The organism is Oceanobacillus sp. FSL W7-1304 (assembly GCF_037969805.1).
GTDB classification, from domain to species: domain Bacteria; phylum Bacillota; class Bacilli; order Bacillales; family Amphibacillaceae; genus Oceanobacillus; species Oceanobacillus profundus.
The window spans coordinates 3,803,870-3,861,540 of sequence record NZ_CP150211.1; the positions used below are offsets into that span (position 1 = coordinate 3,803,870).

Below are 57,671 nucleotides of genomic sequence, written 5' to 3' on the forward strand. Positions count from 1 at the left end.
GAAGAAATTGGTGAAAAGGGCGGCAATGCACGTGCGCGTCAACGGAACAATAACAATAACAATAACAACAATAACAACAGCAACAATAACAACAGCAACAATTCATAACTAAAAACTTTAATATGTATGGTAAAGAAGGAGAGGGGATCTACCCTTTCCTTTTTGTCTATTTATGATGTAAGCTCGCATAGCAAAACAGAGACTCACAAAGTGGAGGTCGAATGACTGTACCGGGCTTTATGAGTCTCTGATCTATAAGGGAACCGCAATAGTTGGCTGCCTTTTCTTACTCTTTACGTTTTAGTGACCTTTATTATTTCGAAGCTGAAGCTGTTTTGGCACGTGTTTTTGGAGTAGTGCCTGAACTTCTTTTTGCAGCTGTTCTTCTAGCGCTGGAAGAACCGGCTTTTGAATTAGCTTCTGTTTTCTTATTTGAACTTGCAGATGGGTTTTGTTTGTCCTTCTGCTCATCCTTTGGATTTTGTTTCTCTTTTGTTCTATTAGATTGTGACTCAGAATTGTTTTTTGAATCTTCTTCATCCAATTTAGCTTCATTGGACGACGTGTTCTTTGCAGGATTAAGCTTATCCTTTAGCTCTATTGTTTTATTGGTGGCATTTTCTTTGATAGCAGCATATTTATCCATTGCTGAATCACTGATTTCACGTGATTTATCTACTGCCTTATCTTTAGCGGAGCCTACTTGATAGGTAATATCTCCGCGCAGCTCTTTTCCGGACTTCGGAGCGAGTAATAGGGTGGTAGCAACACCGATTCCCCAACCGATAATACCACCTCTTATAACATCTTTTTTTGTATAAACTTTATCAGATTCCTTGCTATTCTTTTGCGTATCCTGTTTGTTTTGTTCAGTCATGATTTATTCCTCCTAGTAAAATTTTTGATTTGCTAGCTTTCGCTAGACAGTTTACCTTCCAATTTTTCCAATCGCTCTAGTAACTTTTGATTTTCCTCTTTTAATTTATCCTGTTCCTGCAACGCTGCTTGCGAGTTTAGGTATGGGTCTGTTTCCCACCAATCCATTCCAATCTCTTTTGCTTTATCAACGGATGCGACAATTAATCTGATTTTGATGGAAAGCAGCTCCACATCTGCAATTCCTACCCGTATATCTCCCGCAATGACAACCCCTTTATCCAATACCGTTTCGAGAACGTCAACCAAATTACTGGACCCACCAGTTGTTTGTGGGGAGTTTCCATTAGCCATGTCTTACCCTCCCTGTGAAATCCCGTATCAATCTTCATTCAACCTATAGTAAATTTCCTAATGGACCTAAATCAATGTTCAAATCTTCATCTGTAAAATTAAAAATTTCTTTTAATTCTTCCATTTTCATATCTAAATTCATTAACGCTACACCGAGTTTTTCAATTTCCTCTTCCGTCAGATTCCCTCCGTCCACGCGGCGAATTGCTTGTCTTTCCACAAGTTGACGTAATAGCTCGATGACGGTAAGGACGAGCTGGGCAAGACCTTCTTCAGCACCTTCTGGGTCAAGTTCAATACGTCCGCTTTTTTCTGGTCGATGGTCAAGACCTGCTAGAGATGCTGGTTGATTATTAAGATTGATGGATGACACGATCCAACTCCTCCTTTTCATAATCAAATTGTTTCGATGATAATTTTTCAGCAGTTTCCTTATTCGACTCAATTAGTGTTTCAACCGATGAAATCAATACGCGCAAATCAAGATAGACTAAATCGATTCCAGCGATAGAGAGGATGAGGTCTCCTTTAATTGCTACACCTTTATCCAGAACTACATCGAGTATATCAATAAGACCAACCTCTTTATTTTCCAATTCCATGTGTATCCTCCAAACTAGCTAATTCTGGCAAAATGGTAGGATGGCCATGGTCCTGTAACCTCGAAGTACCAGCCTGATTCTGCCCATTTTTCCTGTAGCTCTTTAATGCTAGATTTAAAGTTGGTTATTTCGGATTTATCCACCATATAGACACTATTCCAGCACATTTCCTCTTGACGGCCAGTTACATCCTTATTCCAATTTCTTTTCACTTCGTGGTCGACGCTTAATGCTGCTAGTTTCTCATGAATCGTTTCTGAAAAGACATGTGTTTCTTTCTCTGTCTCTTGATCAATTAGTTGATCAAGCCTTCTTTTTTCCAAGTATTGTCGACCTGGTGACATGGCAGCAATTTTTTCTTTTTTAGCTTCTATTGTTTCATTATTACACGCCACTATTTCTTTTATTTTATCTCGCTCACAATAGAGTTTTAATATCCATTCTTCTTTATCAGCGATGTTATCAAGTAATTGAAGCATACGCTTTTGATGGGTATTGATTGTGTTTTTTAGACTTTCCAGACCAGAATAGAGGGTACAGAATTTCATCGGTATGATGGGATATCGCTCATACAGTTTCATCAATGTTTCGTGATGATGAAATGCTTTCTGATGGAGCCAGTTTACATCATTTGTTTTTTTTTCGAGCTCCTTTTCACTGTATTCCACTGGATCTAGCTCACAGACAATTGCTTCGACATTTTCGAATGGAAGTCTATAAATCTGCGACTTCTCATCTAACCCTTTAAGAGAGGGAAGGGGAGCCGCATCTATTCCGCCAGCTGGTATAATTCCATATAGATAGATTAATTTCTCCATATTCCATCCTCACTTTTTTCGTTTTGTTAACTCATTTATTTGTTCCATTTCTCGTTTTTTAGCAATCTCATAACGTATTAACAGTTCTTTCTCTGATTGCTTGTAAGAATCCTCATCAATTTCTTCAAGCTCATACATCATCTGCAGGTGAATCAATTTCTTTTGGATATGTTCCAGATCGTATAGCTCTTTTTCCACTTCTTCTTGAACCTTTTCCCCAATTTTTACAATTAAGTTTATCGGCGAAGTGAAGATTTTTTGAATCATGTCGAGGGTTCCTCTATTTTCAATTTAATATTGATAAAGTTATACGCTGGCCATGGTCCTGTATATTTAAATTCCACTTTATCCTGCCATCTATCATGAAGTTTATTTACATGTTCATCGAATTCTGCCTCTTTATCACGGTCTATCAGGTATGCTGCATTAAGAAGCATTTTTTCACCGATTGGATCATTGATTTCATTCGCTTCAGCAAGAGGTACTAATGAATCATGTATTTCTGATTTGATTTCATTCTGCAGCGATTGAAAGAAGTTCTTCGCCATCTCCCCAAGTTGAATCCGATCAAAGTATCCGGCAGCCTCAGATTTGGAACGAACTACCTGTTTTTTCTTCATAACATCATCATTTTGCATGATGTTTTTCTCTAGCCAATCTTTCTTGCCGACAACCTTTAAACCAACCTCGATTTTCCCTTTAATTTGAGGGAAAATCTTCAACAACTGAGGGTAGAGGCTTTCAGCTAAGGCGATGACATCTTCTTCGGTTTGAAATAAATTTCCAAAACTAATTGGTACGACTGTGTCCATTGTTTCCATTACCCTTGAAAGCACTTCTTGATGCATCATTAGATTTTCTTTACTAGGATGATAGATTTTCATAGGAGCTCGTGTGACAACCATTGCTGCGTCTTTATAATGAACGGTGTAAATCTCTCTTTCTTGTCCTTCAAAATGAATGGTTCCAAACGTTGTTTCATTATTTGTCTGAATACCACAAAAAACATATATTCCTTGCTCTTCACTCATTTCATTCACCCTAACGTAATTTTTTTGCATTCATGTACGAGTTGCCTTTTCGCCCGTTGTTTATGCTTGTCTTCCATACATGCCTGAAGAGGGAACCATGTAATGTCAAAACACAACTGATTAAACTCTTCATTTGAACCGTTAATTGGTATGTCATACCGTTTTGCTAATTCAGCTATCATGATGGATGCTCTTAATGAAGGCCCTTGAAAATCTTGACTCGTATGACAAAGTTTCCTGATTTTCATCATAAATTCAACGATTGCTTGTGCTTTTTCCCGCTCAATCTCTGTTTTATTGATTACGGCTGTAATTTCAGCTTCTTTTTCCAACGAACCAAGTGTCAGTGTTACCATCCGGTCCAGCAGAGCATCCTGGGTTTTATAGACACCAGCATATTCTACAGGATTACTAGTAAAGATAACGGAGAAATCCGGGTGAACTTTTATAAAGGATCTTTTTTGCTTGGTTCCATAGAGAGGTAAAATCTTCTCTTCCAGAATAGGTAAAAATATATTATTAATCTCTGGCTTGGAACGTGTAAATTCATCATATACAAGTGTGTAACCTTTTTTCACTGCTTCCAGTAACCGACCGTCTGACCAGGATTCGGTAACATTTTCTTCGATTTTATGAACGCTTCGAACATAATTATCCTTTAATTTTCTGCGTTTATAACCTGTAAAAGCACCAATAAAATCTTCTGTTGAGAGATCTTTATTTCCATTGATCAACATGACGGGACGTTTTCTCTGTTTCGCTATATGAAGAGCGAGTGTTGTTTTGCCAATTCCCGAAGGACCAGTGAAATGGAGGGGATAGCCGGTATCCAGATATCGTAATGACCGTTTAATAATCCCTTTGTAGTAAGCTGAATGTTCATATAAGCTAGTTTGGCTTGTCTCTGTGTCATCGGTCATGTTTAATCCTCCCGTTCACCTAAGCCTGTTCCTCTAAATCACTTCGGAACCGAAGACTGATTCTTGAAAATCCGGTAACCTCGGATTCCGTATCGAGAAAAACTTCGTATAATCCAATCATTTGGTCATTGGCATATTTTTTCATATATTCTTTTTCCTCGATGACTTCTACTAATGCCCGCCAGCTGCTCTCGCCATTTTCTTCTTGTTTTTTCACAGAAATTATTTTATGTGGAGGGGCGATATTATCGTTAAAAAACTGCTTTACTTCCTCCATTATTTTCATATGTTTCACTTCCTTATATTGTTGTTGTAAGTATGACTGGAATTAGAACATGTACGATATTCTAATTCCAGTTTGTAAGTTAAACGTTATGCTTCTTCCTCTTGATACTCCAAACTATCTCCGCGTGCAGATAAACGATCTGAGAGACCATCTTCTTCAAAGTCATCTTGCAATAAACCAACGGCCTCTGCATATCGTAACCATGTATCGACACTCGCAATAACAACTCGTGCCTCAATGGTAATTAATTCAATCCCTACTACGGAAACCCTTGCGAAAGCATCAATTACAATCCCTTTATCTAATATGCGGTCAATTACCTCTGCTAAACTTGAACTATCGGTTGACTTTTGAATAGCCATTTATAACATGCTCCTTTCTGGATGTTGAATTTACTTACGATTAAGCTTTGCATTATTTAACGTCTGCATAATGTTTAATACTTCTTGGACCTTTAATTTTCGTAGAGCTTTTAATAGATGCAGCACTTTTTATATGACTTACACCCTTGATGTGATTCACACCACGAATACTTGAGTCTGATCCTGTCCTTTTTCTTAATTTGCTCTGGAATTTCTGTCCAGTTTCTTTGGCACCAGCTACTTTTTCCTTCACCTGTAAGAGCGCATGCTGCATTTTGTTTTCTGCTTTTTCTGCATTAGCATGAATCTTTTTTGCATTTTCATCTTTCTTTTTCTTCAGCTTTTCTGCAGCTTCATGCGCTTTGGATTGAATGCCTTCTGTTAGCTTATTACGGAATTGTTCAGCCATTTCGTCTTTCATTTCTGATTTTACTGCTTGCTTGATTTCCGTCGGATCGTCTGCTCGTTTGATTATGTTTTTTACTTTTGGCATTGCAATGCGAATCCCTTTTCTTACTTTAGGGAGTAAAAAAGGTGCAGTAGTAGCTAAAAAAGTAATCCCACCAGCAATAAATGAAGCTTGTACACCGGGTTTTTCGATTATTTTCTTCGGTGTTTCCATAGAAAACCTCCTTAGCAGGGGCCAAATTGTATTGGCTTTGCAATTAAATACCCTTCCATACGTATAAGAAACTCGGTAATTTTAACTTGGTATCGGAAAATGGGAGGATTGTAACAATAGAGGTATGAAAGAATTGAAGCATACTGCTTTATATGGGAGCTAGAATTACAAAAATTACATTTGTATTAAAATTATGAAGTCCTGCAAATCTGTCCTATAAATATAAATAAATTTACATTAAATTATTATTGACTAAATATTCATTCATTAAAATGGATATGAGGGTACGAATAAATTAATGGAGGGATAAACAGAATGGTCAAGTTCTTAAATTGGTTTTATACAACTGAAATTCACTTGTTTCGTTTGTTAAACCAATACTTTGAAAGAAAGTATGTGAACACCTTTTTTCGAACGGTTACGCATTTTGGTGGTGCAAGGTTTACGATAGCCACCGTACTAATTCTAATGCTTTTCACCTCTGGAACGATTCAATTACTTGCGATTGCTAGTGCAGTAGCTTTAACACTTAGTCATCTTCCAGTTGCACTTCTAAAAAAGCTGTTTCCTCGCAAAAGACCATATGTAAGCTTAGAAAAAATACATGTTATGGAAAATCCATTACAGGATCACTCCTTTCCTTCAGGACATACAACAGCAATATTTGCAATCATAATTCCATTTATATTTTATTATCCTATAATGACCACCGTTTTACTGCCATTGGGCATTGCTGTTGGATTATCGCGGATTTATTTAGGGCTTCATTATCCTACAGATGTACTTGTAGGGTGTTTATTTGGGACAACAGTAGGCATGTTATCACTTTCTTTTATTCGTATGCTTATCTTGTCATAAAAGTCGTTTATACCTATTTACATGTTAATTTTTAAAAACTTAATGTGGGGTGGATGGGCTTGAAAATTGCTATTTTTACAGATACCTTTGCACCAGAAGTGAATGGGGTCGCTAAAACGTTAAAACGCTTTACGGAATATCTAGATGAACAAGGAATTGAATACCGCGTGTTTGCACCTAAAAGTTCGAATGAAGACTTATATTCAAGTAATGTTCATCGTTTTCTTAGTTTACCTTTTTTTCTATATCAAGAATGTCGATTAGCATTGCCGAAAATGTCAAATGTAAGAGAGGAATTACAGCTATTTCAGCCTGATATTATTCATGTTGCTACTCCATTTAATATGGGGCTTTGTGGACTGCATTACGCGAAAAAGTTAAACATCCCGGTTGTAGGATCCTACCATACCAATTTTGATAAATACTTGGCCTATTATGATATGCAATTTTTATCAAGGGTACTTTGGAAATATATGCACTGGTTTCATCGCCCGTTAAAGAAAATTTTTGTTCCTTCAACAGATACAAAAGAACAATTACAAAAGCGTGGATTTACAAATTTATCGATTTGGTCTCGCGGTGTAGATATATCAACGTATCATAGTAACTATAATGAGCAGCGTGTTAGAGATGCATATCAGATTAAAGAAAAATACATTCTGCTATATGTTGGAAGAATTTCACCAGAAAAAGATGTTAACTTACTGCCAGACATTAATAAAAAGCTGCTTCAAAAAGGAATCGATAATGTTCACTGGCTAATAGTGGGTGACGGACCATTAAAAGATGAAATGGAACAGACTGCCTCGACTAACATGACGTTTGCAGGCTATATAACTGGAGAGGATTTAGCAGAAATTTATGCAGCGGCGAATTTATTTGTTTTTCCTTCTGCCACAGAAACCTTCGGCAATGTTGTACTAGAATCGATGGCATGCGGAACACCCGTAATTGGTGTTAATGCTGGTGGCGTTCGAACCATTATTAAGGATGGCGTAACAGGAATTTTATGTGAAGAGAAGGATAATGATGCTTTTACGGAAGCGATCATTCGTATGCTTTCCAATCGGGTGGAGAGAGAAACAATGCGATTAGAGGTAAAAAAATATGCGAAAACGCAAGCTTGGGATGCGATTTTTGATGGGCTTTTAGAAGAGTATGAACAAGTGGTACAGGAAGCTGGTTATAGAGTGCTTGCTTAATAGTATAGGTAATATGCCCAGTTTTCGTATTAAAACGAAATACTGGATCAGAGGCTGAATTCATACATGATGAGTTTAGCCTTTTTTTTCTTTTCAAGAGATAAACGCTCAGAAGCTGACAGTTGTTCAGAACCAATTTAAACTGCCACCCTTGACATTCGAATTGAACCATACTAGAGTAGTAGGTTAATTGTTTTAATTGGGGTGATCAATTCGTCGTCTCTTGATAAATGAAAATTAGAATGTGAAACATCATGGGTTAAGGAGTATTGGTATGTGTGGAAATTTCAGTTTTATATGAGGATAATCATCTGTTGCTTGTAGAAAAGCCAGTAAATATCCCGGTGCAAGCAGATCGAACAGGGGATAATGACTTCTTGTCGATGCTGAAACAGGACCTAAAAAATAGATATCAAAAACCAGGAAATGTTTTTCTTGGATTAGTGCATCGTTTGGATCGCCCAGTTGGTGGAACGATGGTTTTCGCTAAAACCTCCAAAGCAGCTTCACGAATGTCGGATTTAGTTCGGAGACAAGCAATCGAACGAAAATATATGGCTGTTGTAAGAGGGGTGCCGATACAAGCAGAGACAAAATTGGAGCATTATCTCTTCAAAAACACTCGTAAAAACAAAGTTTATACGGTAGCAGCCAATCACCAAAAGGCTAAGAAAGCGGTGCTTGATTATAAAATGATCGCAAAGACAGAAGATTTAAGTTTGTTGTCCGTTCAGCTCCATACGGGAAGGCCGCATCAAATACGTGTTCAGCTATCTGCTAATGGAACCCCAATATTTGGTGATCAAAAATATGGACAAAAGGTTAACCGACCTGGACAGCAAATCGCGCTATGGGCAAATTTATTACGATTCGAGCATCCGGTAAAAAAAGAAATGATAGAGGTTCATTGCCCTCCGCCAGAAGAGCGTTATCCGTGGAGTGTTTGGAAAGATATTCATAAAGGAAAGGGTAATTTGAATTTAGCAATCTACTAAAACACAATAATCGCGCTGGAATAGATTCCAGCGCATGATAAAATACTTATTTTGCACAAAAAAGTTAGACTTTTATTCACACCTCAATCTTACTCTTACTTCAATTCTTAATAATTTCAGCCGTATTATGAGTCCTGGCAAGGTCAAATGCAAATCGAATGATTCGCTCGCATCCTTTTTTAGTAAAGAGTGCAGTTTGAATGGCGACGTCATTACTTCCTTCTCTGCCTGAGAAGTTTCTGCCGCCAATACCCGAATACTCTCCTTCGGAATCACTTCCTCTTCCTTGGCATTTTTTGTTGCTATTTCGATAGCGAGACCATCTAAGATTTCGATAATTTGATAAATTCCCTTGAGCTCTTCCTTAGCAATAAAACTCGTTCGCCTCAACTATCTATATCTTCTTTTTTTCAGCACGGAAATCGTGCATGATATCTAAATTCATATTATACCTTTGGGAAATTAGATACCATATCTTAAATTAGTGGCAATGCATTTTATACCTAAATTAGGAAGTGTTATGAATATATACATTCCTGCAAAAAAACATTTACCGGTATAGCATTAAGTTTATTCACCTCGAGTTTTGGACATAATTATGGAAAAAAGTATAAAACACATCCACATTGACGTTGTGTGCAGATAAGAAAGAAACTTTCTTAATCTTTATCATGAAGGGAACTTGCCGTAAAGACTATCAATCTGAGATAAGAATATGGTGTAGCTCTAAATATGTTGGATTTACTTATTCTTTATATATTAGGAGGGGTTATGGTGACGGAAAAGGAGAACAATCAAATAACAAAACAAGCAAATACAAATAGTACAAGACGTGCCTTTTTAAAAAATTCAGGATTAACAGTTGGTGGGATTGCAATTGGTGCGACATTTGGTGGCTTACTTGGCAATTTAAGGGGTGGGGAGGTGCAAACAGAACAAACTCCGCCGCCGGTCGCTGAAGTTGCTAACCCAAATGTTGCCTTAATGTTTTTTACCCCAGATGAATATCAAACAACAAATGCAGCGGTAGAACGTATTTTTCCAGAGGGTGAGAATGGCCCTGGTGCTATGGAATTGAATGCTGCGATATATATTGATCATCAACTTGCTAGTCAATGGGGAGTAAATGCAAAGGATTATCGGCTGGGTCCATTTTATAAACCTGAACCAACACAAGGTGAACAAATCAAACTATTACGCCAAGATTTATTCCGCTTAGGTTTAAAAAGATTGGATAATTACAGCAATGAAAATTATGAAAAGCAGTTTCTAGACTTAGAGGCAGGAGAGCAAGACGACGTTTTAGCTGCTTTTGAGGAAGGCAAAGCAGGTTCGATTTCTGGTGTTTCTACAACTGAGTTTTTCAAATTGCTCAGACAGTTAACGCTGGAGGGTGTTTATGCAGATCCGATGTATGGTGGCAATAAAGAGATGCTGGGTTGGGAAATGCGAAAGTATCCTGGTACGAGAATGGGTTATATCAATGAAATCCAAAAAAAGGATTTTGTTGAACTGGAACCAAACAGCCTCCAGAGTCATATGGGACATTCATAAGAAATAGGTTGTTCAAAAATAGAAAGGGTTGAGAAACATGGCTACAAAATTACCAAAAGAACCTGTTGTTGTCATTGGAATGGGTTGGGCAGGGGGGATTATTGCCTCTGAACTAACAAAGGCTGGAATCAAAGTCGTCGGACTCGAGCGAGGGAAAGAGAGGAAGATGAGTGATTATCTTATGGTCCATGACGAACTCCGCTTCCAGCATCGAGAAGAATTAATGCAAGACTTATCCAAAGAAACCGTTACACATCGTAATAACAGCAAGATGAGAGCACTCCCAATGCGCCAATATGGTACGTTTATTGTTGGGGATGGCCTTGGAGGCGCAGGTAGTCATTGGAATGGACAAACATACCGTTTTCTTCCATACGATTTTGAGATTAAAACGATGACGGAAGAAAGATACGGGAAAAACAAAATCAAAGCTGATTATCCACTTCAGGATTGGGGCATTACATATGACGAGTTAGAACCATATTACGATACCTTTGAAAAAATGTCCGGTATTTCAGGTGAGACGGTTGAATTATATGGTCACCGTTCAAATCCTTATCCAACCAAACCAATGCTAAAAACACCCGTACTAGAGGAATTTGAAAAGGCAGCCAAAAAACTTGGTTACAAACCTTATATGATGCCTTCTGCGAATTTATCCGAGAATTACGAAAACCCAGATGGAATTGCACGTGCAGCTTGTCAATACTGTGCGTACTGCGAAAACTTTGGTTGTGAGTATGGCGCAAAAGCGGACCCGGTTGTAACTGTTCTGCCTGTTGCACAAGAAACGGGTAACCTTGACCTGCGTACACATGCTAATGTAACGCGAATTTTAAATGATGGGACGAAAGCTACTGGTGTTATTTATGTGGATGCACTTACCGGGGAGGAATTTGAACAGCCTGCAGAAGTAGTGGTCGTCGCAAGCTATGTATTTAATAATGCAAGACTTCTGCTTAATTCTGGACTCGGTAAACCGTATAATCCAGCAGACGGGACAGGTGTTATTGGCAAAAACTATTGTTACCAAGTAAGTTCCGGGTACTCTACTTTATTTTATAATGATAGAGAATTTAATCTATATGCTGGTGCTGGGGCATTGGGGATTGAAATTCCCGAATTCACAGGTGATAATTTCGACCATGCGAATGAGAACTTTATTCACGGAGCAGGAATCCGTTCTACACAATACGGGAACCGGCCAATTGCCAATAATAACGTGCCAATTGGAACGCCTTCGTGGGGAAAAGAATTTAAGGAACAATCGATTAAGTACACAAATAGCATCCTCCAGGTCAAATCACAAGGTGCCAGTATGCCTCACCGGCAAAATTATATTGATTTGGATCCTACTTATAAAGATGCATACGGCATGCCGTTATTGCGCATAACGTATGATTATACAGAACAAGACAAAGCGTTAGTGAAGTACATGGCGAAAGTTACAAGATCGATCGCTGAAGAGATGGGGCCAGATCATATAGATACAGTTGGTGAACAAGCACCCTTCAACGTAAACGTCGATACGAACACCCATAATACTGGGGGCGTCATTATGGGGGCTGAACCTGAAACGTCAGCAATTAACTCTTATCAACAGATGTGGGATGCTGAAAATGTATTTGTCGTCGGGGCTTCAGCATTTCCTCATAATAGTTGTTTCAATCCGACTGGTACATTAGGTGCTTTATCTTATAGAGCTGCAGAAGGAATTGAAATGTACCTTAAGCAAGGCGGCTCTCTTGTTTAAGTTTTTTTAATCCGTGGTTTCTTTCATTGCTATTGATTATTTGTTAGTTGACCTCACCTAAGTAAGCTCTCATATTTAGGTAGGAGTATTCCTCTCCATTATATAAAGAGATTAAAATACCTGCCTTCTATTGTGGAGCAGGTATTTTCCTTTAAAACAACAATATCACCAAATAAATGGATGAATGATTCAAGACTATGATTGTCATTTTAGGGACATATTAATGTTAACTAAAAGGACTTTTTGAACAACCTCTAAAAAATGAAAAGTAAGGTGGTACATATAATGAGAGTCAATTGGAAAGTTTTGATCTTTTCTAGTTTGGTTTCGTTAAGTTTATTATCAGCTTGTACCGTTGATAATAACGATTCGAATGAGCAGCAGAATGATGTAAAGAATAACCCAACCCATTATGAAAATGATGCGAACCTGGAGGATAAAGAGAATCAAGAAAACAAATCCTTTATCCATGATGAAGATCCTGATCAAACAGATCAAGAGTTACAAAAGGGAGAGGATCTAGAATTCGACAGTGACAGAGGTGCAGAGTAAAGCTTTGGGAGTAGAAAAAAGTTATCTTGTAGGAGAAACAGCTGATAGGATTTATTCAATATACCTTCACAATTCCATTCATTTTAGAAATCTGTGGAAATGTGAAGGTAGCGTTTATTTTAGGGGGGGAATTGTGGGTTTTCATTTGTTTCATTTAATTCAGTGCGAATCTCGTCTATTTAGCTCAATTTCAGTATTTTTTTGATCTGCACAGGTAAAGCCTTTTTCCCTCTCCTTCGGTAGTAGTTATATAGGATATCCATTTCTTTTAAAAGGGTTCAATTTTATATTTTAACAATATTTAAATCTAAAAAAACTGTACTAGTTTAACTGCAAAAAATAAGTGGAATATCCATTAATAGGTAGTCACCATTAAATTGCAAGGAGGCTCGTTATGATGAAAAAACATCAACTTTATATTGAAGGTAAGTATACAGACTCTACAGGGAACGAATGGCTGGATATTATCAATCCGGCTACAGAAGAGGTAATCTCCCAAGCTCCCAGAGGTACAGATAAAGATGTGGATAGAGCTGTCCAAGCAGCTTTTGATGCCCAAAAATCCTGGGAATTAAAACCAAACATTGAACGCGGGAAAATCGTTCGTAAATTAGGGGACGCGATTCAGGAGAAACGTGATACCTTTATTGATTTGCTTCAGGAGGAACAAGGTAAAAATTACGACCTTGCGCAAGGTGAAGTAGATCTGGCGATTGACTATTTTCATTATATGTCGGAATGGGCACGTCGGATAGAGGGTGACATTGTTCCGAGCGATCGTCCAAATGAAAATATCTATATTTATAAGAAGCCGATCGGTGTTGTAGCTGGTATTGTACCATGGAATTTCCCGGTATTCATTCTTGCCAGAAAAGTGGCATCAGCACTTGTCACTGGCTGTACGCTTGTTCTAAAGCCAAGTCAGAAAACACCAAATACAACAATGGAATTTACGAAGATAGTTGATAAAATGAAGGAAATCCCTAAAGGTGTGTACAATGTTGTGACTGGTACTGGTTCAGAGGTTGGGAATGCATTGGCAAGCCATGAAAAAGTTGCGATGATATCCATGACCGGCAGCATTGCAGCGGGGACAAAGGTAATGGAAGCAGCTGCATCCAATATTACGAAAGTAAATCTAGAATTAGGTGGCAAAGCACCTGCTATTGTCACGAAACATGCAGATCTGGACGTAGCTGCTGAAAATATTACGACATCCCGCCTTGCCAACAATGGCCAAGCCTGTACAAACGCGGAACGCATCTATGTTCAGGAAGATATTGCGGACACCTTTATAAATAAATTGAAGGAAAGGTTTGAAAGTCAAACAATTGATAATCCACGGCAAAACAAGGAAGCAGATATTGGTCCGCTAATTAGCGGTGACCGGCTTAAAACAGTGGATGATATGGTGCAAAAAGCGAAAGAGAACGGTGCTGAAGTAGTTATTGGCGGTGAACGTGCAAATCAGGACAATGGCTATTTTTATAAGCCGACAATCTTAACGAATGTGACACATGAATCCGATATTATGCAGGAGGAAATTTTTGGACCTGTTATCCCAATTGATACCTTTCAAACACTTGATGAAGCAATCGAAAAAGGTAATGATACGGTTTATGGTCTTTCTTCTTCTGTCTATACAGAAGATATGAATGAAGCCATGCGTGTAATTAATGAGCTGAAATTCGGTGAAACATATGTCAATCGTGAAAACTTTGAGGCGGTACAGGGGTATCATGCAGGAATGAGAAAATCCGGCCTGGGCGGAACAGACGGAAAACATGGTATTGAAGATTTTCTTGTCACCCATGTAGTTTACATGCAATATAACAAGGATAAACAGTAGGAATACACTTGGGACAATTTTATTCTGTTTTGAGGATGCATAATGAATAAATGGCAATGGCATACGAAATGACGTATGCCATTTTTGTTGTTATATCAATGTTAAATTGTCTTTCAGGGTTGCTTAGACATCAAAATTTTTAAAAGGTTTTACATATGTTAATCGTTATTGTTCAATAAAATATCTATCAAATGGAGGTGTTAAAAGCGTCGTTAAATCTCTCCTAATACAGCAGTTAACGAGGTTGTTTGGTTAACAAAAATAGATGTGACAACAATATATTAGAATATCATTCTGTTACCATATTACTTCAATTTCCTGGATTATTTTTTATACTTCAAGTCTAAAAAATAATCTGGTCTAAACGTTTTAAATAAAAGTGGTTGATATTAAAGGATTTTAGTTGTAAAATAAAATAGACGAGTGGTACAGAAGGTGATATAATGAATCCGCGAAAAAAACAAATAACCGATGCAGCACATCGATTGTTTTCCGAAAATGGATTTGCCCAAACATCGATCCAGGACATTCTGGATGAAGCGCAAATTGCGAAAGGGACGTTTTACAATTATTTTGCTTCAAAAAATGAATGTTTGATTGCCATATTAGAAACAGTTAACGAAAAAGCAGAGCGAAGACGGATTGAACTTGCGCAAGGCGAAAATAAAGCAGACGAAAATGTTCTCGTATCACAAATTGCTGTTCGGTTAGATATGAACCGTTACCACAATTTGCTGGCTATTTTTGGTTCAGTTGCATGTTCAGATGATAATGACTTAAAAGCATTCTTTAAAAAGAACCAAACAAAGGAATTGAACTGGATTGCTAAAAGACTGGTTGATGTTTTTGGTGAAGAAGAGGCGCGCCACGCGGTAGATCATGCTGTCATGTTAACTGGCTGCATTCATCAGATCATACGTGTTTGGAATTTGGGTGCGAATACAGAAATGGCCACCGAAACGGTTGTTCAGTTTGCGCTTGATCAATTGAAACCTGTCATTCGTGAGGGAAATAAAAAAGCTTTTTTTCCAAAAAATTGGCTGGATTTAACGATTGACAGTTTATCAACGGATTATATGGAGATGAAGCAACAATTAATTATTAGATTAAGTAACCTTACTAAGAAGCTGGAAAAGGAAGAAAAAGCGAAAAATAATGAGTATGTTCAGTTTTTGCTTAAGGAGTTCCAGTCAGAAAATCCGCGTCTTTTTTTGCTGGAAAGTGTATTATTATCACTGAAGCATGTTTTTGAAGGCTCAAGTTATGAGCTTGAAATAAGTCAAATCGTTAAAATGGCATGGCAAGTACTAGACAGTTTATAGAATAAACAAAAATGGTTGGATTCTATAGTTTAAAAGAATCCGACCTTTTATCTTTATGAATTCATGGTGCTTAAAAATGAGTGATATTCATAAACTATACGTTAGTTCCTATTCGCCGTTACATGTTAAAGCGGTTGTTCTATAAATTTCGTACCCTATCCCATTTTTTGTAAATTAAATATTCGTTTAAATAAGAAAGAAGGTTTTAATACTATGGTTAAAAATCAGTCCGGCGCACAACCGGATGAACCTGTATTCAATAAAGCTCCACTTATTGCTGTATTGCTTTCTGGAGCTTTTGTTGCGATTCTGAATCAGACACTTTTAGCTACAGCTTTACCCCATATTATGGCGGATTTACAGCTGGATGCGAATACCGCTCAGTGGCTGCAATCTGTTTTTATGCTTGTAAACGGAATTATGATACCAATTACAGCGTTTTTAATTGAGCGTTTTACAACCCGAGCATTATTTCTCACTGCAATGACTATCTTTGGTTTAGGTACATTAATGTGTGCTATTGCTCCGGTTTTCTCTATTTTAATGGCCGGGCGCGTTCTCCAGGCTGCTGGTGCAGGAATTATAATGCCATTAATGCAAACAATCATGTTCATGATTTTTCCAATTGAAAAACGTGGATCAGCAATGGGTATGTTCGGCCTGGTTATTGCATTTGCCCCAGCGATTGGCCCAACTTTATCCGGTTTGATTGTCGATCATTTCCCGTGGAGAAGTTTATTCTATGTAATTCTTCCGATTGTCATTTTAGATATCATTTTTGCTTATCTTTTGCTTAAAAATGTTACCAATAGGACATTCCCTAAGCTTGATATCTTATCCATTATTTTATCAACTTTAGGGTTTGGTGGTTTGTTATATGGATTTAGCGCCGCTGGTAATAGTGGGTGGACAAGTATGCAGGTAGTCTTATCGCTTCTCATTGGTGCACTTGCTCTCGTGTGGTTTATTTTCAGACAGTTGAAGTTAGAACAACCAATTCTGGAATTCCGGGTATTTAAATATAGTGTATTTACAATAACGACAGTCCTTGGTATGGTGCTATTTATTGCCATGATCGGTGCTGCTGTTATATTGCCGTTAATGATGCAAAATATGCTCGGTTTTTCTGCGTTAGAGTCTGGATTAGCATTGTTGCCGGGCGCTCTGTTAATGGGGATTATGAGCCCTATTACGGGTCGTTTATTTGATAAATTTGGAGCAAGGTGGCTATCCATTATAGGGGTGACCATTCTCGTCATTACAACATTTATGTTTGCGATTTTTACAGAAGAGACAACATTCACTTATATCGCAGCTGTTAACGCGATAAGGATGTTTGGTATTTCTATGGTTATGATGCCGGTGACGACGGCTGGATTGAACCAGCTTCCAACCAAGTTAATTCCGCATGGAACAGCAATGAACAATACAATGCGACAGGTTGCAGGATCTGTTGGTACCGCCCTTCTTGTAACGGTAATGACAAGTAATAGCATTCCAGATCAGGGGGTTGCTGGAATGTTGCATGGTGTTAATATCTCCTTTATTGTTGCAGCAATTTTTGCTGTTATTGCATTAATCATGGCATTCTTTATTAAAAACTAACGTCCAGAGAATCCTGATGATATTAGGCCGAGATAAAAAATAATCTATTGCCATCCAAAAACACTGAGAGGTAAGAAAAAATAACTGGTTTTCGATTCAACCATGAAAATAAAAGACGCATGAAATCAGGATTTTAAATCAGATTTCATGCGTCTTATTTATTTTAAAAGCAGAACAAATAGGGAAACCTTCCTCGCTATGTTTTGCAAACTGGTGAGAGGGAACATTTTAAACAGATATCATTATAAAGGAGAGGTTATAATATGAACGTACTCGTTATTGGAGCGAATGGACAAGTTGGCAGGAAGATTGTGAAAGAACTGGCTGATTCAAATCATAAGGCTACGGCAATGGTACGCAAAGAAGAACAGGTAGATAAATTAAAAGAAATCGGAGCAGACAATGTCGTGCTTGCCAACCTTGAAGAAGACTTCAGTTCTGCATTTGACGATGTGGATGCAGTGATCTTTGCAGCAGGTTCCGGCGGTTCAACTGGTGCAGATAAAACAATGACTGTTGATTTATATGGTTCGATAAAAGCAGTAGATTATGCTATGGATAAAGGAGTCAAGCGCTTTGTTCAGTTAAGTTCAGTTGGCTCTGCCAATCCAGATGAACAAGAAGATAAAATCAAACATTATATGGTTGCCAAGGGAGTTGCGGATCGCCATCTCCAGCAAACGGATCTTGATTATACAATTGTTCGTCCTGGTCCTTTATCTAACGATGAAGCAAAAGGGGAAATTAAGATTTCACATGAATTCCCCGACATTGGTGATGGCTCCATTCCAAGAGCTGATGTAGCACATATTCTTGTCGATGTGCTTGATCGCAACAACACGTACAGGAAAACATTTGAGGTAATAGAAGGTGAGAAAGAGGTCGGAGAAGTATTAGAGACTGTATAAGCGGTAGTTCAAGTAGAAGGGAAAAGCTCCGTGTTAACAGTTAGTCGAAGCTCTTTTCGATGTGATTTTTCACAATGGGCTTTTTGAAATCTCCCCGATCTGTTATTTTGTACTATAGTATACTAGAATTATAAAAGCTGCCAGTTGGTAAAACTGGCAGTATTTTAATTATGAGAGTCTGCTTGTAAATACAATATAACTATTCCTTCATATTTTAAAAGGGATACGGGATTCATAAGTTGAATACTTGGTCTTATCTGGATATAGTAGAAAGGAAGGTAATGAATATTACTTTCCTTAAATACACCAATCTAGTTCCAAAACAATTCATGCAGATGACGGGAATGATCAAATTGTTTATAGAGAAAAAGGAACCCTATTATATCCAGTTTTATCGTATGATCAGACAAATGATTTTTGATGGGAAATTTCAACCAGGGGAACACATCAACGAAACCCAGTTAGCGAAAGAGTACAATGTAAGTAAGAGTCCTATTAGGGAAGCAGTACGGATTCTTGAAAAAGAAGGACTGCTAGTTGCTGATAAATCTAAAATGCTCGTTTATAAGCCAACCATTACAGATGTGGAGGAAATTTATTATTGCCGTATGGCGCTAGAATCCTTCGCTGTTAATCTGACAACGAAACTTGCGACAGATGACGAGCTTTCAAAAATAGAAGCCATATTAGCTGAAACCGAAGCTGCTATTAATAAAAAGATGGAAGCCAATTCGATTATCTTCCTTAATGAACAATTTCATCAATTAATTCTTACCTATACGAAAAACAACCGCTTGCAAAAACAAGTATATGATTTAAAGGGGTTAATTAATTATTATCGGATATTAAACTTCCAGGGTAATGAGCGGGCCGTGGAAATCTTGGAACAACATCGTCGAATCTTCTATTATATGAAAGAAAGAGATGAAACGAACGCCTCTGCCGAGATGGTCAACCATTTAGAACGTGATTTGAAACATTTACTTCAAATTATGATGGATTCAACTAGAAATCTATGAGTAGAATTTAACTTATATAAGCCAATGAAGCTGTGCCCTAATAGGGTACAGTTTTTATTTTGGTGAATATAATCCATGATTGCTAAAAGACAGACTTTATTATATAGTTAAAATAAATTCAAAGAGTCGACCGACGACTTTTGAGAAATTAAATGTAGGAGGCTGCGAAAATGAAGAAATTTAAGATTGCATCGATTCCAGGAGATGGAATTGGTACAGAAGTTGTTCCTGCTGCTACAGCTGTTTTGAAAACGGTATCAGAGATTCATGGTGGATTATCATTCGAGTTCACGGAGTTTCCATATAGCTGTGAGTATTATTTGGAGCATGGCGTGATGATGCCTGAAGATGGATTAGAAAGATTAAAAGACTTTGATTCCATTTTCTTAGGGGCTGTCGGTAATAGTAAGCTCGTGTCAGACCATACTTCATTGTGGGGGCTTTTGATCAAGATTCGCCGCGAGTTTGAGCAACAAATTAACATTAGACCAGCAAAGGTTCTGCGTGGTATCAAATCTCCACTCGTTAACCCTAAGGACTTTGATTTAATTGTTGTCCGAGAAAATAGTGAGGGAGAGTACAGTGAGGTTGGTGGGAGAATTCTTCGTGGAGAAGATGAAATCTCTATCCAGAACAATATTTTTTCCCGAAAAGGAACCGAACGTGCAATGCGCTATGCATTTGATTTGGCGTCAAAAAGGAATAAACATGTGACGAGTGCGACAAAATCAAATGGGATTGTCCATACGATGCCGTTCTGGGATGAAGTGTTTAACGATGTTGCTACAGATTATGCAGATATCCAAACGGACTCTCAGCACATCGATGCTTTGGCAGCTTTCTTTGTTACGCGTCCAAATAAATTTGATGTTATTGTTGCCAGTAATTTATTTGGCGATATTTTGACTGATATTGGTGCAGCGATCATGGGGAGTGTCGGAATTGCACCTGCTGCAAATATCAATGTGAATGGAAAATACCCATCCATGTTTGAACCAGTTCATGGGTCAGCTCCAGATATTATTGGAAAAGGCATCGCCAATCCAATTGGGCAAATCTGGACAGCTAAAATGATGCTCGACCACATGGGTGAGGAGGAGATTGGAACCGTTCTCTTAGATGTGGTTGAAAGTGTTACGAATGACGGAATCGTCACACCGGATATCGGTGGAAAACATACGACCACAGAAGTTACGGAGGAAATTATTAGTCGGTTAAAAGCTAGAGCTTAATATCTTGAAGAACACATTAGTTTAGGAATCTATTGAATGATAAAGATAGGTTCCTATTTCTAATTATGTGTAAATGTTCTCTATAAGGTGGAACAGAAGCGGATATTAGAAAACATCATGCTAATTTTCGTTATGGAGTAAGAAAAGCATTTGTGGAATGAGTTTCCCTCTTTAACCTTATTTTATCTGGACAAATCCATATAGAACTTCCCTATAAGTAAACAAAGAAATACTTATAACCCCGTCTATTGTAGCAATTATAATAAGATGCTATACTTAATTCAATTTATTAATCCGGGTAAGTTAATTGGTATACTGATATATACTTAGAACGAAAAAAGGAACAGCGAATAAAGTATTATTCATGGCAGGTTGGTGGATGCATAGTAAAGAGCACCACAGGTAACTTTTGATGACCCAACGAAGGAAAGGACAAAAAAGTTATTCAATAATTTTCATAGAAATACTGGCATGAATAAGGAGACATGTTTCCAGCAGTGTGATGAGAATAGTTCTGCAATAGGAAGCTAAAATATGGGGGAGAAAGTAATGTCATATAAATTAGGGATACTTGATCAAAGTCCGATTTTTTCAGGGAAGTCGGCTGAAGATGCATTAGAAAGCACGATTCAATTCGTGCAAAAGGCAGAAGAATGGGGATATGAACGCTTTTGGGTTTCTGAACATCATCAGACACTTGACCTTGCGGGTACATCACCTGAAGTACTTATTTCTCATTTATTAGCAAAAACGACTACGATCAAAATTGGCTCAGGTGGTGTGATGTTGCAGCATTATAGCCCTTATAAAGTAGTAGAAAACTTCCAGCTTTTATCATCACTTACTCCAGGAAGAGTGGAGCTAGGGGTAGGAAAAGCACCGGGTGGTTTTTCTTTATCAACGAAGGCTTTGCGTTACGGGGCAGCGGGTAGTGATATCGATTTTGATGAACGTTTTACCATACTTAATCAATTCATTCATGATGCATTGCCCGAAGATCATGCATTATATGGTGCAAAGGCTTTGCCAAAGCCAAAGAGGAAGGTGCCTGTTTTCCTTTTAGGAGCAAGTTCAAACAGTGCTAGACTTGCTGCAGAGCAGGGTGCAAATTTTGTATTTGCGCGTTTTTTAAATGGGAATGATGACATTCTTCGGGAAGCTGTACAGGAGTACAGGAATATTTATCCAGAAGGAAAGTTTATTGTTGCAATTGCATCTTTCGCTGCGGTAACGCAAGAAGAAGCAGAGGAAGAGGCACGACATTATAAAATTTATAAAATCCATCTTGAAAGTGGTCGCTCACTATCGGTTCAGTCGCTTGAACAAGTGGAATTATTCCGGGAACAGACGAGGGAATCCTTTGAAGTTAAAGAGCAAGAAGTGGATATGATTGCAGGAAGTCCTGCATTTGTAAAAGGGGAGTTAGATCAATTAGCAGCTGCTTATGCGATTGATGAGTTTATTCTGCATACACCCATTCAGCATGAACAAAAGCGCTTGAAATCATTTGAATTATTAAGTCAGTTGGCTGTTCCGCTATTGAATAAAAACTAAACGTAACTTGGTATTTGTATAAATAAGGGGCAGGGCTAGTGTTTTAAATTATGCTGTAATTGGATGTAGGAAGTAGTTCAATTACAAGGCTGGTATAACAGTGTAACTGTACCAAGTTTTAAGTTATTCATGATCAAGGGGAGAAGAATAAATGAAAAAATTAGTGATATTCTTGTCAGCTGTGTTCCTATTTTTTGCTGCGGGGTGTGGAGAAAGTTCCAGTAGTGAAGGTTCAACTGAAGATAAAGTCATTACAGTTGGAGCTGTACCTGATGGTTACCCACATACTTTTAAGGAAGATGAAGAATTTAAAGGCTTTGTTGTCGATGTGTTCAACGCTATTTTTAAAGATATGGGTTATGAAGTGGAATGGGTTATAACGGATTGGAATGGGGTACTGGCAAATTTACAATCTGGAAAAGTCGATACAGCTATTAATTTTGCAGCAACAGAAGAGAGAGCGAAAACATATAATTTCACAGATCCTTATTACAGTTCGAAAGCAGTAATTGCTACAGCGAAAGATGAGGCTAACATTCAGTCATTAGATGATTTAGAAGGGAAAAAACTAGCTAGTATTATGGGAACTAACTTTGAAAATGTATTAAAAGAAAATTACCCAGAAGAAAATTATGAACTGGTCATTTATGAATCAGTTGATGTGGTTTATACAGATGTAGCTACAGGAAAAGTAGATGGATTTATATACGGCAGGGAGCAATTGATGGCACAAATTAGTGAAAGAGACATTCCATTACAAATTGTAGATGAACCATTTGGGGACCAACCGGTTGCTTTACCATTTCAAAAAACTCAGGAAAATGATGCTTTAATTTCAGAGATTAACCAAACAATCGAGAAACTAAAAGAGAATGGAACACTTTCCGAGATATCTTTAAAATGGTTTGATATCGATTTACTAGAAGAATAAGAAAAGGAAGTGGAAAGATGGCTAGCAAAAATATGAAACTTGGAATATTAATACAAGGTCCCGGTGGGCATATGAATTCTTGGAAATCTGAGGATGTGCCGGCAGATGGAAGTATTAATTTAAATCATTATATAACAGTGACGCATAAAGCAGAGCAAGCTGGATTTGACTTTGTATTTATTGCGGATGGACTACACATTAATGAAAAATCGATTCCTCATTTTCTAAATCGATTTGAGCCGTTGACATTGTTATCGACACTTGCAGCGGTCACAAAACATATTGGATTAGTTGGGACGATTTCGACAACGTATAGTGAGCCATTTAATGTTGCACGTCAATTTGCTTCCTTAGATATAATTTCAGGCGGGCGTGCTGGTTGGAATGTTGTTACATCACCCTTGGAAGGAACTGCATCGAATTTTAATAAAGGGAACCACCCAGAACATCGGCTACGATATCAAATGGCAGATGAGTATTTAGAAGTTACGAAAGGATTATGGGATTCTTGGGAAGATGCTGCATTTGTAAGAAATCGTGAAACAGGGCAATTTTATGACAAGGATAAGATGCACCGTTTGAATCATAATGGTGAATTTTTTACGGCACAAGGTCCATTAAATATTGAACGTTCTAAACAAGGGCAGCCAGTTATTTTCCAAGCAGGATCATCAAAGACTGGAATTGCATTTGCTGCCAAACATGGGGAAGCTATTTTTACGAATAAATCGACATTGGAAAGTGCGCAGGAATATTATCGTACATTAAAAAACCAGGCGGCAGAATATGGTAGAAAGCGAGAAGCGATTGCTGTTTTACCACAATTGTCTCCAATTATTGGTGCAACGGAAGAAGAAGCAGAAGAGCAATACAATGCGATTAAGCATTTAATTGGTATTGAGGAAGCTTTGCATTATTTAGGGCGTTTCTTTGACCATTTTAATTTCAGTCAGTTTCCACTTGATGAGGCATTCCCGGACATTGGTGATGTCGGGAAAAACAGTTTTCAATCGACAACAGATGAGATTAAAAAAATGGCAAAAGATGAGAACTTAACGTTAAGAGAGGTAGCATTACGTGTAGCAACTCCTAAAAATGAATTTTTCGGTACGTATGAACAAGTAGCGAACAAAATGATCGAATGGGTTGATCAGGATGCGGCAGATGGCTTTGTATTGAGCATGTATGTACTTGGAAAGCAGTATGAAGATTTTCTCGAGCATGTTGTTCCAATTTTAGTGGAAAAAGGTTACTATAATCGCGGTTATGAAAGTGATACATTACGAGGAAATTTAGGGCTGCCTTTTATTGAAAATCGCTATAAAAAAGAACATATCAAAACGAAGTGAGGGATAAAGCATGCCAAACAATCAATCTATCGTAGTCTGGTCTAAACAGGGTTGTAGTTATTGTAATGAGGTAAAAACGTATTTAGAGGAAAAAGGGTTACCTTATCAAACGATCGATGTCACAGAAAATGATGATCGAAGAGATATTTTAGAAGCAAAATATGGGGTACGCCATGTTCCAGTTGTGGAAATCGGCCAAGGAAATGCATATGAAGCAGTGACAGAAGTTGGTATTGAACATTTAGAGAAGACATTAGCGAGTAATTAAACGAAGTACCCATATTTGTTGATAGGGTTACTGTTTAAGAGAGGGGGATGGTTGTGCGTAATATGAATATTGTAATTGTTTCGGGAAGTCCTTCATCGCTGTCGAGATCAGAGCGAATTCTTTACTATCTAGGCGAGCTTGCCGAGCAAGAAGGTTTTTCCGTTAAACATATTTCTGTAAAGGATGTCGATGCGGAGGACTTACTTTTTGCAAACTTCAACAGCAATAAAATCAAGGAAATCGCCAATGATTTGGAAAATGCAGACGGTGTAATTGTTGGATCCCCGGTATACAAAGCTTCATACTCTGGCGTATTAAAAGCATTGTTCGATATGCTGCCACAGGATATTTTACAGGATACCCATGTACTACCTGTGATGACCGGGGGGAGCCTATCCCATTTATTGGCCCTGGAGTATGCTTTGAAACCGTTGCTGGCCACTGTGAAAGGTCATAATTTAAAGGGCCTTTACTTTCAAGACAGTGAGATAGATAAAACAAGTGATAATCCGATTTTAGATGTGGATATGTTGAATCGAACGAAAAAACAGCTTGATTATTTTTTTGGGAAAGTGAAGCGGAAGGAACATGCTTAGTTAGAGGAGGTCTACTTTTTAGTAGATCTTTTTTTGTTGGAGAGGGAAAGAGTAAAAGCAGAATAAAAAAAGCATCTTGCAATTTCACAAAGACATAAAAAAGTTCCCCTGCCCGAATGACAAGCAGGAGAACGGTTTGTTATCTATTTTTCAACGCTTCCTCAATATATTGCACACCTATTTCCGTAATCGCTTCATACTGGTTTTCTTGACCAATTTCCACGACAGGTACGTGTCGAACACCGTATTTTACTTCTAGAATGTCACGTCTGTCATCATGATCGGTTACATCAATGTCTTTGTATGTAATGCCTTTTTCATTTAAATATTGCTTTACCTCCGCACAGTAACTGCAACCTTGTTTGGACCAAACGACTACGTTTAAATCTTTAATTGCCATTTTAATTCTTCCTTTCTTTTATTGAATTTTTTTCATATATCAATTTTTAACAAACGTTTTGCATTTTCATAGAAAATCTTTGCTGAAAGTTCAGGTGCTAATTCATAGCTTTGATAATGTTTTATCGCATAAGCATAAGGAACATTTGGATAACAGCTTGCAAATAAAAGTTGATTTTCCAATCCTGACTTTGCAGCTTCTATGTATTGATTGCCTCCAGGGAAGGTGAGGTAAAAGTCGGGACATAAGTAAATGTTTGGAAAATGTGTCGCAACTGCGATAGATTCTTGAACAAATGGCCATGCTGCATGCGAGATAATAATTTTTAAGTCTGGATATTTCTTTGCTACACGAATAAGCTGCTTTGGATGGATATAATCATAATCAGGTGCTTCGCTTGTCAGCGAGATGAGCAAGCTTAATGTTATACAATAAGGGAAGTCGTATTCTAAACAAGCTTCAAAAATGGGATCTAAGCTTTCATCGCCTATCGGGGTTAATGGTTTGATTTTTGATGGAATTGCTGCAACCCCATGAAAAACACCAGTTTTCCCATATCGGTGAATGGTAGCTACAGCTTCATCGACTGTCATATCTTCAATCCCAATAAAGCCGAAGAATCGTTCCCCTTGAGGGCTTGTTAAGAAAGCTTTCAATTCTTCATTTGAGCTTCCTTGTTCATTATTTCTACCGAGAATTACCGAATAACTAATTCCCTGCTCATCCATCTCATTTAGTACATCTGTAACAGTAGAAGACTTTGTTGGTGCAAGGTTTTCCAATTGATGAAAAACGCCGTGTAATGCTGTCTTGCCGTTTTCAAACATTGCTTCCCACTTTGGAATCGGTGCTTTCATTTTAAAATCAATCACCATAGGCTTGTATCCTCCTTTCTTATCTTGCGGTCAAACCACCATCAATGACGCATTCAGCCCCAGTTGTATAACTGGATTCATCAGAGGCGAGATAAAGAACGAGATTGGATACCTCTTCTTTTGTTAGCACCCTGTTCAACGGGCGGTCAGTTGCCACTGCGTCTCCACCGGCTTGTTCGGAAAACATGCCTGTATTTACTAGGCTGGGATGAATGGAATTCACACGAATCTGATACTGTCCCAGCTCCAATGCCGCTACCTTTGTCATTCCAGTCACAGCGAATTTAGAAGCTCCATAAGCAATGCCTGCTGTTCTTCCTCTTAAGCCACCATTGGAGGAAATATTTATAATGGAACCATGCTTTGCTTTTTTCATTGAAGGGACGACAGCTTTCATTCCTAAGAAAACAGCTGTTTGGTTAACATCAATAACCTTTCGATAGGCTTCTTCAGGGAAGTTTTCTAGATGTTCGCTATAATTAATTCCGGCATTGTTTACTAGAATATTCACTGGGCCAAATGTTTTCTCTGTCTTTGCAACGACCTGCTCCCAACGTGCAGCATCTGTTACATCGTGCTGTAAAAACAATACCCCCTCTCCAAGCTCAGCTTGTAATGCTTTTCCTTCCCCAGTGGCGACATCGGTGAAAACTACTTTCGCACCTTCTGTCATGAGCTTTCTGACATGGGAGGCACCCATGCCGGATGCCCCGCCTGTTACTATTGCTACCTTACCGCTTACTCTCCCCATGCAAAATCCCCCAAGTAATTATTGTTCGTCTTGACTGATCGTTACATCCTCACCAAACCATTCCATCGATAAATCTCGAAATGTACCATCAGCTTTTAATGTTTCTACTGCTTCATTAATTTCAGCAATAAGCGCTTCATTTTCATCTGTCTTGGCAAATGGAAGGGAGACTAGTTTTTCTCCAAATGCTTCCCCAACCACCTGCAATGGGATTCCTTTATCTTTTATTTGTGCTAACAGGATTTCTCTTCCAGTTACAAATGCATCCACTTTTCCTGATGCAACATCCTGATGAATAACATCTGGTGTTTCATAATTGATAATTTCTATTTCATCATTTGGATCCTGCTCTTTTAATACATTTTGATAATTGGATCCCGTTACATTTCCAACTTGCTTACCTTTAACATCCTCTAGGGACTGTATCGTGTCGTTATCTTGTGCTACTCCAAGAGCAGCTCTGGAATAGTAGTAGGGTTCTGTAAAGGAATACTTTTCTTCTCTTTCTGGTGTTTGTGCAAAGTTCGCAACCGTATCAATTTTCCCGGTTTCTAAGGAAGCGAGCACACCAGTCCAGTCCGTAACGACCCATTCAACCTCATACCCGATTTCAGCGAAAATAGCTTCTATCATATCAACGCTAAAGCCCTCTAATTTTTCATTTTCATAGAAATATTGTGGATAGCCATCGGGTGTTGCGCCCACCTTGATTACAGTATCATCTCCTGCTGACCCGTTATCTGTGTTTTGTCCACATGCGCTTAAAAAGAGTAATATTAGGACGGAAATTAAAATCATTCGTTTTTTCATGTTCATGTATCCTCCAACAACTTAAGTTTCTCTTACGTAAGGTTTACTAATACGGTTTTCATACCAGGATTGTAAGCTGCTATATACAACGGTTAGTCCCCAATAAATAAGTGCAACTGCCATATAAGCTTCAAAGAAATTAAGCGTAGCTGTTGCAAGTAGCTTTCCTTGGGCGAGTAATTCTGTTACACCAATGGTAAATGCGAGTGAGGAATTTTTTAATAAACCGAGAAATGTATTTCCTGTTGCAGGAATCGCATTTCGTGCGGCTTGTGGCAAGATAATTCCTCGTAATGCTTGGGGGTACGTCATACCTACCGTTAATGCAGCTTCTGCTTGCCCTTTATCTACAGACTCCAGCCCAGCCCGAAAGATTTCTGCAAGGTATGCTGAAACATTTAAGCTAAATGCAATAATTGCAGCTGTTGTAGCACTAATTGAATTAAGCGCGGGGACTAATTGTGGCAAGCCAAAATAAATCATTAAAAGCTGCACGAGTGGTGGAGTCCCTCGAAAGAAGGAAATGTACACCTTGGATAATTGCTGTAAAATTGGAATTCGATTCACTAGAATTAAAGAAAGGAAGATTCCGATTATAATAGCAAACAGCATGGAAACGATTGATATATATAGGGTAACTGGTACATATTTTAATAGCTCAGGAATAATTTCAATCATATACCCAAAATCAAAATTCATATAAGACACCGCCATCTTTCTTGTAGTTATAGAAGAGCAAATTTGCCATTTTCTATATCCTTATCTAACTCCACGGAGGAGTGCTTTTGATAGTTCTGTAAAAATTTCTTTGTTCTCTCATTTTGAGGGTTATCAAAAATTTCTTCAGGTGTGCCTTGCTCTACAATTAAACCATCATCCATGAAAATGACTTTATCTGCGACTTCCCTGGCAAACTTCATTTCGTGGGTTACGATAATCATTGTTTTCTCCTTATTGGCGATACTGGATATGACACGCAGTACTTCACCAACCCATTCTGGATCCAGCGAAGAAGTAGGTTCGTCGAATAGAATGGCGTTGGGACCTACCGCTAATGCCCGCGCAATGCCAACTCGCTGCTGCTGTCCTCCAGATAGGGAGATCGGGTAGCTATCTGCTTTGCTTAAAAGTCCAACTTGATTCAATAAATGACGTCCGATTTCGTCCGCTTGTTTTTTGTTTAATTTCTTTGTGACTCTTAATGAATGGGTTACATTTTCTAGAGCTGTTTTATTTTTAAAAAGGTTGTAGTGTTGAAACACCATCGATGTTTGCATGCGCAATTTCTGTATTTCTGATTTGGTTGCCTTCGTTGTATCCACTGTTACATCACCGATCTCAATCTTTCCAGAATCAGGTTTTTCTAGGAAATTGATACAGCGGAGCAATGTCGACTTTCCAGAGCCAGATGGACCAATAATGGCTACCACTTCACCCTCAGTCACTTGAAAGCTAATATCCTTTAAAACAATATTATTTTTAAAGCTTTTCTTTATATTTGAGATCTTTATCATCGTATTTCATCCCTCCGCTTTATGAATAACTTTGATTATTCCTAGGGTTTTAGTTGGTTTTGAGATTATCGATTAGTATATCACGCGTAACTTAATCTAACAATAACTCTCCTTATAGAAAAATAAGGTCTCCCTTATAGAAAGGTTCTATATAGTTAGGCGGATAGTGGTGTGAATTGATAACTCAGCTTTTATCATATATGCCTAAACTGTTCTTTTGGTTCAATTTAGATCTGGAATGTGCATTTCTCTGCTTCAGTTTCTCTTGCTTCCTTCTAATTTAGCGATTTCTAGTAATTCCGTATAATAGTTTGGTGTTTCTTCTGTGTAAAAAATCATGTTTGTTTTCAGCGACAGATTTGATACAAAAGGTAAATTCACATGAACTAGTTCTTGACGGGCCAGTTCATTACGTACACTGATTTCTGGGAGAAAACCAATGCCCGTTCCACTTACCATCAAGCCTTTTGCAGCTTCCATATTATCTACTTCATATTGGATAATAGGTTTGACACTTAGGTTTTGAAATAGATTCCGTATCATGGACCAATCTAATGATCCACATTCAAAAAAGATAATCGGTTCTTGTGCTAATGCTTCGATGTTAATTGAATCAAAGCTTGCAAAAGGATGGTCAGGCTGTACAAACAGGTTGATTGGACTTTCCAATACTTTTTCAGATGTAATAAGCGGATGAGAACTATTCCTGACAAAACCAATATCAACTTCACGATTCAATACTTTATTTTGAATGGCATCACTTGACCCTGTAACCAGCTTTAGTTGCACGTCCGGATGTTTCTTTGTAAAAGCGGGTATGACTTTTGGAATTAAGTAATTGGATACGAGTTCTGTACATCCAATTACTAACTGGTCGGATAATTCTTTCACTTTTAATTGTTTCTTGCCAGTTTTATAGTATTGAATAATTTGCTCTGCATAAGGAAGAAATTCCTTTGCTTGCTCTGTGATCACGAGTTGTCTGCCAACTCGATCGAAAAGTTTCGTATCTAACTCTCGCTCTAAGGATTGGATACGTGCTGTCACGGAAGGCTGTGATAAGAACAGTGCTTTGGAGGCTTTGTTAATACTGCCAAAGTGGTTCACTAACACAAAGGCTTCGATGTTTTCGATATTCATGATTTAAGTCTCCTTTAATTCTTAGTAATCTTATCAACATTATATATATAGGGGAGGAGGATGTCACTGGTAAGATGGAACGGAGAAGGAAAATAAAATCGGCAAATATGTTATTTGCCGATTTTTATGGTGAAAAGGATATTCTGCGATTCAAGAAAATAAATGCTTTTCCATGTATAAATAGTTATTGACCTGAGCTTAGTTCCGTTTTTACTTGCTGAATCTCTTCAGGTGTCGCGGGTTGTGCTGGTTTATAATGACCATTCTGCAGTGCATAGCTATAAACGGTCCGTTGGCGGGATTCGTCTCCATTACGTAAACTCACAAGTGTTTGTCTGAGTTGCGAATTATTTGCTTCACTTATATAGCCTGCATAGCTTTTTAGACTTGCATTTAATCCATTTAAATAATCGTTCACAATATCTTTATCTTGTAGCATGCTTCTTTCCTCCTATTGTAGAAATGGTAACAGCTGTTGTTGTGCCTGCCTTGCAGATTGTGCGTCTCGTTGTAAAATCGTTTTTAGTTCTGGGTCTGTTGCAGATGCCGCGTAGGATTCTAATTTGTTCGCAATCATTCCATGTTCACCAATCATTTTTCGTAAATTTTCTAGTTCGGTTTGTGTTAATTGATTCATGCAAAAGCTCCTTTCGAGTGGATTCATCGTTAGTTTAACCAGTAAAAGTTTGGATATTCTTCTATCCGGAATAGCTGTTTTTCGTTTGATAGTGGTAAGTTCGTCTTAGGTAAGTTTATTTGAGTAGAGATTGATTAGCGGTCAATGGAAGGAAAAAACGCGGTATTGGGATTCCTGTCTACCCAATATCGCGTTATATCAGTAAATTATATCTTTTCCCAAGCTCAATTCGTTGATTCTTTGTTCCTCTAATAAATACCTTAATCGCTCCTTCATTTCGTTGGAAGTGACAACACAACTTAAGATGGCAAAACGTGTCTTAATTTTCAATTCATATTGATCATTCACATCCTTGGAAAATCCATAATATCGGTGATTCACATCGATACGTACAAACTCAAATGATTTAATCTTCCTCCATGGGACAAAGCGCGCGCCACATAAGACTCCATCCTGTACGAACACAAACATATTGAAAAGGTTAGACAGATGGAAAATTGGAAGGATGAGTAGTAGGTATATAGACCAAAATAAATCAAAAAAATAGCTTGCAATGAGCATCGCGGTTAAATAAATAAGTGTTAAAGCGTAAATCATAATCCCAGTTTTTTGCTTTGAGTAGGTAGGAGGATATACAGGTTTTTCCGGGTGTTTTCGAATGGTATTAAATTCCTCGATCGAAGCAGGAAACACTATTTCTTGCTTCATTTTGATTAGCGTGATAATAAACCGATAACTGTATACGAAAATAATTGCTGCAAAAATCAGTTTCACGAATAATTCCATGTCCTCACCTCCATTATTTTCCTTCTATCTATAATACGAAAAGGAAAGGCGGGAAGTTTCAGTAAAGTGTAAATTTCTAATAGAGTGGGGAAGAGGGACAAGCTAAGCTGTCCCTTGAGATTCCTAAGCATAATGCCCACCAATCTTCTTACTGCGCTCCAGCGTGATCCCTGCATCTGTATAACTGGAAGCGCGGAGAATAGCAGTGGATCCGTATTTATCACGAATCGCATCCATTACATAGCCGATGTCATTTTTCTTTGCGCGATCCTCAAATAAATCGAGCTGGACATCGGTCTGATCGAATAGCTTTGTTAAGGTGACGTATACATGTCTAATCATGCTTTTTCCATCATAAAATTCCTGGAATAATTGCATGCAAACTCCATACATATCCATGGTCACATTGGTAGGGATATCAATCGATCGGGAACGTGAAAATCCACCAGCTGTTTCTTTTGAATAGGAAATGCTAAGCTGGATGGTTCTTCCTGCCGTTCCTGCTGTGCGAGCCCTGCGGCATACTTCCTCACAAAGATCAAGAATGCAGTAAGAAACTTCTTCCCTCGTGTAGTCCCGAAGCAAAGATATACCATGTCCGAAGCCTTTTTGCTCTTGTTTTGTGAAGTCGCCAAAAACAGGGCTTAAATCAATTCCCCATGCATGCCAATAGAGTTGTTCTCCCATGACGCCAAAGCGTTTTTGTAAAAGCTCTAGTTTATAATTGGCGATTTGCCCAAGTGTGACAATTCCCATGCGGTGTAAGTTCTTCATCATTCGATGTCCGATTCCCCAAATGTTTTGAACAGGAGTTGGCCAGAGTTTTTCTGGTACATCCTCGTATTTGCATTCTGCAATCCCTGTTTTTTTAGCGTGTAAATCCATGACGACCTTTGCGAGAAATTTATTATCCCCAATCCCAATAGAGGAAGTGATACCAAATCGGTCCAATATGTCACGCTGTATCTTGTATGCAATCTCCTGACGACTTCCGAAAAGCTTTTGCAGGCCATTTACGGTAATCCAAACTTCGTCAACCGAATATTGATGGATTGCTTCTGGTGGTGCGTAATCATGCAGTAATTTTGTTATTTCAACGGATACGTTTAAATAATCAGCCATATGGGCTGGCACAACGATAATGTTCGGGTCGTCTGGTAATTCGAAATAACGACTTACATTACTTACCCCATATCTTTGCTTTAAGGCAGGAGATGCTGCTAGTATAATACTCCCAGATCTGTTTGGATCTCCAACGACGGCAAGCATAACCTTCATCGGATCCTCATTTAGTTTCATTGCCTCGACGCTTGCGTAAAAAGAACGCATATCAATACAAAGCACATCATGACGGGGGTAAGAAGAATAGTCCAATTGACTCACTCCTTTAGAACGTTTGTTCCTAGTATATGCAAGAAAATGTAAATTATCAATGTCAATAAATAACAGTATATATGTTCGGTTTTTGTGATATAATAGAACAAACGTTTCTATTTAAGGAGTGCGATAAGATGAAATTATTAAATCATGCTGTTCATGAGAAGATAAAGTTGGAAATGATTTATATGGCACGTAATGGTAAGGTTTCGCAACGATTTGTGCGTGTATTAGGGATACGTGAAGATCATATTTTAGCATATTGTTTTTATCGCAAGCGGGTCCGTACGTTCAAAATAGAAAATATTTTGTCGGTACAGAAAGCAAACAGGAAGGCGGCAAGTGCATGATACATGATCGCGGATCGAAGAAATGGACAGCACTCATGCTGCCAGAGCATATCGAAATGTTAAAAGCTTTACAAATTGAATATAATTATAAAGAAAAACCGATATTGGACGAACAACAGGTGGAAGAAAACGCCATAAAATTGCAGCTCGCAATACATGATAATCTGACAGTGGAGGTTAAATATTATAAAGCGCATAGTTTTCATAAAGTAAAGGGAAAGTTGTTAAGCGTTGTTTCAAATGACTGCATTGTATTTGATAACGATGATCGCACGAGGGTGAAATTTAGTGACATTATGGATGTTCTGGTCGTTTAGTTTTCTCGTTTAGAGCTTAGTAGTGAAGTCTTGAAATCGATTGCAGCATTATAAACGAAAATGGGAAAATATGTTCTGTTAAAAGTGATGCATTCTTGCTACAATAGAACTTGTACAAGAAGGCTTTCATGGGTGGCGGCTCACCCCTTTTTAATCCGAAAGGGGGTGATGGATAATGACGGTATATGAGGCGTTGGTTCTAATGATTTCATTTGGAGCTTTAATTGTGGCTGTGCTGTCAGATCAAAAAAAATAGCCACCCTATAAGCCTGACGAGCAATTAGGGTGGTTATTGGTATAACTCTAATGTGAGTCGCCCCCTTGAAGGGCTATTGTATGGTCGCTAGTGTAGCAGCACTAGCGATCTTTTTATATTTTATGGAATTACTTACTTTATTATAACCGATATTGATGGAAATGAAAAATCAGAGGGTAATAGTAGGGGATTTTTCACGGTTAACATTAATTTTCCAATTATTGTTATTTTTGACTGAAAATATAGAATAATTAATTGCTGCTAAGCTCTAATAAAGCTATAATCAAGCTAGAATGAAATATGGTAAATGTCTTGAGGATGTATGTAAAATAAGCCTTTACCATTATAATGAATCGGAGTGATTCGGATGAGTACCAAAAAGCTACTGATTATAGTCAGCATCTTCTTTATTGTTTTTTTTATTGCTGTCCCAGCTGGTTTTCTATATGTACTGAACAACGGAAATCCATATACGAAATACCTTGTGAATAAGCATGTCCCAGCACATCTGGAGGAGATGGGGTATGCAGAAGAACAGATGGAGGAAGCACATTATGTAGAGCCGAAGCACTTCATTAATAAGGATTTTTATCATGGACATTATATGGTAGTTTTTAAAGATGAACCGAATATAACCTATTATTATGGATTAACGAAAAAAGAAAAGCATGTTGGGCAATTTTGTGATAAAGAAATCCTTTCAGCGGATGGCGTGACCGATAGTTTTGAAGGAGATACGAAGTATAGTGAAAAAGAATGTCAGCATTCCCTGGATAATAGGGATTAGACAGTTAGCAGTTCAGAATGAAGGGGCTTAGAGATAGTTTTGTGAAAATATGTACTTAAAATAAATGGCAGGTAATTAATTCAATAAGGAAGCTTTTAAAAAAATATTACTTCCTGTTTATAATAAATCCCCATGTTAACTGTATGATGGGAGGAAAATAATAATTATGACTAACTATTTAAATCGAATAACACAAGACTTAGTAGAAGCAGATTTGGAAAAGTATTGGCCAGGATTTGAAATGGTTGCTTATGCCCTATATGATAATTGCAATGTTTATTTATACAACCATCCTAAATTTAATAGTAAGCTACAAAATACATATCAAGTATTAAAACGGGATGAGCAGTTTAATGGTTGTACTCTAATGCTCTACGAAGAATATCCAACAGCAATTGTAGATCTGGAATTATATGGGGACTATGAAAGCTTGTTTTCTATTCTCGTACACGAATTATTTCACGGTTATCAATATATGAAGGGGGAAAAACGATTTCCTGATGAAATTTTAGGAATCACATATCCTTTATTGAGAGAAAGTGTGCAATTAAGAAATCTAGAAAGAATAAATCTATATAATGCGTTATTAGAAAATAATACTCATGCAAAGAAAGAATATCTTAATACTTTCTTTTACCTAAAAGAAAAAAGAGCAGCAATAATAAATGAGTATCTACTATATGAAAACTTAATTGAAACCATTGAGGGGCCTGCGTGGTATGTGGAATTAAAAGCTTACTTAGAGAAAAGCCCACTAGCTTATGGTTCGGTTTTACAAAAATACGGGCAATACTTAACAAACAAATATGAGTCTACTTCTAATATACGAAGAAGCTGTTATAGTTCAGGTTTGTTTATGTGTTTACTACTAGATGAGATTTCACCAAGTTGGAAGGAAAGTTTTTTGGATACAGAGGAAACATTATACGATTTGTTCAAACGCCTCTCAGGTAACTTTATAAAATGGAATCCTATTCATCTCACCGAAATAAGCTTAGAAACCGATGAAGTAATTAATTTCGCATTAGAAAATAGGAAGAAAGAATTTAAAAAGTTTTATGAACAAAAAGGAATTCTTCTAAGTATTGAGGGTGATATAACTGCAAAATCTTTTGATCCAATGAATATTATTTACCTAGAAGATGAGTTTTTACATAAAAACTTTATTAAGGTAAGAATTAACAATGCAGACTATCTGTTACAACAACCTGTTATTGCTGATTTTAGAGGTAGTTTGCAAGACATAAAAAAATTACAACTCATTATAAAGGATAAACCTATCGAAACTATTGATTCACTTGTAGTAGAAGGCGTTGGAGAAATTCAAGGAAGGTATTTGAAAAAGGGAAATAAATATCACTTATTTATTAATAATAATTAATCGTAGATTTCTTCTTCAACTGTATTAAACAAAAAAGAGAAATATCAGGATCCAGCTATTGAATGAGTGGCAATAGAAATTGATACAATGGATTCACATCATTTTTTCCTTTATCCGTTTCGTAGTATTTGATCTAAATTTATAGATCAATTTTTAAAAATTAATATCTTCAGCAAAGGAACGCTTTTCTTAAAGATAAGCGCTCCTTTTGTATATAAGGTTTTTTACAAGATAAATTTAATCAGCAGTTGAATTTCTTTTGGCGACTACTAGACGAATGATGAATTCCTGCAGAAAAGTACGTCTTTGTCAGGTGCACAAAATCTTGTAATTGGGGTGTGAGCCATTTATTTTTGTGTAAAGCCATTTGTGTAGTTAATACGGGCATTTCCACGTCCCAATTTAATTCCACTAATAATCCTTCTTCTAAATCCTCTGCAACGGTCATTTCTGGAAGCATTGCCACTCCTAAATTGGCGACTACGCACTTTTTGATAGCTTCCAGGCTAACAAATTCAAGCGTGTTTTTCGGTGATACCTGGTACTCATACAGCTTTTGTTCAAACATATTGCGATATGAGCACCCTTTCTCTGTCAATAAGACCGTTTCTTCTCGTAAATCATCTGGTAGTACGGTAGGTTTAAAAACTAATGAATTTGATGGTGAAGCAACAAGTATAAGTTTCTCTTGTAATAAAGGGTTGGTTTCTAAATAAGGATTTGGTTTGTTGGTATCCATAATAAAAGCGAGATCTAATTCCCCTTTCAGCAAAGACTCTGTTGCACTTTCATCAGAGTGAGCAGGTTTGAAAATTAAATTTACTAGTGGATATTTTGATTTGAAATTTTTAAGAAGCTCAGGCAAACGATAAGTGCACTGGCTTTCTTGTGCTCCAACGATAATTGTCCCTGTTTTCTCTCCAGCCTCAATTGCTGTTCGTGCTTCATCTGTTAAATGTACAATTTGGTGGGCATAACTTTTTAATTGTTTTCCTGCTTGGGTCAAAACAAGCCTCTTACCAAGTCTCTCAAAGAGAGGAGTTTGTAGATCTTGTTCTAGAGACTTAATTTGGGCAGTGACACTAGACTGGGCATATTGAAGTTTAGCGGCCGTTTTTGTAAAGTTCAAGGTTTCGCTTGCAACTATAAATGTTTGTAAATATTTAAATTCCACCTATTTCTTTCTTCCTTCCTATAATCGATATGATCGATTGATTTCATCGAAATTATCATCTTTTATAATGGATGATTTTATTTTAAACTAACTGTAGATGGAAAACAACATGAGAGTGGGGAAGAGGAATGAAAAAATTATTACTAATTAATGGTCATGACGTATTTCAAAGAGCAAAGGGTCAATTAACAGATTACATGGTTGATCTTATTAGGGAAGAATGCAAGCACCATATTGAACTGAAGGAGACAAAAATTATAGCAGGTTATAACACTAAAGAAGAAATCGGAAAATTTCAGTGGGCGGATATTGTGATCCTACAAACACCTATTTATTGGTTTAGTATTCCAGGCATTGTTAAGAAGTACATTGATGATGTATTTGTCCCAGATATATTTTTTACGAAGGCTAAGAAATTCGGTCGAGGTGGTTTACTTACTCAAAAGGAATACATGCTTTCTGTTTCGTGGGGAGCTAATATAAAGGCATTTAATGGTAGTCAGACTAGTTTTTTAGAGGGGTACTCAGAAGATGAGGTATTATTCCCCATACATAAAATTTTCGAATACTGTGGTTTGAATCGTTTACCGACTTTTTCAATTTATTCAGCGATGAAAAATCAATCTTTAAAGGAGTACACAAGTCAATTACAAGATCATCTTAGACGGTATATCGTAAAAGGAGGTGGGAGCAATGCTCTTTAACATGTTGAAAGGCAGGAATTTCAGAAACTTCTTCCTTTCTGACATTATCCAAGGTTTCGGTGTTGGAATGAGTACAATCGGTGCGAATTGGTATGTGCTTGATAGTACGGGTTCAGCTGCAGCAGTCGGGTTTATATTAGCGCTTAATCTTTTAGCAGGATTTCTATGTTTCCCTCTTGTCGGTACATTAACGGATCGTTTTAGTAGAAAGCAAATTATTTTCTCGGCACACGTTATACGTGCAATCTTAATCTTTATTATCACGCTTCTATTTTTGATTGATGGATTTAGCATGATTTATCTATATCTATTCACCATCATTAATGGTGTTGGGTGGACAATCTATATGTCTGCATCCAGGAGCTTAACTCAAGAAATTTTAACAAAAGATGAACTTGTGAATGGAAATTCACTGATAGAGATTAGTTTGCAAGTGGGGATGTTTTCGGCTGGCGCAGTATCTGGGATTCTCTATAAATTCTATGGTTTTGAATTCATTCTTCTTATGAATGCTTTTGCATTTCTACTTAGTAGTATCTTTTTAATTCGAGTCATTTACCGTACTAAAATCAAAGTTAGGGAAAAAGAGGAAACTTTTATACAGAGCTTCAAAGGTGGGATTGGTTACTTAAAAAGAAAACCAAAATTATTCTTATTTGGTATAGTCTCCGTCATTCCGTTAACGACAACAATGGTCTTCAATGTTATATTACCAGGTTATGTTCAAGATTTATTGCAAGCCGATTCTACAGTTTTTGGAACAGCAGACATGTTTTATGGGATTGGTGGATTACTTTCGGGATTTTTAGCTGCATCCATTGTTAAGAAGTTAACAAAACCATATACAATTGTTATGTTCTTTAGTCTTGCGACCGTGGTAATGTTATCTCTATCCTTTCAGCATCATGTTATTTGGTTATTTTTAGGGAGTATGTTGATTGGTTTGTCCAATTCATCCATACGAATACACATGAATGTACTTCTGATGGAATTGGTATCAGAAAGATACATGGGGCGATCTATGTCTGTCTGGATGGGTGTTTCCCTCTTGTTGCAATCCGTTTTGGCTTATAGTATTGGTCACGCGATTGACCGTACTCATGCAGGTGTTGGATTTACCTTAATGGGCGGAATGATGCTTATAGGCATTGTTTTATTTATCGTTGTCCATCATTCCATGTCTAAATCAAATGCAAAAGATGTCGTTGTCTCGTAACAGTGATAAAAAGCCTCTCGAATAGAGAAGCTTTTTTATCATGTAAAGAATCTTATCTACGAATCGACTCCGTTTCATTCCAAAATAATTCCTTAGGAACATATGCGTATCCTTCCATTAAACGTCGAGAGGTTCTTGCAACAGCGGTTTTTTCGAATTGAACATATTGACCATTATCTATAAATGTAATAAGGAAATCCATGGAACCAGACGGGTGACCGATGATGATCTCATCAGCATCAGGATTATTGCAGCACTCATAAACGACTGTTCCCTTCAGTTTAGCAGCTGCTGCAGTACATAGTCCGCCAGTAACGGGAAATGTTTTGTGCATTTTTTGCATGGACATTGCTCGAGCGGTTAAATGAATATACTCTCGTTTAACGAACTCGCCGTGTACCGTTGAATAGGTTTGACTAGGAGAAACCATGATTACTTTAGGACTGGATGGCGTTTCTTTTGTTGCGTCATGCGCATCGCTTACGAATCCAAGTTTTTCAGCAGCTGTTGAGCGTATTTTTTCCAGCATGCTTAAATGTTCTTTCGTAAGGTCTGTCGGCTGTTCTGTACCAGCTAAACCTAACTGATTTGCATGAACGAATACAACAGGTGCGGTTACGTCAACAACACTGACTTCAAATTCTCCTGCTTCTGTTAAAAGTATTTCTTTTCGCTTTCCTGTAGGGAAAAGCTCGCCCGTTTTAGCCCCAGATGCGTTTAAGAAGTTTAACATGATTTTTGCTCCTACTCCTGGTACACCGTCAATCGTGTAATCCCCAGTTGAACGGGCTTTGCCAGACTCCACAGGAACTTTCGCTTCGATAATTCCATTCGTGTTCGTATTAAAAATCCTAACGGTGGTGTAAGGTTCCTGGGCAGCAACTAAGCCTTCATCGATTGCAAAAGGGCCCACCCCGCTTAAAATATTTCCGCAATTGGAGTTATAATCTACTTTTCCTGTGCCTACTCCAACCTGTCCAAACGTATAATCGATATCAGCGTCAGGTCGAGGGGAAACGCTGACAATCGCTAATTTGCTCGTAAGGGAATCGGCTCCCCCGAGACCGTCAATCTGTCTTTCATCTGTCCCGCCATAGATCGATAAAATTACCCTGTCCCTAGTCATGGGATCTGACGGCAATTCATTTTCCAATATGAAAACTCCTTTGCTCGTTCCGCCACGTATGATGGCAGAGCGGATTTTTTCATAATCTCGCATGTTTCATCCTCCTTGTCCTAAAGACCAAGCAAATTTGTTGGCCAATATATATCGAGGGCCGAGCTCAATAATGAAATACCAATAAGTACAGCAATAATAGATATACCGGTGTGTATAAAATTCATCCTGGATTCAAGTATTAAAAACGGAATTAAGAAGATTGCAGTTGCAAGCATTAATCCTCCAATATAAATGAGTACTAAATAGCCGAGAATCCAGCCTATATATCGAAGTGGTGCAAGTAAAGAGATTTTAATTTGTTCTCCTTCCTTAACCTTTTGTTTATAGAGCTTGTAAACCTCTGTAATTAAATAGATTAATGTCAACACAGAACCTGCAATGGATATATATAAAGGGAAAAACTGCGCTAGTTTACTAAACGTTAAGGCTTCTATAATTGCTAGCGTAAACAGGATAAAAAGAAAACCACTGAATATAAGATTAAGGTAATCTTTGTTCATCTTAATTGATTCCTCCTTGTTCGTAATCCTTACTGAATCGTTTCATTATTGCTCCTCCTGAAAGAAGTACGACGATAATGACAGCAAGGAAAATAACGATTGGATTTGTAATCCATTCCCAGCCATATCTTTCAATAGAAATCCAATAATACCGTTCAGCAGGCAGGGCAAGGACGAAACCGATCAGCAGTGGTGGCCTTGGCCAGTCCAAGATGGTCATAACATAGCCAAGCAAACCAATCATGACAAAGATAATCAGGTCTCCCCAAGACATCGTACTTTGATAGGCACCGATTACAAGTAAAACGAGAAGGAAAGGAACGATTTTTTCTCCAGGTACAAAACTGATCTTCGAAATCGGCCGAACTAAAATCATACATAGCAGTGCTCCAAAAACATTAGCAAAAACCAATGTCCACACAATCGATAAAGTTACGGATAAATCAGTAGTGAGCATTTTCGGACCAGCTTCTAATCCCATGAGCGTTAGCCCACCCAGTAAAATCGCCGTTGTACCACTGCCAGGTATCCCGAAAAGCAATGTCGGTACTAAGGAACCCCCTTCTTTTGCATTGTTTGCACTTTCTGGAGCGATAACTCCACGAATATCTCCTTTTCCAAAATGGTTATATTTCACTGTCTTTTGGCCAGCCCCATAGGCAATCCAATCAACAACACTGCCGCCTAATCCAGGGATGAATCCAATTAAAACTCCGATTACAGCACTTCGGAAAACAAGGAATTTATTTTTTAATGCATCCATAACGCCTTTTAAAATGCCGCTTTGTAGTGTTGCATGATTTGCTACACTGCCTTTATTTGTCAGCATGGTGATGATGATAGGAAAGGCGAATATAGCCATTGCGACTACTGGTAAAGAAACGCCTTGCGTCAAATATAACGTGTCGAATGTGTACCGATATTCAGGAACAGCTGGTGCACTGCCGACAGAGCCGATTAGTAAGCCAAGGATTCCAGAAATGATACCCTTCAAAGGCGATTTACCAGCTAGTAAACCAGCCATGCTAAGCCCCAGCATGGTTAGCATAAATAATTCAGGTGAACTAAAAGACGTAATTAATGGTCTGGCAAAAGGGATTGTTAAATAAAGCGCAATCCCACCAATGACTCCTCCTATCATGGAACAAAAGAAGGCGGCCCCCATTGCCCTGGAAGCTTCTCCTCTTTTGGCTAAAGGAAATCCATCCATGATGGTTGCCTGTGAGCCAGATGTTCCAGGTATCCCTAAAAGAATTGATGGAAAGGTGTCACCAGTATGAATAACAGCAATCATTCCAATTAAAAGAGCCATTCCTACATATGGATCAAGACCAAAAACAAATGGAAGCATTAAAGACATGCCTACTGTGCCGCTTAAACCAGGCAGTAATCCAACAACAACCCCAATACCGATACCTATAAACATATAGACAAGTCTTGAGGGATCTAATACAATAAATAGCGCTTCAATTGCACTTTCGATCATGAAACTACCTCCCCTCTAAAGCTTTTTAATATCAATGTCAAAATTAGTTCGTAAATACTCGATAATCCATTGCTTGGTTTCTTGCGATATAGAGAAGGATTGTTTAATCTGCGCGTTCAATTCCTCACCTACATACGTGTTATATCCCTCTAAGATTTCTTCAGAATGGGTCGCAAATTCTTCGTCATTAATTAGAGCTTCCATCCCTTTTTTCAGTAAGTCCTGGTAGTTACCTGGCGCGTCATTGTGCACCCAAATTACTTTATTCAATGTATAAGAAGCACCTACCGTTTGTTTGTACGCATCCCATACATCTCCACTTGGCTCCTCTCCATAGATGTCTACGTAGATTTCTTCAATGGTTGGAAGATCAGGGAATTGTGGATCCCGGATGAGATCCCCATTAGCATCAATCTGTCCTAAGCTATACAAAGGTACTGCTCTGTCTTCTTCTACAAGTGCTTCAACACTGTTCTTATAGGCAGTTGTTGTTTGGTAATCGATGTTACTTTCTCCTTGCTCAAATGCAACGCGGGAAGGTCCACGCCCTTCATACCCAAGAACAGCTTTTACATCCATCTTTAGAACTTCGAATGATAGCAGTGTTACTAAATCTAAGCCTGTTGGGGAAATACCGGCATAAAACAATTCGTCTTCTAATGACATTAAATCTTCCATTCCACCCTTGGCCAGTTCTGGTTTTGTGTAAACAACACCACCAGATGGTGCCCCGATTAACGGTGTGAAATTACTCAAATCATAGTCTACAGAAGACTGCTCTAACATAAATGGAACATGGGAAGAAGCGCTTGAAGTAAGAATGTTTAAGCCATTTGGCATACGTGAATTAGCATATTCATTTGTTCCGGTAATGCTTGCTCCCCCAGGGATATTTTCAACTTGAACTCTAGGTTTGCCTTCAAGGTGCTTTGCAAAGTAAGGTGTCATAAACCTGGCGAAAACATCGGTACCGCCACCAGCTTGAAAAGGTACAACAAAGGAAATGGTCTGTCCATGGTAAGAATTGTTACCCCCATTTTCCTGATTACTTCCTGTTGCCTGCAGTGTATTGCAGCCCATAAGAAAAAAACATATGATGAGCGTTAGTACGAGAATAGAACGTATCTTCAAAATATTCATCTCCTTCCGAATTATCTTAGTCAATATAGTAAACGCTTTCAGTGTATAAGTAAAATAATGATATTTTATTTATCTTCATAAAAAAACTTGATAACGAAAGGGGACTTCTTCCATAATGGAATTAACATAAAGCAAATGGAGGGAGAGCATGGATCAAAAAGATTGGATTTTAATGAAAACGCTTTACGAACAAAGGAATATGACACGTACCGCTGCCAAATTATATGTATCACAGCCTTCTCTGAGCTATCGGTTGAAAAACTTAGAAGAGGAATTTGGGGTGCCGTTATTTTTTAAAACGAAACAAGGAATAGGCTTTACTTCAGAAGGTGAATATTTAGTCCAGTATTCCAAAGAAATGTTAAAACAGCTTCAATTGATGAAGGATACAATGAGCAATATGGAGGAAGAGGTATCAGGTATCTTACGCATAGGAGTATCTAGTAATTTTGCACAATACTTACTTCCGAAAGTTCTAAAAAACTTCTCTAAAAATTACCCGAATGTACGATTCAATGTAAAAACTGGATGGAGTACACAGGTGATTGATCTTCTGAATAATTCAAGTGTGCATGTAGGGATTTTAAGAAGCGATCGCGGATGGCAAGGGGAAAAGATGTTGTTAAGAAAAGAACCGCTCTATCTCATATCCAAAAAGAAATTGAATATGGACCTGTTGCCGGAGTATCGATTGATTAATTACAGTACGGACAGTTCATTGAAGGATAGCATAACCGCTTGGTGGGCAGATCAATTTTCGGAACCAGCAAATATAGAAATGGAGGTTGATCGGCTGGAGACGTGTAAGGAAATGGTTAAAAATGACTTCGGATTTGCAGTTGTACCGGGTATTTGCCTGAAGAAGGATGATGGTTTGTACCAGCAGGAAATATGTTTCAAAGATGGAAGCCCTGTGACAAGGGAAACGTGGCTGATGTATAATCAATCCTTTGAAAATCTAACCGTAGTGGACCGGTTTGTCAATCATTTGAGAGAATGGAATGGGAAAGATTAGATTTTCTTATCGGAATGATGAGAAAAAAAGTATTAGACACGAATGTAATTTTTGATTAAGGTATAGGCAACTGCTGATATAAAAGGGGAGAAGAAAGTATGGCATTATATAAGCTTGGGGTACTAGAAGGAGACGGGATTGGGCCGGAGATTGTCCAAGCAACAATTAAGCTTGTCGAAGCAATTATGGAAAAGCATGATGTAAAAGTAGAGTGGGTTCCACTTTTAGTTGGCTGGAAAGGCATAGCAGAAACCAACCATCCATTGCCAGAGGAAACGAAAAAAGCGCTGGAGAATTGTCATGCTTGGCTGCTTGGACCGCATGATTCAGCTTCTTATCCTGAAGAATTTAAATCGATCCGTAATCCGAGTGGTGAGCTGCGCCATCACTTTGATTTATATGCGAATATTCGTCCGGCTAAAAGCATTCCAAGTATCAAGGGTGTTGTAGAGGGAGCATATCTCGTAATCTATCGGGAAAATACAGAAGGATTCTATGTTGATCGCAATATGTACCGTGGTGTCGGAGAATTTCAGATTACAAAGGATGTTGCAATTACAACAGGTGTTTTTACAAGACAGGCCATTGAACGGATAGCCCATGCAGCCTTTCAAAAAGCTATGCAGCGTAAGAAGAAAGTAACAATCGTGCATAAAGCAAATGTCATTCGGATAGGGTCGGGCATGTTTTTAGATATTTGTAAAGAAATCTCAAGGGAGTATCCAGAGGTCGAGGTTGACGATTACCATGTGGATGCAATGTGTGCACATGTGGTTCGGCGAATTCAGGATTTTGATGTTATCGTTACAGAGAATATGTTCGGAGATATACTGTCCGATTTAACGGGAGAGTTGATTGGCAGTTTGGGACTTGCACCTTCGATAAATACAAATCAAGAGATCGCTATGGCACAAGCAGCTCACGGATCAGCACCAGATATTGCTGGAAAAGACCTTGCTAATCCAATTGGGATGATGCTATCTACGGCTCTATTATTCGAATGGATGAGTGAAAGGTTTGGGGACAGCAGGTTAGAGATAGTAGGTAATAAGATTGAAGAAAGCTTGCACCGAACACTATTGGATGGAATTAAAACGAAAGATTTAGGTGGAGATAAAGGTACCCAAGGGTTCACTGCTGAGGTTTTAAATAGAATTCTCTAGTTATAAAATAAATTTATTGAATACGCTAAAAAAACAGTATTTTATTTATGTTAAAAGCAGCCCTATACTGAGCGTAGAAGATAAATTTAACTAGGGAGGATTAAGCATGAGTAACCAAAACAAAGCTTACGATGTAATTGTTGTGGGAACAGGAAATGCAGCACTTTGCTCAGCAATCGCAGCAAAAGAGAATGGTGCCAATGTACTTATTTTAGAACGTGGACCAAAAGAAAAACGTGGTGGAAATTCCTTTTTCACAGATGGGGCTATTCGTTTTGCCTATCAAAACAAAGATGCACTAGAGCCCATATTGAATCAACTATCCCCCAAAGACTTTCAAAATACGGTTATGCCAGATTATGATACGGAAGATTACTATAATGATATTATGAATGTGACGGAAGGAAAGAGCGACCCTAACTTAGCGCGACAGCTTGTTGACAAGTCGTACGATACGATTCAGTGGATGAAGAGCCAAGGTGTGCAATTTGAGTTAAACGAGAATCAATCCTTTAACAATAATGGAGTGCAGCAATTTTGGGGAGGTCTCCCAGTAAAAACAAATCGCAAAGGTATCGGGCTTATTGAAGCACTTATTAATAAGGCTGAAGATTTAAGTATAGAAATTCGCTATAATACGAGAGCTATCGGGTTACAGACAACTAACCAAAAGGTAAGCGGTATCACCGTGGTGGAAAATGGTGAGGAAAAGCAAATTCCTGCAAAATCAGTTGTGCTGGCATGTGGAGGCTTTGAAGCAAACAAAGAAAAACGGGCCAAATATTTAGGGGGAGAATGGGAGAAGGCTAAGGTAAGAGGGAGCGAATACAACACAGGTGATGGTTTAGATATGGCGATAGAAGCTGGAGCGCAGCCATATGGAGACTGGTCAGGCTGCCATGCGCATACGACCGATTTTCAAGCTCCGCAAGTCGGGGATTATGGTAAACCAGGAGATATTTATAAAAAATCTTCTTATCCACTCGGACTAATTATCAATATCAAAGGAGAACGCTTCGTGGATGAGGGAGCAGATTTTCGGAATTATACGTACGCAAAGTATGGAAAAGAAACGCTGCGCCAGCCAGAACAAAAAGCATTTCAATTGTTTGATGCGCAGGTTCGTCCTTTGCTGCGAGCAGAATATAATTTAGAAGAAGCAACGTGTATCAAGGCGAACACAATTGAAGAACTTGCTGATAAAATGAATATTGATAAAGCTAGATTCATAGAAACGATAGAGGAATATAATCAAGCGGTTCAACAAGGGGAGTATAACCCAGCCATCAAAGATGGAAAGGGAACGAAGGGCATTACGCCATCAAAGAGTAATTGGGCGCTTCCGTTTAATCAGGCACCATTTTATGCTTATCCGGTAACATGTGGAATTACCTTCACATTTGGAGGGATTCATGTTAACGAAAATGGGGAAGCACTAGATAAAAATCAATCACCAATTCCAGGGTTATTTGCAGCAGGTGAGATGGTAGGGGGCTTATTTTATCATAACTATCCAGGAGGATCTGGATTAATGTCTGGTGCTGTATTTGGCAAGTTAGCGGGAGAGTCTGCAGCGAATTATGTGCTTGAGCCCGTGGGGGCGACTCATAAAGAAAATTAATAGATATGAGGCACGTTGAAGAAACAAGGATTCCCAGCATTCTATTGCTGGGAATCCTTGTTTAGCTAATAATCGGCTGGAATCTAATTGAAGTATTAAAACCTATCCAACGAAAAATAACCTATATCCAATGAGCTCTTCCCATGAATAACCATCTGGCTTAACAGCTCTCCCACACCACTGCTAAACTTAAATCCATGTCCTGAAAATCCGCAAGCAGTTATGACATTTTGATAGTTTGGAAGTCGATCGATTATGAAGTTTCCATCTGGTGTGTTTGTATAGGTGCATACTTTTCCTTGTTTGTGCTTTAAGTCAGCAGACATATATTGGTGGATAAATTGTGTGACATCTTGCTTGTCTTCCGGATATGTACCAAATGCTTTTAATGTCTCTTTTGTTTGGACAGGGTATCCTCCATCATGTCTTCCAATTTTAATGCCAGCCCCGTCAATACTTGGAAAGCCGTAGTAGATTTCATTTGCATTATCATAGGACCAAGCTGGGAATGTATGCGAATGGTATATTTCTTCCTTTGCCTCAAACCAGGAGAATGTTTTTCGCACCGGTTGCAATGGCAACTCGTAACCGAGTAAGGATAAAATCTGGTTTGTTCCCTTTCCAGCTGTTATAATGAGCTGTTTTGCTTCAATATGCTGATCAGCTAGCTCAATTGTTGTAAGATCGTTCGTTACATTCAAATGCTGTACCTGACTATTTGTGTATAGATTCGCACCGTGTTTTATTGCAAGGTCACGGTAGGCAATAATAGCTTCTTCACTCATTAAAACTCCTGAATTCGTTTCGAAGCAACCAATTAGAGAATCTGGCAGATGATAACCGGGCCATCTTTTATTTATCTCTTGGGCGGTTAATATCTCAGCAGATAACTTATATTTTTCAACAGATTGCATGACATTTTGTAAAAAAATAGATTCCTTAGAACCAATATTTAATACCCCTGTTTGATGAAAAAGTTTTCGATTTGAAGCTTGTTCAAGCTCATACCATAATTCTTGTGAACGTAATGCCAAAGGAACATAGCTATCACCTTCCCCATAAGCATGCCGAATAATTCGAGTTTCGCCATGGTGAGACCCATTAGAATGAGGCGGATTATTGGAATCAATTAAAGCTACTGTTTTGCCATTCTTGGCAAGATAATATCCGGCTGCCATCCCCATAGAACCAGCACCGATTATTGCAACATCGTAGATCATGATTTGCGCTCCTTTAATTTTTATACAATTATTTTAATCGAATATACAAAGTAGCTCAATCCAAATCTACTAAAATTAGTTTGATTGTTAAGGAGTAACATCTTATATAAATAGAAATGAGTATAATTATTCATTTGCTATGCAACATTTTTTAAGATATTATGGTATAATCCATAAACGGAAGTATTTTGAATTGGAGGCAATAGTGTGTCACTCGTGAAAGATTTTGAAAATATAAAAGATAAACTTATTAAAATTAGTAATCAATTGTATGAAAATCCAGAGCTTGGAGATCAAGAATTTGAATCTATGAAGCTACTGGTTGAATATTTACGTTCCCACAATTTCGAAGTGGAAACAGGCATTGTAGATCGTCCGACAGCCTTTCGGGCAGAGTTTTCCAGCGAAAAGCCAGGACCAACAGTTGCGTTTCTAGCAGAATATGACGCGCTGCCTGGAATTGGCCATGGCTGTGGTCATAATTTAATCGCAACGATGGCAGTTGGTGCTGGAGTTGTTCTTAGTAAGCATGTACAAGAAATAGGCGGGAAGGTCGTTGTTCTTGGAACTCCTGCCGAGGAAACAAATGGAGCGAAAGTACCAATGGCTGAACAAGGAACTTTTGATGATATTGATGTGGCGATGATGGTGCATCCAGCTGATGTTTCTTCTGAAAGTGGACCGATGCTGGCAATGGATGCTCTGCAATTTGATTATACTGGAAAAGCATCCCATGCAGCTGCTTCACCTGAAGAAGGGATTAATGCGCTGGATGCTGTTATTCAATTATTTAATGGAATCAACGCATTACGAGAGCATGTTCCGTCAGATGTACGAATGCATGGCATCATTACGGAAGGGGGACAGGCCGCAAACGTAGTACCGGAGAAAGCTGTCGCTCAATTTTATATTCGCGCAAATGAGCGCAAGGTTGTAGATGAGGTAGTGCAAAAGGTAAGAAATATTGCAGATGGTGCAGCATTAATGACAGGTGCATCTGTTGCAATATCAAATTATGAATTGAGCTATGACAATATGGTCACAAATAATGTACTATCAGACGTATTTACTAAAAATCTAAAAGCGCACAGTCCGCACCCTGTCTATCCAGCTGTAGCTGCAACAGGTTCGGCTGATATGGGAAATGTAAGTCAAGTGGTACCAGCGATCCATCCATTTGTTGGAATGAATAAGTCTGGACTTGTATTCCATACGAAAGAGTTTGCAGATCAAACGATTACGAAAGATGGCGAGACAGCAATTGCTGATGCAGTGCTTTCCTTAGCACAAACTGGTTATGACATTATGACGGATCAAGATTTACTATCCGCCATAAAAACCGAATTTGAAAAACGATAAGTTCAGTTTTTACATGGTTACAGGTAGTGAATTGCCGCTTCTTAGCTGTTTGTAGCGGTTCACTGCCTGTTATTTTTTTATATACAACACGTGAGAATATACAGAAGGAGAGATTTTTAATGCATGACGATACGATTTCTAATGAAGGAAATCTGAAAAGAAAGAAAAGGAAATTTGAATTCCCCCATGTATTCGCATTGTTATTTGGCTTAATCATTATTACCGCTTTATTTACATATATCGTTCCAGCTGGTGAATACGAACGAGAGGTAAATGATGCAGGAAGAACAGTTGTAGTGGACGGAACGTATCAGCAGGTTGAGTCAAATCCGACTAGCCCTTTTGGGATTTTAGAAGCTGTGCATAAGGGGATGGTTAATGGAGCTGAAATCATCTTTTTCATTTTTATTGTTGGTGGAGCTTTTGGGATTCTGAATGCTACAAAAGCAATTGAAACCGGACTCGCGAATGTTTCAGCAAAAATGGCCGGAAAGGAAATTTATCTCATACCGGTTGTTATGTTATTATTCGCACTGGGCGGTGGAACATTTGGGATGTCGGAAGAAACAATTCCATTTATCTTAATATTAGTTCCATTAGCAATCAAGATGGGATTCGATTCGCTTGTCGGAGCGGGAATGGTTATAGTAGGATCCTGTGCAGGCTTTACAGCATCATTTATGAATCCTTTTACGGTTGGTGTGGCTCAGGGAATTGCAGAATTACCGCTGTTTTCCGGGATGGGAATTCGTTTTATTATCTGGCTTATTTTTGTCGCATTTAGTATTGCATTTGTCATGATTTATGCCAAAAAAGTTAAGAAAAACCCGGAAACCAGTTTGATGTATGAGATTGACAAGCGAAGGACTATGGATGATGCTGAACATGACCCTATAATAATGCAGTTAACTCCTAGACATGCGATTATTATTGGTCTGTTATTTTTAACGATTATTGGACTTGCGATTGGGGTAACTTATTTTGATTGGTATATCATGGAGATCGCTTCCTTGTTCCTGCTGATGGGCGTTATCGCAGGTTTTGTTGCTAAGCTAAGGGTGAACCAGATTGCTGAATCCTTTGTAGACGGCTGCCGAGAACTTGTTGTAGGTGCACTAGTAGTCGGAATGGCTTACGGTATCCTGGTCGTACTAGAGGAAAGTAATACAATTGATACGATTTTATATAGTCTATCGGGTGCAATTGGTCAATTGCCAACAACATTTTCTGCGATGGGAATGTATGCAACGCAAAGCTTTTTAAACTTCCTTGTGCCATCAGGTAGCGGGCAAGCTGCATTGACAATGCCTATTATGACTCCATTATCTGATTTAACAGGTGTAAGCAGGCAAACTGCTGTACTGGCATTTCAATTAGGTGACGGGATTTCGAATGCAATTACTCCTACATCTGGTGTTCTAATGGCATCGCTCGCATTGGCAAAAATACCATGGATAAAGTGGATTAAATGGGTTTGGCCTGTTATAGTGTTATCTTATATTGTTGGGGCGATTATTATTACGATTGTGCATTTGTTTGTTTGGACGATCTAGAGTTTGGTGTGTGTTAGTGTGAGATATATTTTTTAGAGTGAGTGGAATTTTAGAATTTGCAAAGTGATATAAAAATAAAAAAACAAAGCAGAAAGATTTACTATTTCTGCTTTGTTTTATTTTATAATAAGGATTCATTAGCGCTTAGGGGCTCTATAACCAGCATTTTCGGCGTCGGTAGTTGAGCAAAACCATTGTGCTACATTTTTTGTTTGATTGTAGTATGTACTTCCTGGGACATGATAAATTCCACTGTTACTACCTTTAATATCACAGCTGTCTGTTTCTGATTCCTCTGAGGTGTCATTGGAAGTCGTAGAGCTGCTTGATGCTTGAGCTGAATTAGAGTTAGTACTATTATTATTATTATTATTATTATTATTATTATTCTCGCTTGATTTAGCCCCACTAGTACTTTTATTTTGGGTACTAGAGCTGCTCGTAGGACTTGTTTCTTTTTCTTCTAATTTTTTCTTTAATGATGCTTTTTCATCCTTCAGTTGTTCGATATTCTCCGCAAGTAATTCGTTTTCTTCTTCAACAGATTTATAATCTTCCTTTAGCTCTTTCTTTTTCTTTTGTAATTTTTCATGTTCATTTTCTATAGTGGTAATTTCCTCGTTTAGTGCAATTATTGTACTTTCAAGGTCAGCAAATTCATCCTGTAAATTAGAATTACTTTCCTCTAATTCTGAGATATTTGCAGTTAATTTTTCGTTTTTCTCTAACTCTTCATCTAAGTTTTGTTGAACGGTCGCTTCAGAATCACCTATAGTATTGACTATAAATGCTAAAAATGCAAAGATCCCTAAAATTGAGTAAACTACCTTCTTCCATACCTTTTTATCCTTCGATCGAAACCATAAATAACCCATCACTGCCAAAAATAAAAGTGCAATCAATGCTTCTATCAACTGAAACCCTCCTTTTGAAATGGATATATAGAACTATATATTCCCCAAAAAAATTACATATAGTGCATTATATGTAATCTTTGCTCTATTAAAATTTAATGTATGACTAAAGCATAAACATATGAAATTAGTTTTTGGTAAATTAGATTGCTAAAAAATGAAATATTGAGAAACTAAAGACTGGAAAATATTATTTCTTAACTTCAGTATAGCTCTTTATATAAAAAAAGGAAGTAATATCATTACATAGAAATACAAAAAAGACCTAATCCCATCGATTAGGTCTTTCACTTTCCTCTCAACCACTCAATCAACCATTAACTTGTTGCTCAGCAACTCCATAAGATTTCTGCTTAATCATACCATGTGGGTCGATAACGAATTTACGAGATACACCACCGTCAAATGCTTTATAACCATCTGGAGCTTCACCGATGGAAATAACCGTTGCATTAACCGCTTTGGCAATTTGTGCTCTGCCACTTAAAATAGCTTTCATTAAATCACGATTATATCGCATAACTGGAGTTTGTCCAGTTACAAATGTATGTGCCTTTGCAAATCCAAGTCCGAAGCGGATCTTTAATGTTCCTTCTTTTGCATCGTTATCAGCTGCCCCTGGATCCCCAGTTACATATAGTCCTGGAATTCCTAAGCGTCCTCCAGCTCTAGTTACACCCATAATTGAGTTTAATACAGTAGCAGGAGCTTCACCGGCGTCTTTTCCGTGACCACTTGCTTCAAAGCCTACCGCATCAACTGCACAGTCTACTTCAGGCGTACCAAGAATTTGCTCGATTTGCTCACCGAGATCATCATGCTCACGTAAGTTTACGGTTTCACAGCCGAAGCTTCTTGCTTGTTCGAGTCGTTCTTCATTTAAATCGCCAACGATAACAGCCGAAGCGCCTAATAATTGTGCGGAGTGTGCAGCGGCTAAGCCTACAGGACCTGCACCGGCAACATATACCGTTGATCCGGTTTTGACACCTGCACTAACTGCACCATGATATCCGGTAGGGAAAATATCGGATAGCATCGTTAAATCAAGAATCTTCTCTAATGCTTGATCGCGGTCAGGGAATTTTAATAATTGGAAATCCGCATAAGGGACCATAACATATTCTGATTGACCGCCGACCCAGCCGCCCATATCAACATAGCCATAAGCCGAACCAGGACGATCAGGGTTAACATTCGTACAAATATGTGTATCCTGCTGCTTACAATTTTGACAGCGTCCACAGGCAATGTTAAATGGAACAGATACGATGTCTCCTTTTTGGATAAATTCCACATCACTTCCAACCTCGATAACTTCACCTGTAATTTCATGCCCAAGAACTAAACCGCTTGGAGCCGTAGTACGACCTCTTACCATATGTTGGTCACTACCGCAGATATTAGTGGAAATTACCTTTAAAATGACCCCATGATTACATTTTCTTCCTACGTTTAAAGGATTAACTCCTGGGCCATCACGAAGTATTAGATCAGGATACCCAATATCCCTCACTTCTACTTCTCCAGCTTTAACATATACAACTGCTTTGTTACTCATACTACCACTCCTTATAAAATGATATTAGAGATGCTTGTCTATGAAAGCGCTTGATTCTAATGTTCAATATAACATCAAATCGTATTGGTTTCAATAATAATTGAAATATTTTAATTATTTTACATAGTCTTAAACTATTGTTCGATACAATCACACAGACTAATAGTTTTAGAACAAAAGACTTATTAATGTTGAAGAGTAGAATTTTCAAGTTATTGAGTAAATTAAATAAGAAGTTTCGTACCATATATATTTTCAAGGGCAAGTAATTGACTAAAATTTACTTACATGATAAATTTGGGTTGAAATTTCAAAAAATAAAATATATTAAAAATTAATCATGGCTTTCTATTTAGTTAGCCAGGCTAATAAGGTATATTATGTAAGCCTTTCCATGCAGTTGTTTTATAGTATTGGCAACCTTATATCATAATCATATTTAGGAGGATGTGTATGGGAAAAGTTAAAAATCGCTGGTTAATTGCTGCATCTGCAGTAGGGGTTCACATCTCAATTGGCTCTGCCTATGCTTGGAGTGTTTTTACTAACCCTATGGTGGCTCAATATGGATGGGAAACAACGGAAATATCGCTTGCTTTTAGTATTGCTATTTTTATGCTTGGTTTTTCTGCTGCCTTTATGGGAAGGTTTGTGGAAAAGCAAGGACCAAAGAAGTCTGCCATGCTTGCTGCGATATTTTTTAGTGTTGGTGTAGCTGGATCTGGATTAGCAACAGCTTTTGAGTCCTTATTTTTATTGTATGTATTTTATGGTGTAATTGGTGGAATCGGTTTAGGGATTGGTTATATTGCTCCTGTATCAACATTAGTAAAATGGTTTCCTGATCGCCGAGGCCTCGCTACTGGATTAGCAATTATGGGATTTGGTTTTGCAGCACTTTTAAGTGGACCAGCAGCTGCAGCTCTGATTGATATGGTCGGTATTTCCAATACTTTCTATGTGCTTGGTGCAGTTTATTTTATTGTGATGATACTTGCAGCACAATATTTATCTCCACCACCAGAGGGGTGGGCACCAAAGGGATTTAAAGAAAGTGGGCAAAATGGTGCGCGTAAAATTAAAGCGGATCTATCACAGCTGACAGCAAATGAGGCAATTAAAACACGTCGTTTCTGGATGCTTTGGTGCATGCTTTTCTTAAATGTTACTTGTGGAATTGCGGTGATTGCTGTAGCTTCGCCGATGGCACAGGATATAGCTGGGATGACACCGATAGCTGCAGCTGCAATGGTTGGAATAATGGGGTTATTTAATGGTGGTGGAAGACTGGGCTGGGCATCATTATCCGATTATATTGGAAGGCCGAATGTATATACGGCTTTTTTTGTCCTCCAAATTATCGCGTTTTTCATGCTGCCCTTCGCGTCGAATGGAATTGTTTTTCAAATCCTTATTTTTACGATATTAACTTGTTATGGTGGAGGGTTTGCATCAATACCAGCTTATATTGGTGATCTCTTTGGAACCAAACAGCTTGGAGCGATTCATGGATATATTTTAACTGCATGGGCGGTTGCTGGGGTAGTTGGTCCAATTCTACTATCCTTAATCTACGACTCTACGAATAGTTATAATTTAACGATGATGATTTTTGGTATCTTATTTATCATCGCATTTGCTATTTCTATCTGGATCCGGGCAGATATTAATCGTTTACGAAATGCACAACAAGCTACAAATCAAAAGCTTGGTGTAGCTGTAACAAAGTAAGCTGAATGTACATTAATAAAAGGAAACTGGAGGGATAAATGTTGGGAGAAACAAAGCACACAGGGCCTATCAAGCTACCGAAAAAGCCTGATCCAGCACTATGGGCAAGTAAGGTTCCGTTCGGTTTAGGAAAAATTAAGCCACATCATATCCGTGATACGATGAAGGTTGTTTGGGAGAATAAAGATAATCTACCATACGCTACGAGAATTCTTACACAAGGTGTATGTGACGGTTGCGCATTGGGTGTCTCTGGACTTTATGATCAAACATTAACAGGTCCGCATGTATGTACAACACGATTAAATGTCCTTCGTTTAAATACGATGTCTGCGATTGAAGAGCGTGTATTAAATATGGATATAGAAGATTTACGAAAAATGAGCAGTACGGAGTTGCGGAAGCTCGGTCGAATTCCTTATCCACTTATTCGTAAGGCAGGAGAGAGAAAGTTTAGTCGTATTTCTTGGAATGATGCGCTGGGTAAAATCGCGGCCAAAATGAAAGAGCTTGACCCGAAACGTTATGCATTTTATACAACTTCACGAGGGATTACGAATGAAGTTTACTATACGGTTGGCAAGGTTGCACGTTTCTTAGGTACAAATAATATCGACAATGCATCGAGAATCTGTCATTCTCCTTCGAAAACGGCGCTAAATCGTTCGATTGGGGTTGGCGCATCTACTTGTAATTACAAAGATTGGATTGGAACGGATGTCCTGATTTTCTGGGGATCTGTTGCCGCAAACAATCAACCAGTTTCAACGAAGTATATGTATGCAGCAAAACGCAAAGGCACGAAAATCATTATTATTAATCCATACCATGAGCCAGCGATGGATAATTATTGGGTGCCATCGATTGCAGAGTCCGCATTATTTGGGACAAAAATAGCGGATGATGTGTACCAAGTGAATATTGGTGGTGACATTGCCTTTATGCATGGCATCATGAAGCATTGGTTTGAAATGGAAGAGATGGCGCATGGATCAGCAATCGATCATGATTTCGTTTCACAGCATGTAAATGGGCTTGAAGAATTACGAGAAAAGGTGACTGCTTATGATTGGGATCAGCTTGTTACATCATCAGGTATCCAGAAGCATCAGATGATTGAATTAGCTGAACTACTAGCGAAATCGAAATCTGCTGTCTTTGTATGGTCAATGGGTTTAACACAGCATCGATTTGGCACAGATAACATTTCCCAAGTTGCCAATCTTGCATTACTACGAGGCTTTTTAGGAAGAGAACATTGCGGGTTAATGCCAATCCGTGGTCATTCTGGTGTACAAGGTTCTGGAGAAATGGGGGCAGATCCGTTCGTTCTCC

At 38.1% G+C, this 57,671-nt stretch carries 60 protein-coding genes and 2 pseudogenes (2 of these 62 running past the window's edge); 31 read left to right on the forward strand and 31 right to left on the reverse strand.

Annotated elements, in window-relative coordinates:
- Positions 1 to 39, forward strand: a pseudogene (locus NYE61_RS18845) (KGG domain-containing protein); its annotated part reaches 153 nt to the left of the window's first position; the annotation flags it as partial.
- A gap of 274 nt (positions 40 to 313) precedes the next feature.
- Here the strand turns inward: NYE61_RS18845 and NYE61_RS18850 are convergent.
- The 11 genes and pseudogenes from NYE61_RS18850 to gvpQ all read right to left on the reverse strand — a co-directional run bounded on the left by NYE61_RS18850 (position 314) and on the right by gvpQ (position 5,871).
- On the reverse strand, positions 314 to 877 hold the full coding sequence (locus tag NYE61_RS18850) for a YtxH domain-containing protein (protein WP_303447472.1): 564 nt from the start codon (positions 875 to 877) through the stop codon (positions 314 to 316).
- Positions 878 to 909: 32 nt separating this feature from the next.
- Positions 910 to 1,230 carry a gas vesicle protein gene (locus tag NYE61_RS18855; RefSeq protein WP_095313321.1) on the reverse strand — a complete coding sequence of 107 codons (321 nt, stop codon included), beginning with the start codon at positions 1,228 to 1,230 and terminating at the stop codon, positions 910 to 912.
- A gap of 43 nt (positions 1,231 to 1,273) precedes the next feature.
- Entirely contained in the window at positions 1,274 to 1,594 is a 321-nt protein-coding gene (locus NYE61_RS18860; protein WP_240033863.1) for a gas vesicle protein K, read from the reverse strand.
- Positions 1,584 to 1,832, reverse strand: coding sequence for a gas vesicle protein (locus NYE61_RS18865; protein WP_095313319.1), 249 nt, complete (start codon positions 1,830 to 1,832; stop codon positions 1,584 to 1,586). Before NYE61_RS18865 ends, NYE61_RS18860 begins: the two co-directional genes overlap by 11 nt.
- 14 nt (positions 1,833 to 1,846) lie before the next feature.
- Positions 1,847 to 2,650 carry a GvpL/GvpF family gas vesicle protein gene (locus NYE61_RS18870; protein WP_303447473.1) on the reverse strand — a complete coding sequence of 268 codons (804 nt, stop codon included), beginning with the start codon at positions 2,648 to 2,650 and terminating at the stop codon, positions 1,847 to 1,849.
- Between the two features lie 9 nt (positions 2,651 to 2,659).
- On the reverse strand, positions 2,660 to 2,917 hold the full coding sequence (locus tag NYE61_RS18875) for a gas vesicle protein GvpG (protein WP_095313316.1): 258 nt from the start codon (positions 2,915 to 2,917) through the stop codon (positions 2,660 to 2,662).
- Entirely contained in the window at positions 2,914 to 3,681 is a 768-nt protein-coding gene (locus NYE61_RS18880; RefSeq protein ID WP_095313314.1) for a GvpL/GvpF family gas vesicle protein, read from the reverse strand. Before NYE61_RS18880 ends, NYE61_RS18875 begins: the two co-directional genes overlap by 4 nt.
- Before the next feature lie 5 nt (positions 3,682 to 3,686).
- Positions 3,687 to 4,601, reverse strand: a complete 915-nt coding sequence (gvpN, locus tag NYE61_RS18885; RefSeq protein WP_251659394.1) for a gas vesicle protein GvpN — start codon at positions 4,599 to 4,601, stop codon at positions 3,687 to 3,689.
- A gap of 19 nt (positions 4,602 to 4,620) precedes the next feature.
- Positions 4,621 to 4,899 (reverse strand): annotated as a pseudogene (gene gvpO, locus NYE61_RS18890) (gas vesicle protein GvpO); the annotation flags it as partial.
- A 74-nt stretch (positions 4,900 to 4,973) separates the two neighbouring features.
- A complete protein-coding gene (gvpA, locus tag NYE61_RS18895) occupies positions 4,974 to 5,249 on the reverse strand; it encodes a gas vesicle structural protein GvpA (RefSeq protein ID WP_095313309.1) in 276 nt (91 codons plus the stop codon).
- Between the two features lie 52 nt (positions 5,250 to 5,301).
- Positions 5,302 to 5,871, reverse strand: a complete 570-nt coding sequence (gvpQ, locus tag NYE61_RS18900; protein ID WP_095313308.1) for a gas vesicle protein GvpQ — start codon at positions 5,869 to 5,871, stop codon at positions 5,302 to 5,304.
- A gap of 315 nt (positions 5,872 to 6,186) precedes the next feature.
- Here gvpQ and NYE61_RS18905 point away from each other — a divergent pair, with 315 nt between their 5' ends.
- The 3 genes from NYE61_RS18905 (at position 6,187) to NYE61_RS18915 (ending at position 8,926) form a co-directional block, all read left to right on the forward strand.
- The gene (locus NYE61_RS18905) at positions 6,187 to 6,729 is read left to right on the forward strand and encodes a phosphatase PAP2 family protein (RefSeq protein WP_095313306.1); all 543 of its coding nucleotides are present in this window, start codon (positions 6,187 to 6,189) and stop codon (positions 6,727 to 6,729) included.
- Positions 6,730 to 6,788: 59 nt separating this feature from the next.
- Positions 6,789 to 7,931: a glycosyltransferase family 1 protein gene (locus NYE61_RS18910; protein WP_303447474.1), complete on the forward strand. Its 1,143-nt coding sequence runs from the start codon at positions 6,789 to 6,791 to the stop codon at positions 7,929 to 7,931.
- A 278-nt stretch (positions 7,932 to 8,209) separates the two neighbouring features.
- Positions 8,210 to 8,926 carry an RluA family pseudouridine synthase gene (locus tag NYE61_RS18915; RefSeq protein ID WP_303447475.1) on the forward strand — a complete coding sequence of 239 codons (717 nt, stop codon included), beginning with the start codon at positions 8,210 to 8,212 and terminating at the stop codon, positions 8,924 to 8,926.
- Between the two features lie 72 nt (positions 8,927 to 8,998).
- Here NYE61_RS18915 and NYE61_RS18920 read toward each other — a convergent pair whose 3' ends face one another.
- The gene (locus NYE61_RS18920) at positions 8,999 to 9,316 is read right to left on the reverse strand and encodes a hypothetical protein (RefSeq protein ID WP_336623543.1); all 318 of its coding nucleotides are present in this window, start codon (positions 9,314 to 9,316) and stop codon (positions 8,999 to 9,001) included.
- 381 nt (positions 9,317 to 9,697) lie between these two features.
- Here NYE61_RS18920 and NYE61_RS18925 point away from each other — a divergent pair, with 381 nt between their 5' ends.
- The 14 genes from NYE61_RS18925 to ssuE all read left to right on the forward strand — a co-directional run bounded on the left by NYE61_RS18925 (position 9,698) and on the right by ssuE (position 25,418).
- Positions 9,698 to 10,480 (forward strand): gluconate 2-dehydrogenase subunit 3 family protein, encoded by a 783-nt coding sequence (locus tag NYE61_RS18925; RefSeq protein WP_303447476.1) that lies wholly within the window; start codon positions 9,698 to 9,700, stop codon positions 10,478 to 10,480.
- Between the two features lie 37 nt (positions 10,481 to 10,517).
- Positions 10,518 to 12,233 (forward strand): GMC family oxidoreductase, encoded by a 1,716-nt coding sequence (locus NYE61_RS18930; protein WP_251659387.1) that lies wholly within the window; start codon positions 10,518 to 10,520, stop codon positions 12,231 to 12,233.
- 285 nt (positions 12,234 to 12,518) lie between these two features.
- On the forward strand, positions 12,519 to 12,785 hold the full coding sequence (locus NYE61_RS18935) for a hypothetical protein (protein ID WP_095313295.1): 267 nt from the start codon (positions 12,519 to 12,521) through the stop codon (positions 12,783 to 12,785).
- Positions 12,786 to 13,182: 397 nt separating this feature from the next.
- Positions 13,183 to 14,634 carry an aldehyde dehydrogenase gene (gene aldA, locus NYE61_RS18940; protein ID WP_118890332.1) on the forward strand — a complete coding sequence of 484 codons (1,452 nt, stop codon included), beginning with the start codon at positions 13,183 to 13,185 and terminating at the stop codon, positions 14,632 to 14,634.
- Positions 14,635 to 15,077: 443 nt separating this feature from the next.
- Positions 15,078 to 15,956, forward strand: coding sequence for a TetR/AcrR family transcriptional regulator (locus tag NYE61_RS18945; RefSeq protein ID WP_118890323.1), 879 nt, complete (start codon positions 15,078 to 15,080; stop codon positions 15,954 to 15,956).
- Positions 15,957 to 16,169: 213 nt separating this feature from the next.
- On the forward strand, positions 16,170 to 17,561 hold the full coding sequence (locus NYE61_RS18950; RefSeq protein ID WP_303447477.1) for a DHA2 family efflux MFS transporter permease subunit: 1,392 nt from the start codon (positions 16,170 to 16,172) through the stop codon (positions 17,559 to 17,561).
- Positions 17,562 to 17,824: 263 nt separating this feature from the next.
- Positions 17,825 to 18,469, forward strand: a complete 645-nt coding sequence (locus NYE61_RS18955; protein ID WP_118890325.1) for an SDR family oxidoreductase — start codon at positions 17,825 to 17,827, stop codon at positions 18,467 to 18,469.
- A gap of 281 nt (positions 18,470 to 18,750) precedes the next feature.
- Complete coding sequence (locus NYE61_RS18960; protein ID WP_339316338.1) at positions 18,751 to 19,488, forward strand: GntR family transcriptional regulator; 738 nt, start codon at positions 18,751 to 18,753, stop codon at positions 19,486 to 19,488.
- A 170-nt stretch (positions 19,489 to 19,658) separates the two neighbouring features.
- On the forward strand, positions 19,659 to 20,720 hold the full coding sequence (locus NYE61_RS18965) for a tartrate dehydrogenase (RefSeq protein WP_095313282.1): 1,062 nt from the start codon (positions 19,659 to 19,661) through the stop codon (positions 20,718 to 20,720).
- Positions 20,721 to 21,269: 549 nt separating this feature from the next.
- Entirely contained in the window at positions 21,270 to 22,274 is a 1,005-nt protein-coding gene (locus tag NYE61_RS18970; RefSeq protein WP_118890333.1) for an LLM class flavin-dependent oxidoreductase, read from the forward strand.
- 151 nt (positions 22,275 to 22,425) lie between these two features.
- Positions 22,426 to 23,205 (forward strand): transporter substrate-binding domain-containing protein, encoded by a 780-nt coding sequence (locus NYE61_RS18975; protein WP_303447479.1) that lies wholly within the window; start codon positions 22,426 to 22,428, stop codon positions 23,203 to 23,205.
- 17 nt (positions 23,206 to 23,222) lie between these two features.
- A complete protein-coding gene (locus tag NYE61_RS18980) occupies positions 23,223 to 24,554 on the forward strand; it encodes an LLM class flavin-dependent oxidoreductase (protein WP_303447480.1) in 1,332 nt (443 codons plus the stop codon).
- A gap of 10 nt (positions 24,555 to 24,564) precedes the next feature.
- Positions 24,565 to 24,822: a glutaredoxin family protein gene (locus NYE61_RS18985; protein WP_303447482.1), complete on the forward strand. Its 258-nt coding sequence runs from the start codon at positions 24,565 to 24,567 to the stop codon at positions 24,820 to 24,822.
- A 62-nt stretch (positions 24,823 to 24,884) separates the two neighbouring features.
- Positions 24,885 to 25,418 carry an NADPH-dependent FMN reductase gene (ssuE, locus tag NYE61_RS18990; RefSeq protein WP_095313364.1) on the forward strand — a complete coding sequence of 178 codons (534 nt, stop codon included), beginning with the start codon at positions 24,885 to 24,887 and terminating at the stop codon, positions 25,416 to 25,418.
- A 139-nt stretch (positions 25,419 to 25,557) separates the two neighbouring features.
- Here ssuE and NYE61_RS18995 read toward each other — a convergent pair whose 3' ends face one another.
- From NYE61_RS18995 to NYE61_RS19045, 11 genes are all read right to left on the reverse strand, one after another.
- Positions 25,558 to 25,812: a glutaredoxin gene (locus NYE61_RS18995; protein ID WP_240033864.1), complete on the reverse strand. Its 255-nt coding sequence runs from the start codon at positions 25,810 to 25,812 to the stop codon at positions 25,558 to 25,560.
- A gap of 38 nt (positions 25,813 to 25,850) precedes the next feature.
- A complete protein-coding gene (locus NYE61_RS19000; protein WP_303447483.1) occupies positions 25,851 to 26,693 on the reverse strand; it encodes an amidohydrolase family protein in 843 nt (280 codons plus the stop codon).
- Between the two features lie 19 nt (positions 26,694 to 26,712).
- Positions 26,713 to 27,444, reverse strand: coding sequence for a glucose 1-dehydrogenase (locus NYE61_RS19005; protein ID WP_339316343.1), 732 nt, complete (start codon positions 27,442 to 27,444; stop codon positions 26,713 to 26,715).
- Positions 27,445 to 27,462: 18 nt separating this feature from the next.
- Entirely contained in the window at positions 27,463 to 28,254 is a 792-nt protein-coding gene (locus tag NYE61_RS19010; protein ID WP_095313269.1) for a transporter substrate-binding domain-containing protein, read from the reverse strand.
- 21 nt (positions 28,255 to 28,275) lie between these two features.
- Entirely contained in the window at positions 28,276 to 28,953 is a 678-nt protein-coding gene (locus NYE61_RS19015; protein WP_095313267.1) for an amino acid ABC transporter permease, read from the reverse strand.
- Positions 28,954 to 28,979: 26 nt separating this feature from the next.
- Entirely contained in the window at positions 28,980 to 29,768 is a 789-nt protein-coding gene (locus NYE61_RS19020; protein WP_095313265.1) for an amino acid ABC transporter ATP-binding protein, read from the reverse strand.
- A gap of 255 nt (positions 29,769 to 30,023) precedes the next feature.
- On the reverse strand, positions 30,024 to 30,908 hold the full coding sequence (locus tag NYE61_RS19025; protein WP_303447484.1) for a LysR family transcriptional regulator: 885 nt from the start codon (positions 30,906 to 30,908) through the stop codon (positions 30,024 to 30,026).
- A gap of 184 nt (positions 30,909 to 31,092) precedes the next feature.
- On the reverse strand, positions 31,093 to 31,347 hold the full coding sequence (locus NYE61_RS19030) for a spore coat protein (protein WP_095313261.1): 255 nt from the start codon (positions 31,345 to 31,347) through the stop codon (positions 31,093 to 31,095).
- 12 nt (positions 31,348 to 31,359) lie between these two features.
- Complete coding sequence (locus tag NYE61_RS19035) at positions 31,360 to 31,545, reverse strand: hypothetical protein (RefSeq protein ID WP_095313259.1); 186 nt, start codon at positions 31,543 to 31,545, stop codon at positions 31,360 to 31,362.
- Between the two features lie 198 nt (positions 31,546 to 31,743).
- A complete protein-coding gene (locus NYE61_RS19040; RefSeq protein ID WP_303447485.1) occupies positions 31,744 to 32,331 on the reverse strand; it encodes a hypothetical protein in 588 nt (195 codons plus the stop codon).
- Between the two features lie 123 nt (positions 32,332 to 32,454).
- On the reverse strand, positions 32,455 to 33,705 hold the full coding sequence (locus tag NYE61_RS19045) for a DNA polymerase IV (protein ID WP_303447486.1): 1,251 nt from the start codon (positions 33,703 to 33,705) through the stop codon (positions 32,455 to 32,457).
- A 137-nt stretch (positions 33,706 to 33,842) separates the two neighbouring features.
- On the opposite strand from NYE61_RS19045, the gene NYE61_RS19050 reads away from it, so the two are divergent.
- From NYE61_RS19050 to NYE61_RS19065, 4 genes are all read left to right on the forward strand, one after another.
- Positions 33,843 to 34,058, forward strand: a complete 216-nt coding sequence (locus tag NYE61_RS19050; protein ID WP_303447487.1) for a hypothetical protein — start codon at positions 33,843 to 33,845, stop codon at positions 34,056 to 34,058.
- Positions 34,055 to 34,375 (forward strand): YolD-like family protein, encoded by a 321-nt coding sequence (locus NYE61_RS19055; protein ID WP_303447488.1) that lies wholly within the window; start codon positions 34,055 to 34,057, stop codon positions 34,373 to 34,375. The genes NYE61_RS19050 and NYE61_RS19055 overlap by 4 nt, the downstream gene beginning before the upstream one ends.
- A gap of 623 nt (positions 34,376 to 34,998) precedes the next feature.
- Positions 34,999 to 35,418, forward strand: coding sequence for a DUF3139 domain-containing protein (locus NYE61_RS19060; RefSeq protein WP_303447489.1), 420 nt, complete (start codon positions 34,999 to 35,001; stop codon positions 35,416 to 35,418).
- A gap of 166 nt (positions 35,419 to 35,584) precedes the next feature.
- Entirely contained in the window at positions 35,585 to 36,799 is a 1,215-nt protein-coding gene (locus tag NYE61_RS19065) for a hypothetical protein (RefSeq protein WP_303447490.1), read from the forward strand.
- 241 nt (positions 36,800 to 37,040) lie between these two features.
- On the opposite strand, the gene NYE61_RS19070 is transcribed toward NYE61_RS19065, so the two are convergent.
- Positions 37,041 to 37,973 (reverse strand): LysR family transcriptional regulator, encoded by a 933-nt coding sequence (locus NYE61_RS19070; protein WP_303447491.1) that lies wholly within the window; start codon positions 37,971 to 37,973, stop codon positions 37,041 to 37,043.
- Between the two features lie 128 nt (positions 37,974 to 38,101).
- Between NYE61_RS19070 and NYE61_RS19075 the strand changes: the two genes are divergently transcribed.
- Positions 38,102 to 38,677 carry an NAD(P)H-dependent oxidoreductase gene (locus NYE61_RS19075; protein ID WP_303447492.1) on the forward strand — a complete coding sequence of 192 codons (576 nt, stop codon included), beginning with the start codon at positions 38,102 to 38,104 and terminating at the stop codon, positions 38,675 to 38,677.
- Entirely contained in the window at positions 38,667 to 39,893 is a 1,227-nt protein-coding gene (locus NYE61_RS19080) for an MFS transporter (protein WP_303447493.1), read from the forward strand. Before NYE61_RS19075 ends, NYE61_RS19080 begins: the two co-directional genes overlap by 11 nt.
- Positions 39,894 to 39,945: 52 nt before the next feature.
- On the opposite strand, the gene NYE61_RS19085 is transcribed toward NYE61_RS19080, so the two are convergent.
- Genes NYE61_RS19085 through NYE61_RS19100 form a run of 4 tightly spaced genes read right to left on the reverse strand, consistent with a single transcriptional unit; the run spans position 39,946 to position 44,190 of the window.
- Positions 39,946 to 41,112: a PrpF domain-containing protein gene (locus NYE61_RS19085; RefSeq protein ID WP_303447494.1), complete on the reverse strand. Its 1,167-nt coding sequence runs from the start codon at positions 41,110 to 41,112 to the stop codon at positions 39,946 to 39,948.
- 17 nt (positions 41,113 to 41,129) lie between these two features.
- On the reverse strand, positions 41,130 to 41,573 hold the full coding sequence (locus NYE61_RS19090; RefSeq protein WP_303447495.1) for a hypothetical protein: 444 nt from the start codon (positions 41,571 to 41,573) through the stop codon (positions 41,130 to 41,132).
- A gap of 1 nt (position 41,574) precedes the next feature.
- The gene (locus NYE61_RS19095) at positions 41,575 to 43,059 is read right to left on the reverse strand and encodes a tripartite tricarboxylate transporter permease (RefSeq protein WP_339316347.1); all 1,485 of its coding nucleotides are present in this window, start codon (positions 43,057 to 43,059) and stop codon (positions 41,575 to 41,577) included.
- Positions 43,060 to 43,074: 15 nt separating this feature from the next.
- Positions 43,075 to 44,190 (reverse strand): hypothetical protein, encoded by a 1,116-nt coding sequence (locus NYE61_RS19100; protein WP_303447496.1) that lies wholly within the window; start codon positions 44,188 to 44,190, stop codon positions 43,075 to 43,077.
- 157 nt (positions 44,191 to 44,347) lie between these two features.
- Between NYE61_RS19100 and NYE61_RS19105 the strand changes: the two genes are divergently transcribed.
- The 3 genes from NYE61_RS19105 (at position 44,348) to tcuA (ending at position 47,998) form a co-directional block, all read left to right on the forward strand.
- Entirely contained in the window at positions 44,348 to 45,214 is an 867-nt protein-coding gene (locus tag NYE61_RS19105; protein ID WP_095313242.1) for a LysR family transcriptional regulator, read from the forward strand.
- Between the two features lie 98 nt (positions 45,215 to 45,312).
- Entirely contained in the window at positions 45,313 to 46,377 is a 1,065-nt protein-coding gene (locus NYE61_RS19110) for an isocitrate/isopropylmalate dehydrogenase family protein (RefSeq protein ID WP_339316350.1), read from the forward strand.
- A 106-nt stretch (positions 46,378 to 46,483) separates the two neighbouring features.
- Positions 46,484 to 47,998 carry an FAD-dependent tricarballylate dehydrogenase TcuA gene (gene tcuA, locus NYE61_RS19115; protein WP_303447497.1) on the forward strand — a complete coding sequence of 505 codons (1,515 nt, stop codon included), beginning with the start codon at positions 46,484 to 46,486 and terminating at the stop codon, positions 47,996 to 47,998.
- Positions 47,999 to 48,093: 95 nt separating this feature from the next.
- Here tcuA and solA read toward each other — a convergent pair whose 3' ends face one another.
- On the reverse strand, positions 48,094 to 49,218 hold the full coding sequence (gene solA, locus NYE61_RS19120) for an N-methyl-L-tryptophan oxidase (protein WP_303447498.1): 1,125 nt from the start codon (positions 49,216 to 49,218) through the stop codon (positions 48,094 to 48,096).
- Between the two features lie 207 nt (positions 49,219 to 49,425).
- On the opposite strand from solA, the gene NYE61_RS19125 reads away from it, so the two are divergent.
- Positions 49,426 to 50,577: a M20 family metallopeptidase gene (locus NYE61_RS19125; RefSeq protein ID WP_303447499.1), complete on the forward strand. Its 1,152-nt coding sequence runs from the start codon at positions 49,426 to 49,428 to the stop codon at positions 50,575 to 50,577.
- A 119-nt stretch (positions 50,578 to 50,696) separates the two neighbouring features.
- Positions 50,697 to 52,130: a YfcC family protein gene (locus NYE61_RS19130; protein WP_303447500.1), complete on the forward strand. Its 1,434-nt coding sequence runs from the start codon at positions 50,697 to 50,699 to the stop codon at positions 52,128 to 52,130.
- A gap of 137 nt (positions 52,131 to 52,267) precedes the next feature.
- On the opposite strand, the gene NYE61_RS19135 is transcribed toward NYE61_RS19130, so the two are convergent.
- The gene (locus NYE61_RS19135; RefSeq protein WP_339316353.1) at positions 52,268 to 53,044 is read right to left on the reverse strand and encodes a hypothetical protein; all 777 of its coding nucleotides are present in this window, start codon (positions 53,042 to 53,044) and stop codon (positions 52,268 to 52,270) included.
- A gap of 310 nt (positions 53,045 to 53,354) precedes the next feature.
- Positions 53,355 to 54,605 carry a formaldehyde dehydrogenase, glutathione-independent gene (gene fdhA, locus NYE61_RS19140; protein ID WP_095313229.1) on the reverse strand — a complete coding sequence of 417 codons (1,251 nt, stop codon included), beginning with the start codon at positions 54,603 to 54,605 and terminating at the stop codon, positions 53,355 to 53,357.
- 453 nt (positions 54,606 to 55,058) lie between these two features.
- Between fdhA and NYE61_RS19145 the strand changes: the two genes are divergently transcribed.
- Positions 55,059 to 56,336, forward strand: coding sequence for an OFA family MFS transporter (locus tag NYE61_RS19145; protein WP_303447502.1), 1,278 nt, complete (start codon positions 55,059 to 55,061; stop codon positions 56,334 to 56,336).
- A 41-nt stretch (positions 56,337 to 56,377) separates the two neighbouring features.
- Positions 56,378 to 57,671, forward strand: partial view of an FdhF/YdeP family oxidoreductase gene (locus NYE61_RS19150; RefSeq protein ID WP_303447503.1) — the 5' portion only. Its footprint extends 1,058 nt past the window's final position; only the first 1,294 of its 2,352 coding nucleotides appear in the window; the start codon lies at positions 56,378 to 56,380; its stop codon lies beyond the right edge, outside the window.

What these genes read in the sequence shown, in the direction of transcription:
- ssuE (WP_095313364.1), top strand. Translation starts at nt 24,885, where the DNA reads ATGAATATTGTAATTGTTTCGGGAAGTCCTTCATCGCTGTCGAGATCA.
- NYE61_RS18905 (WP_095313306.1), top strand. Translation starts at nt 6,187, where the DNA reads ATGGTCAAGTTCTTAAATTGGTTTTATACAACTGAAATTCACTTGTTT.
- tcuA (WP_303447497.1), top strand. Translation starts at nt 46,484, where the DNA reads ATGAGTAACCAAAACAAAGCTTACGATGTAATTGTTGTGGGAACAGGA.
- NYE61_RS18980 (WP_303447480.1), top strand. Translation starts at nt 23,223, where the DNA reads ATGGCTAGCAAAAATATGAAACTTGGAATATTAATACAAGGTCCCGGT.
- gvpQ (WP_095313308.1), bottom strand. Translation starts at nt 5,871, where the DNA reads ATGGAAACACCGAAGAAAATAATCGAAAAACCCGGTGTACAAGCTTCA.
- NYE61_RS18965 (WP_095313282.1), top strand. Translation starts at nt 19,659, where the DNA reads ATGAAGAAATTTAAGATTGCATCGATTCCAGGAGATGGAATTGGTACA.
- NYE61_RS18870 (WP_303447473.1), bottom strand. Translation starts at nt 2,650, where the DNA reads ATGGAGAAATTAATCTATCTATATGGAATTATACCAGCTGGCGGAATA.
- NYE61_RS19060 (WP_303447489.1), top strand. Translation starts at nt 34,999, where the DNA reads ATGAGTACCAAAAAGCTACTGATTATAGTCAGCATCTTCTTTATTGTT.
- NYE61_RS19095 (WP_339316347.1), bottom strand. Translation starts at nt 43,059, where the DNA reads ATGATCGAAAGTGCAATTGAAGCGCTATTTATTGTATTAGATCCCTCA.
- fdhA (WP_095313229.1), bottom strand. Translation starts at nt 54,605, where the DNA reads ATGAGTAACAAAGCAGTTGTATATGTTAAAGCTGGAGAAGTAGAAGTG.
- NYE61_RS18880 (WP_095313314.1), bottom strand. Translation starts at nt 3,681, where the DNA reads ATGAGTGAAGAGCAAGGAATATATGTTTTTTGTGGTATTCAGACAAAT.
- NYE61_RS19010 (WP_095313269.1), bottom strand. Translation starts at nt 28,254, where the DNA reads ATGAAAAAACGAATGATTTTAATTTCCGTCCTAATATTACTCTTTTTA.
- NYE61_RS19030 (WP_095313261.1), bottom strand. Translation starts at nt 31,347, where the DNA reads ATGCTACAAGATAAAGATATTGTGAACGATTATTTAAATGGATTAAAT.
- NYE61_RS18945 (WP_118890323.1), top strand. Translation starts at nt 15,078, where the DNA reads ATGAATCCGCGAAAAAAACAAATAACCGATGCAGCACATCGATTGTTT.
- NYE61_RS18855 (WP_095313321.1), bottom strand. Translation starts at nt 1,230, where the DNA reads ATGGCTAATGGAAACTCCCCACAAACAACTGGTGGGTCCAGTAATTTG.
- NYE61_RS19105 (WP_095313242.1), top strand. Translation starts at nt 44,348, where the DNA reads ATGGATCAAAAAGATTGGATTTTAATGAAAACGCTTTACGAACAAAGG.
- NYE61_RS19015 (WP_095313267.1), bottom strand. Translation starts at nt 28,953, where the DNA reads ATGAATTTTGATTTTGGGTATATGATTGAAATTATTCCTGAGCTATTA.
- gvpN (WP_251659394.1), bottom strand. Translation starts at nt 4,601, where the DNA reads ATGACCGATGACACAGAGACAAGCCAAACTAGCTTATATGAACATTCA.
- NYE61_RS19020 (WP_095313265.1), bottom strand. Translation starts at nt 29,768, where the DNA reads ATGATAAAGATCTCAAATATAAAGAAAAGCTTTAAAAATAATATTGTT.
- NYE61_RS19075 (WP_303447492.1), top strand. Translation starts at nt 38,102, where the DNA reads ATGAAAAAATTATTACTAATTAATGGTCATGACGTATTTCAAAGAGCA.
- NYE61_RS19000 (WP_303447483.1), bottom strand. Translation starts at nt 26,693, where the DNA reads ATGGTGATTGATTTTAAAATGAAAGCACCGATTCCAAAGTGGGAAGCA.
- NYE61_RS19080 (WP_303447493.1), top strand. Translation starts at nt 38,667, where the DNA reads ATGCTCTTTAACATGTTGAAAGGCAGGAATTTCAGAAACTTCTTCCTT.
- NYE61_RS18975 (WP_303447479.1), top strand. Translation starts at nt 22,426, where the DNA reads ATGAAAAAATTAGTGATATTCTTGTCAGCTGTGTTCCTATTTTTTGCT.
- NYE61_RS19035 (WP_095313259.1), bottom strand. Translation starts at nt 31,545, where the DNA reads ATGAATCAATTAACACAAACCGAACTAGAAAATTTACGAAAAATGATT.
- NYE61_RS18850 (WP_303447472.1), bottom strand. Translation starts at nt 877, where the DNA reads ATGACTGAACAAAACAAACAGGATACGCAAAAGAATAGCAAGGAATCT.
- NYE61_RS18950 (WP_303447477.1), top strand. Translation starts at nt 16,170, where the DNA reads ATGGTTAAAAATCAGTCCGGCGCACAACCGGATGAACCTGTATTCAAT.
- NYE61_RS18865 (WP_095313319.1), bottom strand. Translation starts at nt 1,832, where the DNA reads ATGGAATTGGAAAATAAAGAGGTTGGTCTTATTGATATACTCGATGTA.
- gvpA (WP_095313309.1), bottom strand. Translation starts at nt 5,249, where the DNA reads ATGGCTATTCAAAAGTCAACCGATAGTTCAAGTTTAGCAGAGGTAATT.
- NYE61_RS19110 (WP_339316350.1), top strand. Translation starts at nt 45,313, where the DNA reads ATGGCATTATATAAGCTTGGGGTACTAGAAGGAGACGGGATTGGGCCG.
- NYE61_RS19090 (WP_303447495.1), bottom strand. Translation starts at nt 41,573, where the DNA reads ATGAACAAAGATTACCTTAATCTTATATTCAGTGGTTTTCTTTTTATC.
- NYE61_RS19055 (WP_303447488.1), top strand. Translation starts at nt 34,055, where the DNA reads ATGATACATGATCGCGGATCGAAGAAATGGACAGCACTCATGCTGCCA.
- NYE61_RS19065 (WP_303447490.1), top strand. Translation starts at nt 35,585, where the DNA reads ATGACTAACTATTTAAATCGAATAACACAAGACTTAGTAGAAGCAGAT.
- NYE61_RS18960 (WP_339316338.1), top strand. Translation starts at nt 18,751, where the DNA reads ATGAATATTACTTTCCTTAAATACACCAATCTAGTTCCAAAACAATTC.
- NYE61_RS19040 (WP_303447485.1), bottom strand. Translation starts at nt 32,331, where the DNA reads ATGGAATTATTCGTGAAACTGATTTTTGCAGCAATTATTTTCGTATAC.
- NYE61_RS18875 (WP_095313316.1), bottom strand. Translation starts at nt 2,917, where the DNA reads ATGATTCAAAAAATCTTCACTTCGCCGATAAACTTAATTGTAAAAATT.
- NYE61_RS19005 (WP_339316343.1), bottom strand. Translation starts at nt 27,444, where the DNA reads ATGGGGAGAGTAAGCGGTAAGGTAGCAATAGTAACAGGCGGGGCATCC.
- NYE61_RS18930 (WP_251659387.1), top strand. Translation starts at nt 10,518, where the DNA reads ATGGCTACAAAATTACCAAAAGAACCTGTTGTTGTCATTGGAATGGGT.
- NYE61_RS18935 (WP_095313295.1), top strand. Translation starts at nt 12,519, where the DNA reads ATGAGAGTCAATTGGAAAGTTTTGATCTTTTCTAGTTTGGTTTCGTTA.
- NYE61_RS18985 (WP_303447482.1), top strand. Translation starts at nt 24,565, where the DNA reads ATGCCAAACAATCAATCTATCGTAGTCTGGTCTAAACAGGGTTGTAGT.
- NYE61_RS19050 (WP_303447487.1), top strand. Translation starts at nt 33,843, where the DNA reads ATGAAATTATTAAATCATGCTGTTCATGAGAAGATAAAGTTGGAAATG.
- NYE61_RS19085 (WP_303447494.1), bottom strand. Translation starts at nt 41,112, where the DNA reads ATGCGAGATTATGAAAAAATCCGCTCTGCCATCATACGTGGCGGAACG.
- solA (WP_303447498.1), bottom strand. Translation starts at nt 49,218, where the DNA reads ATGATCTACGATGTTGCAATAATCGGTGCTGGTTCTATGGGGATGGCA.
- NYE61_RS18970 (WP_118890333.1), top strand. Translation starts at nt 21,270, where the DNA reads ATGTCATATAAATTAGGGATACTTGATCAAAGTCCGATTTTTTCAGGG.
- aldA (WP_118890332.1), top strand. Translation starts at nt 13,183, where the DNA reads ATGAAAAAACATCAACTTTATATTGAAGGTAAGTATACAGACTCTACA.
- NYE61_RS19145 (WP_303447502.1), top strand. Translation starts at nt 55,059, where the DNA reads ATGGGAAAAGTTAAAAATCGCTGGTTAATTGCTGCATCTGCAGTAGGG.
- NYE61_RS19130 (WP_303447500.1), top strand. Translation starts at nt 50,697, where the DNA reads ATGCATGACGATACGATTTCTAATGAAGGAAATCTGAAAAGAAAGAAA.
- NYE61_RS18955 (WP_118890325.1), top strand. Translation starts at nt 17,825, where the DNA reads ATGAACGTACTCGTTATTGGAGCGAATGGACAAGTTGGCAGGAAGATT.
- NYE61_RS19025 (WP_303447484.1), bottom strand. Translation starts at nt 30,908, where the DNA reads ATGAATATCGAAAACATCGAAGCCTTTGTGTTAGTGAACCACTTTGGC.
- NYE61_RS18925 (WP_303447476.1), top strand. Translation starts at nt 9,698, where the DNA reads ATGGTGACGGAAAAGGAGAACAATCAAATAACAAAACAAGCAAATACA.